The organism is Streptomyces sp. NPDC007901, assembly GCF_042959465.1.
Lineage (GTDB): Bacteria > Actinomycetota > Actinomycetes > Streptomycetales > Streptomycetaceae > Streptomyces.
In genome coordinates this window covers 461,374-519,044 of sequence record NZ_JBIBKW010000005.1, presented here as the reverse complement: position 1 = coordinate 519,044, position 57,671 = coordinate 461,374, and the positions used below count along the sequence as shown (strand labels likewise).

Below are 57,671 nucleotides of genomic sequence, written 5' to 3'. Positions count from 1 at the left end.
CATTGCATAAACCGGCTTGGCCGAAGCCGACTTGCTGTGGACCGACTGTGAATGATCTTATGCGCGGCCCCGCGTGAACACGTCCGCCACGACCTCGGCCGCCGCCCTGACCAGCGATGAATCCGACTCGGCGGTGGCATCGGCATGGGTGGAGAGTACGGCCACGACGACGGGGGCGCGGCCCGGGGGCCAGGCGATCGCGACATCGTTGGCGGTGCCATAACCGCCCGTTCCGGTTTTGTCGCCGACCGTCCAGTCCCCGGGGAGCCCCGCACGGATCCGTTCCCCTCCGGTGGTGTTGGCGCGCAGCCAGCCGGAGAGCCGCCGCCGGTCCGCGTCGTCCAGGGCGCCTCCGAGGACCAGCCGCGCATAACTGGTACCGATCGCCAGGGGAGAGGTGGTGTCGGTGACCCGCCCGGGCTCCGCCGAGTTCAGCTCCGGCTCCCACCGGTCGAGGCGTGTCACCTTGTCCCCGATCGAACGGCTCAGCCGCGTCACCGCCACCGGCCCGCCCAGTTGCTCCAGCAACAGGTTCGCGGCGGTGTTGTCGCTGTACGAGATCGCCGCCCCGCACAACTCGGCGACCGTCATTCCCGAGGCGAGGTTCTCGGGCTTCCCGGTGACCGGTGCGCCCCCCGAGCGCTCCACATCGCTCTCGTCGTAATGGACGACCTCGGCGAGCACGGCCTCGTCGAGGTCGCGCAGCACGGCCGCCACCGCGAGCGTCTTGAACACCGAACACATCGGGAAGAGCTCACCGGCGCGGTACCGGACCCGGGCTCCCGAGCCGGTGTCCCGGGCGAACACCCCCAGCCGGGCCCGGTGGTCGCGTTCCAGCGCGCGGAGCCTGCTCACCGGGTCCGGAGCCGGGCCGGCGGGCAGCGCGGTTCCCAGGGCCGCGGTCAGCACCACACGGCGTGACGGATTCAGCATGACCGCTCCTTTGCCGAGACATCGGGAAGGGGGGACGCGTTGACGTCCTCGAGGGTTCACTCGTGGACGGGTGATAAACCCGACGTCGAAATCCGACCGGTAGTAGCTCCCGCATCGTCGCAAATGATCCAAACGTCTATACGATGCGCTTGGAACGGCCGGGGCGCGGAGAGCCTCTTCCGGGGCGCAGGGCCGAGGGCCGAGGCCGGTATCGAGGGGGGCGATGCCTTTCATGAAGGGCGACTGGGGACAGGCGGCCGCGCGGGCGGCCCGGTTCGTGCGGCGCACGCTGCGCGACGAATGGCACAGCATCGTGGTGGAGCCGGTACGGCAACTCGTACGGCGTGGCCTCTCCGGGGTCATGCTGGCGTTCGTGGCCGCGTTCGGCGTCATCTTCTTCCACGGCGTCGCCCAGCACCCCTTCGGCCGAAGGCTGGTGTGGCACCTCGGCGGCGTCACCGCCGACCTGCCGCTGTGGCTGTCCCTGCTGCGCACCCCGGTGTCGCTGTACGTCCCGGCGCTCGACCTGCCGGTCTGGGCGGGCATCACCCAGCTCTTCCTCGCCTTCGCCCTCGCCGAACTCGCCCTCGGGCGCGCCCGCACCCTCGCCGTCGCGTACCTCACCACGCTGGCCGGCACCATGACGGCCCGGGTGATGGTCGCGCTCGGCCCCGGCTGGTGGGGCTTCGGCCTGCCCCCGGAGGCCGGGCGGATCCTCGACACGGGGCCGTCCGCCGCCGTGGTGGGCCTGTTCACCTATCTGGCGGTGGTCCGCCGCGCGCCCGTCGTCTTCACGCTGACCGGCGGCTCGATGGTGTGGGAGTCCATCGCCGTACCGAACCTCGCCGGCCGCGAGCACCTGATCGCGGTGGCCGCGGCGATCGTCCTCGGCCTGCTGCACGGCCGCCGGCTGCCGGTCCCGGCCCGGCTCGTCGAACGGCTCGGCACCCCGCCGGTTCCGCCCCGCTCCGACCCGCCGGTACACCGCCCGGGACCGCCGCGCCACCCCGTACCGTCCTTCCGGCTCCCCTGAGACACCCCAACCCTCGCGCCTTCCCCGCAACCCCATAAGTCACGCGCCCGGCCCGACGAAGTGCTCAACGACGTCAATGTGATGGTTTTCGCACTTCAGCCCGTTCAAGCAACCCCTAATGTTGCGGCGAGCTACGGACGGGCGCGGCTGACACCATGGTGTTCGTCGCCGGCAGGCTGAAGGGATCCAGGGATGTTCCGCAAGGTGCTGGTCGCCAACCGTGGAGAGATCGCCATCCGCGCGTTCCGCGCGGGTTATGAGCTGGGTGCGCGCACGGTCGCCGTGTTCCCGCACGAGGACCGCAACTCACTGCACCGGCTGAAGGCCGACGAGGCCTACGAGATCGGGGAACCCGGGCACCCGGTGCGCGCCTACCTCTCCGTCGAGGAGATCGTGGGCGCCGCCCGGCGGGCCGGGGCCGACGCCGTCTACCCGGGCTACGGGTTCCTCTCCGAGAACCCGGAACTCGCCCGCGCCTGCGAGGAGGCGGGCATCACCTTCGTCGGGCCGAGCGCCCACACGCTGGAGCTGACTGGCAACAAGGCCCGCGCGGTCGCCGCCGCCCGCGCCGCCGGTGTCCCGGTCCTCGGCTCCTCCCAGCCCTCCAACGACATCGACGAACTGGTCCGCGCCGCCGAGGAGATCGGCTTCCCGGTGTTCGTGAAGGCCGTCGCCGGCGGCGGTGGCCGCGGTATGCGCCGCGTCGAGGACCCGGCCGCGCTGCGCGAATCCATCGAACAGGCCTCCCGCGAGGCGGCCTCCGCCTTCGGCGACCCGACCGTCTTCCTGGAGAAGGCCGTCGTGGACCCCCGCCACATCGAGGTGCAGATCCTCGCCGACGGCGAGGGCAACGTCATCCACCTCTTCGAGCGGGACTGCTCGCTGCAGCGCCGCCACCAGAAGGTCATCGAACTGGCCCCGGCGCCCAACCTCGACCCGGACCTGCGCGACCGCATCTGCGCCGACGCCGTCCGCTTCGCCCGCGAGATCGGCTACCGCAACGCCGGCACCGTCGAGTTCCTCCTCGACCCCGAGGGCAACCACGTCTTCATCGAGATGAACCCCCGCATCCAGGTCGAGCACACGGTCACCGAGGAGGTCACCGACGTCGACCTCGTCCAGGCCCAGATGCGCATCGCCTCCGGCGAGACCCTCGCCGACCTCGGGCTCTCCCAGGAGACGGTGAAGCTGCACGGCGCGGCCCTCCAGTGCCGTATCACCACCGAGGACCCGGCCAACGGCTTCCGCCCCGACACCGGCCGGATCAGCGCCTACCGCTCGCCGGGCGGCTCCGGCATCCGGCTCGACGGCGGAACCACCCACGCCGGTACGGAGATCAGCGCGCACTTCGACTCGATGCTGGTCAAGCTCACCTGCCGGGGCCGGGACTTCAAGGCCGCCATCGGACGCGCCCGGCGCGCCGTCGCCGAGTTCCGCATCCGCGGCGTGGCCACCAACATCCCGTTCCTGCAGGCCGTCCTGGACGACCCGGACTTCCAGGCGGGCCGGATCACCACGTCGTTCATCGAGCAGCGCCCGCACCTGCTCACCGCCCGCTCCTCCGCCGACCGCGGCACCAAGCTGCTCACCTACCTGGCCGACGTCACCGTCAACAAGCCACACGGCGAGCGCCCCCACCTGATCGAGTCGACCACCAAGCTGCCCCCGCTGCCGGCCGGCGAGCCGCCCGCGGGCTCCCGGCAGCGGCTCGTCGAGCTCGGCCCCGAGGGGTTCGCGCGGGCCCTGCGCGAGTCGCCCACCATCGGCATCACCGACACCACCTTCCGCGACGCCCACCAGTCGCTGCTCGCCACCCGGGTGCGCACCAAGGACCTCCTCGCCGTCGCCCCGGTCGTCGCCCGCACCCTGCCCGAACTGCTCTCCCTGGAGTGCTGGGGCGGCGCCACCTACGACGTCGCCCTCCGCTTCCTCGCCGAGGACCCGTGGGAACGGCTCGCCGCCCTGCGCGAGGCCGTCCCCAACATCTGCCTCCAGATGCTGCTGCGCGGCCGCAACACCGTCGGCTACACCCCCTACCCGACCGAGGTGACCGACGCCTTCGTCCAGGAGGCCGCCGCCACCGGCATCGACATCTTCCGCATCTTCGACGCCCTCAACGACGTCGGCCAGATGCGCCCCGCCATCCAGGCCGTACGCGAGACGGGCACCGCGGTCGCCGAGGTCGCCCTCTGCTACACCGCCGACCTGTCCGACCCGCGCGAGCAGCTCTACACCCTCGACTACTACCTGCGGCTCGCCGAGCAGATCGTCGACGCGGGCGCGCACATCCTCGCCGTCAAGGACATGGCCGGCCTGCTGCGCGCCCCGGCCGCCGCCAAGCTGGTCTCCGCCCTGCGCCGGGAGTTCGCCCTCCCCGTCCACCTGCACACGCACGACACCGCGGGCGGCCAGCTGGCCACCTACCTCGCCGCGATCCAGGCCGGCGCGGACGCGGTGGACGGCGCGGTGGCCTCCATGGCCGGTACGACCTCGCAGCCGTCCCTCTCGGCGATCGTGGCCGCGACCGACTACTCGGAGCGTCCCACCGGGCTCGACCTGCGGGCGATCGAGGACCTGGAGCCGTACTGGGAGAGCGTCCGCAAGGTCTACGCCCCCTTCGAGGCGGGCCTCGCCTCCCCGACCGGCCGGGTCTACCACCACGAGATCCCGGGCGGCCAGCTCTCCAACCTGCGCACCCAGGCCGTGGCGCTCGGTCTCGGCGACCGCTTCGAGGACATCGAGGCGATGTACGAGGCCGCCGACCGGATCCTCGGCCGCCTGGTCAAGGTCACGCCGTCCTCCAAGGTGGTCGGCGACCTCGCCCTGCACCTGGTCGGCGCCGGGGTGAAGCCCGAGGACTTCGAGGCGACCCCCGACAGGTTCGACATCCCCGACTCGGTCATCGGCTTCCTCCGCGGCGAGCTGGGCACCCCGCCGGGCGGCTGGCCGGAGCCGTTCCGCACCAAGGCCCTCCAGGGCCGCGCCGCCGCCAAGCCCACCCCGGAGCTGTCCGCCGAGGACCGCGAAGGCCTGGCCAAGGAGCCCCGCGCGACTCTCAACCGGCTGCTGTTCCCGGCCCCGACCCGCGAGTTCGAGACCCACCGCCAGACCTACGGCGACACCGGCGTCCTCGACAGCAAGGACTTCTTCTATGGGCTGCGCCCCGGCAAGGAGTACGCGGTCGACCTGGAGCCCGGCGTCCGGCTCCTGATCGAGCTCCAGGCGGTCGGCGAGGCCGACGAGCGCGGGATGCGCACCGTGATGTCCACGCTCAACGGCCAGTTGCGGCCCATCCAGATCCGCGACCGGTCGGCGGCCTCCGACATCCCGGCCACCGAGAAGGCCGACCGCGCCGACCCCGGCCATGTCGCGGCCCCGTTCGCCGGTGTCGTCACCCTCGCGGTGGCCGAGGGCGCGGAGGTCGAGGCGGGCGCCACGGTGGCCACGATCGAGGCCATGAAGATGGAGGCCACCATCACCGCCCCGAAGGCCGGCCGGGTCTCCCGGCTCGCCATCAACCGCATCCAGCAGGTGGAGGGCGGCGACCTGCTCGTCGAGATCGCCTGAGTCCCGGCGAGGGGAGGACCGGCCCGGACCGGCCCTCCCCTCGGCTACGGGCGGGCGAAGTGGGCGCGCAGCCGCGCCTTCAGCAGGTTGGGATCCCGCTGGGTGAAGTAGCCGTCGCTCGCCACGAACAGATCCCGGCCGCTCACGGCCAGCGACGTCGGGTTGGACAGACCGTCCTGCACCCCGAGGACGGTGCTGTGGGTGCCGTCCGGGCGGACCAGCGCGACCTCGTTGGACGTGATCAGCGCGGCGAGCACGATGTCCGAGTGGCCGGGGAAGACGAAGTCGTCGACGCCGGGCAGACCGCTCGCCCGCTCCTCGGCGGCGCCCGCCGAGCCGTCCTCGGCGACCGGGATGCGCAGCAGGGTGCCGCGGTCGCTGTTGGTCACCCAGACCGCGTCCTTGTGGATCTTGATCCCGTTGGCGCCGACGCCGTCGGCCGTCTCCGGCAGCCCGTCGAGCGCGCCGCCCGTGGCCCACGCCGTCGGCGTGCCGCCGGCCAGCGGTACCCGCCACACCGTGCCCAGGACCGAGTCGGCGGCGTAGAGCACGCCGCGCCGCTCGTCGAGCGCCAGCCCGTTGGGCACCCCGTCCGGCGGCAGCGCGGCGATCTGCTCGGGTGCGCCGCCGCTCGCGGGGATGCGCCAGATGCCGGTCTTGGCGGTGCCGGTGGCGTAGTTGGCGTACAGCGTGCCGTCCTCGGCCCGGGCGAGGCCGAGCGTGACGGCGTCATGGACGAGGGGCGTCTTGGGACGGGACTCGGCGGGCAGGGTCGCCAGCACCCGGATCCGGCGCTCCCGGGTGACCTTGGCGATCTGCCGGGCGGCGGAGAAGGACACGACGACCGAGCCGTTGCGCTCGGCCACCATGTTCTCGGGGGTCTGCCCGGCGGCCAGATCGAAGTGGGCGATGACATGGGGATGCGAGACGTCCGGGCCGTCGCCCGCGGCCGGTGCCGCCGCGAGCAGGCCGATCGCGACCGCGGCCGGGGCGACGACGGCCCGGCGGGGGAATCGGGGCATGTGACCTCTTTCGTCGGGAGCGCAGCGCTCCGGCGTATCGGTCACACCAACATGACGGCAGCCCTGCCACGGCCCCCGGCAGCCCCGGCCGGGACGTCGCCCGCCCGGCGCACGGCCTCGCCCCGCTTGCCGCGCAGCCGGGTGACGGCCCCGCTCAGTTCCACATCGGGTAGCTCATGACCTGGGTGTATCCCTCCGGCCTGGCCCCGGAGTAGGTCAGGTTCATCCGCGTGAAGTGCTGCACGTTCGGGTGCTTCGTCCAGGAGCTGGGGAGGTCGAGCTTCACGGTCACCGGGTACTTGTGGAACCTGCCGGCCGCGCAGTACGGCTTGCAGTCGTTGACCACGTTCACGCCCTGGCCGACCGCCGTGTGGTCGTTCCACTGGGTCCAGCGCATGCCGGTGAGGAGGCTGTTGCCGTCGCCGCAGGCCAGCATGAAGTCGGTCGGCCTGAACCGCTGGTGCCAGAGGCAGTCGACGAGCACCGGGTGCTGGGCCGACGCCCGCGTGGCGGACGGTGTCGGCGGTGTCGCGGAGGCCGTCGTCATGCCCGCCGTGAGCAGCAGGGCCGCCCCGAGTCCGATCGCCGTTCCCACCACTGGTCGCATGGTCGCTCCCACCCGTTCGCCGTACATGTTCCCTACGACGCTACGACCGTCCTACGAGATGTACCACTTGCGGCGTATTCGCCAGTCCGTTCTCGTCGTGGTCGCCGCCACCGCGGGAGCCGACCTGGGCGGCCAGGCCGAGCACCAGGAAGACCCAGACCAGGACCTTGGCGGCGGTGTCCAGGACCAGGGGCCGGGTGGCGGAGGCGGCCTTTTCCCCGACGGCCGGCGCGTCGCCGAGCAGCCCTTTCGGGTAGACGGGCGTCAGCATGCTCGCGTAGGCGCCGAACCGCATCCGGTAGCGGGCGACCGCGGCCGTCGCCCCGAAGACCGGCCCGGGCAGCCGTCCCCGCACGATCCCGATGATCCAGAAGATCCAGCCGATCGCGAACCAGCCGGTCGCCGCGAGGTTCGCGATGATCCCCGCCGGGATCATCAGGAACAGCCGGAACAGCACCGCGAGCCGGTTCAGGGAGGTGGGCCGCAGCTCGATCCGCACCGGGTAGTCGGGCGCGGTCAGGGCGAACGGCGGGTAGCGGTCGACCAGGAGCATGGAGCCGGCCGCGATCCGGGTCTCGTACGCCAGGTACCGGCCGAGGAACGAGGCGATCGGGTCGGGCAGCCGGCCCAGGAAGAGCGCCGCGAACCAGCCCGCCACCGTGACGAAGAACGCCGCGATGCCCAGCAGGGCGAGCACGACGTACTGCGGGATCAGCAGCAGCCAGCGCAGCAGCACCGTCCAGCGGCGCTGCGGCCCGGGCGGCGGGATGTCCAGCGCGGGCCGCCATTCCGGGCCGTCCGCCGTGACGGGAGGACGTGGTCCCCAGCTCTGAGTCATCGGTCCTCCCGTCGTCCGGCTGCGGCGCGGATGGCACCTCCATCGTGCGGCGGAACCATGGCCCCCGCCAGGCCGGACCGGGTGAACTCAGCCGTGTGTGACGGTCAGTCCGTAGAAGGCGACCCGGGCGCCGTTGGTCGTGCTGTCGGAGGACGACTGGTTGTACGAGCCCGCCTTGAAGTACTGCTTGTACGGGTTGAAGGAGGACGCAATGGCGTAGTGGGTGGTGGTCCCGTTGACGGTCAGGTCGATCGTGTTCCCGCCGGAGACGGCGATGGTGTAGGTCCACGTCTTGCCGATCGGCACATGGCCCACGCTGTGCGAGGTCTGGCCGCCGTCCGGGGAGTTCTCGGTGCCGAGCACGATGTCGCCGTTGGAGCGGTAGTACAGCTCCAGCAGCGGCTTGGTGGAGGAACCGCCGGTGCCGAGGTGGATCTGGCCCACGCACACGTTCTTGGTCACCGAGACCACCCGCAGGGTCGCGCTCATCTTGTGGCTGCCGCTGAGCGACCAGTTCGCGGCGCTGCCGTCCCGGTTCATCTCGCGCAGTTCGGAGCGGGCGTAGTGGGAGTTCGGGGTCGTGACGCCCTTCTCGGGCGCCCAGAAGGTCATCGCGCCGTCGCGGGTGTCGGTGTAGAAGTACGCGTCCTGGTAGCCGTTCGCGCCCTGCAGCCGGGACGAGGGGATGGTGGTCGGCGACCCCGGGGAGCCGACCGGCTCCTGGAGCTGCCATATGGACAGATCGAAGTTGCCGCCGGGTGCGACGTTCGGGTTCGCCGCGTCGGCGCTGCCGCCGAGCAGGACGGTGAGGGCGAGGGCCAGGCCCGCGGCGGTCGGCGCCGCGAGCAGCCGGGAACGGTTCACGTGGGGGGTCCTTTCGCCAGGAGGGGCTGCGTCCGGAGTTCAGCGATTGTTCATATCTGTGAACTCCGGACGCATCCGTAACCTTCGATAGCCGCGAAGCTAAAGGTCCGGACCAACCCCGTCAAGAGGTCAGCAGGCGCCCTCGTCCTGCCAGGGGCCCCATTCGGAGGCGCCGGGCACCTCGTTCTGGGTCCACCACTTGGCCTTCCAGTTGTGGCTGTTGTACGAGACCTCGTTCCCGGCCGTGTACACCGCCGTCGCACTCCATGCCGTCTTGCAGGAGGTGGGCGTCGGGGTCGGGGTCGGGGTCGGGGTGGGCGTGGGGGTGGTGGTCGGCGGGGTGACCCCGGCGAACTTCACCGAGTACTTGGCGAAGTCCCAGGCGCTCTGCGCCACGCTGGAGCAGGTCCCGGACGTGGTGCCGTTGTTGTCGACCGGGGTGCACTGGCGGTCGCGGTTCAGGGACCAGAACGTGAAGCGGTCCATGTTGTGGCTCGTGGCGTAGTCCAGCACCGTCTGGAAGTCGGCCTGGGTGAAGTACTCGCCGGTGTCGCTGCGGCCGTTCATCCCGGAGAAGCCCTCGTGGGCGTAGGCGGTCGCCTGGTCCCAGCCGAAGGTGGACTGCAGGATCGCGTTGAAGTTGGTGAGCGCGCTGGTCTGCGCGGCCGCCCCGCTGAAACCGCCGTCGAACGGCATGATGGAGAAGTTGTTGGGCGTGAACCCCTGCGACTTCGCCTCCAGCAGCATCTGCTTGCCGAACCAGCCGGTCCCGTCCGCCGTGCCGGCCGTGGTGACGGAGACGTACAGGCCGGGATTGTTCTGCTGGAGGATCTTCGCGGCGCCGATCTCGTTCTTGATGGCCGCGGTGTTCTCGTACTCCGGCTCCTCCAGGTCGAAGTCGATCGCGTGCAGCCCGTACTTGGTGATCACCTGCTGGTAGGCCGCCGCGGTGGAGGCCGCGTCCGCGCAGGTCTGGCCCAGCTTGGTGCCGCCGTAGCCGCCGATGGAGACGGAGACGTCGCCGCCCTTGGCCCGGATGGTGTTGATCACCGACTGGACGGCGGTGTCCGAGGAGACGGCCGCCGTGCCGCCCCAAGTGGGCGAGCAGCCGCCGCCGTTGGGGGCCAGGACGAACGCCAGCTGGAAGGCCTTGAGGCCGCTGGCGTCCATGATGGCCGCCGCGTCCGGCGGGTTGTTGTCCAGCGGCATCAGGTAGGGGGCGGCCGCGTACCACCGGTTGCTCAGCGCGGTGGTCGCGCCCGAGGCGTCGCTCGCGACGAGCGCGGTGGTGCCGGCGGCGGCGAGCGTGACGGCTGCCGCCGCGCCCAGACATGCGCGAAGGGGTCTCACTGGTGCCTCCAGGGGGCCGGGGAGGTGTGGGGTGGGTCCCAGCTTCCGGAGGTGTCGCGGTCACGTCAATGAATTGGACTGGACCAAAGCGCACTTTGGACTAGACCATACGATCTCTTTACCTAAGGGGGTGGAGTAGTTCCAGCGTCCCGAACCGCACCTTCACACCGGGCGACCAGAGGGCGCTGACCGGCGGCCCGGAGAGCGTCGGCAGGCCTGCCGCCTCGACCAACTCGTCGTCCAGCTCCAGGAGTTCGGCCCGGTGTAGCGGCCAGGTCGGATGCTCGTTCGGCAGGTGTGCGGTGCGGCCGTGCCAGGTCACGTGCAGCCCCCAGCGCGCGGTCAGGAAGTGCTCCAGCGGCGAGGGCTCGGCGATCGGCTCCCCTATGCGTACGACCGCCCGGCTCGCGGCCGTCGGGCGCCGCCGCCGGCAGGTGTAGGTGACCACATCGCCCTTGCGGGCCAGCCGCATCGAGGCCCATACGTACGGCAGCCGGAATCCCGACCGGCCCACCAGCACCGGGAGCAGCCGGGATGCGTCCAGGGACCTGAACACCACCCCGCGCCGGCCCTGCCCGTCCACCGAGTACAGCCGCACGTTCGTCTCGCAGAAGGTGCCCAGGTACGGCAGCCCCGGCCCCGGCCCGAAGCCCGTGCCCCGCATCAGGAACGGGACGAGCCCGACGTACGTGACTCCGTCCAGCGTGTCCGGCCGGGTACCGGCGGGCAGCAGCCCCGCCACCCGCTCCGGCTCCACCGGCCAGTGCAGAAAGGTCAGTTGATGCCACCCCTGGACCATCGTCGGCCACCGTACGGGCCGCGGGGTGGACGGGGTGATGGGCTCGGTCGCCACGGTCTCCATGGGATCCGGTGATAGCACGCCAGTACGAGGGGGAGAGGAGCGGGGGCGCGCGGTCGTCGCCGAAGGCCGCGCCGGCCGCACCCGTCTGATCAGGACTTCCAGGTCCCTCTCCGCGCCCACCTGGGTAAACTGTGGGCGACACGCAGGCCTTGGGAAGGAGGAGCCGGGATGCCGCCGCACATCTCCTCCGCGGCCGGGGTCCCGGGCGACGGGGCCGACGGGCCACCCGTCCGGCAGGCGCTGTCGGACAGCGTGTACGAGAGCATCAAAGCGATGGTCATGGACCACGAGATCGCGCCCGGCGCCCGCGTCGGCATCGAGGCCCTGTCCCGCACCCTCAAGGTCTCGCCCACCCCGGTCCGGGAGGCCCTGGCCCGGCTGGAGTCCGACGGACTGGTGGTCAAACGCGCCCTGTCCGGATACCGGGCGACGGAACTGCTGACCCCGCAGGGGCTCGCGGAACTCTTCGAGATGCGGCTGCTGCTGGAACCGAGGGCCGCCGCCCTGGCTGCCGACAACGCCACCGAGGAGCAGCTCGACGGCCGGAGCGGATCGTCGAGGAGATGCAGGCCCAGCCCAGCCCCAACGGGCGGTACGCGTCCTACCGCGACTTCGCCGCGCTCGACCAGCGCTTCCACGAGGCGATCGGGCAGGCCGCGCACCGGCCGCTCCTCGCCGACGCGGTGGAACGCCTCCACGCGCACCTGCACATCTTCCGGCTCAGCAAGGTCGTCGGCGCCGGCGGCCCGACCGTCGCCGAGCACGAGCGGATCGTACGGGCCGTCCTGCGCCGCAACCCCGAGCGGGCGGCCGAGGCGATGACGGAGCACCTCACGCGCAGCATGGAACGCCAGCGCGAGGACGACGGCGGCGCGCTCGCCGGTCTGACCCTCGGCCAGGCGGGGGCGTCCGCCGCCGAGTCGCAGGACGCGGACGCGATCGTCGTCGGCCACGGCCTCGCCGGGCTGGTCGCGACCGCCGGACTCGCCGCCGCCGGCCGCAAGGTGCTGCTGCTCGACCAGGAACCGGAGGCCAGCCTGGGCGGCCAGGCGTTCTGGTCCTTCGGCGGACTGTTCTTCGTCGACTCCGACGAACAGCGGCTGATGGGGGTCAAGGACTCCCATGACCTCGCCTGGCAGGACTGGCTCGGCACGGCCGGCTTCGACCGGGGTGTCGACGACCCGAAAGGCCAGGACTACTAGGCCTACAAATGGGCCCCGTCCTATATGGAGTTCGCCTCCGGGGAGAAGCGGTCCTGGCCCTCCGGACTGGGCGTGCAGTGGTTCCCGATCGTGGGCTGGGCGGAGCGCGGCGGCGGTCTCGCCGACGGCCACGGCAACTCCGTGCCCCGCTTCCACGTCACCTGGGGCACCGGCCCCGCCGTCGTCGAACCCTCGAGAAGAAGGTGCGGGCGGCGGTCGCCGCCGGGAAGGTGACCTTCAAGTTCCGGTACCGGGTCGACGAGTTGGTGACCACCGGCGGCGCGGTGACCGGGGTGCGGGGCGCGATCCTGGAGACCGGCAGCGCGGCCCGCGGCACCGCCGGCTGCCGTACCGTCGTGGGCGACTTCGAGCAGCGGGCGCCGGTCGTCGTGGTCACCTCGGGCGGCATCGGCGCCAACCACGATCTCGTACGGCAGAACTGGCCGGCCCGGCTCGGCACCCCGCCCAAGTCCATGGTCACCGGGGTGCCCGCGCACGTGGACGGCCGCATGCTGGGCATCACGGAGCAGGCGGGCGGCCGGATCGTCAACCCCGACCGGATGTGGCACTACACGGAGGGCCTGCGCAACTACGCCCCGATCTGGCCGAAGCACGGCATCCGCATCCTGCCCGGCCCCTCCTCGATGTGGTTCGACGCGAAGGGCCGCCGCTTCAACACCCCCGACATCCCCGGCTACGACACCCTGCACACGCTCGGTTCGATCACCGCCTCCGGCTACGACTACTCCTGGTTCGTCACCACCCAGAAGATTCTCGCCAAGGAGTTCGCGCTCTCCGGCTCCGAACAGAGCCCCGACCTCACCAACAAGAACATCCGGCAACTGCTGTCCCGGATCCGGCAGACCCCGGAGCCCATCGAGAAGTTCAAGAACAACGGCGTCGACTTCGTGGTCGCCGACAACCTCACCGACCTCGTCACCGGCATGAACAAGCTGACCGGCGACGGCCTCATCGACCTCGCCGACCTGAAACGGCAGATCGAGGCACGCGACCGCGAGATCGACAATCCGTACACCAAGGACGTCCAGGTCATGGGCATCCGCAACGCGCTCGACCACGTGGGCGACTCGCTCAGCCGCACCGCCTCGATCCACCGGATCCTGGACACCGGCGCCGGCCCCCCTCATCGCCGTCCGGCTGAACATCCTCACCCGCAAGACCCTGGGCGGTCTCCAGAGGGACCTCTCCGGACGGGTCCTGAACAGCAGCGGGGTGCCGGTACCCGGTCTTTACGCCGCCGGTGAGGTCGCCGGTTTCGGTGGCGGCGGGGTGCACGGCTACCGCTCGCTGGAGGGGACCTTCCTCGGCGGCTGCCTCTTCTCCGGCCGCCAGACGGGACGCGCGGCGGCCGCGGCGACCGCGACCTGACGGAAAGGGCCGGGAAAGTCCGAGTCACGCCACCCCCAACCTGCCCCGAGAGTGGCACCCTTGACAGCGTGCGTACTGTTTCGCGACGTTTGAGCGACACCTCCGGACCGGCGACCCGCTCGCCGGTCACGGACCGAAGGTGTACGGCGGGGAACAGGAGCTGTTCCTGGTAACGGCAGAACGCGGAATTCGCGTTATGGGGGGGAGCGGTCGCCCATGCGATCCAGAGGCCAGTGCAGAGGTCCGTCCGGGAGTCGGCCCCGGAATCATGTGCCACACACCTCGTCAGCCGAAGGGCGGTTGATCTGAGGTGGACATCACGATCCACAGACCCGGCGAGCTGACCCAGCCGCTCCGCCGGGCCTGGCACCACGCGATGGACGAGTCGCCGGAGTACGCCAACCCTTTTCTGGCTCCGGAGTTCGCGATCGGCGTGGGCAAGCACCGCTCCGGGGTACGGGTGGCGGTCCTGCGTGAGGGCGGGGAGCCGGTCGGCTTCCTCCCGTACGAACGCAACGCGCTCGGAGTGGGCCGGGCCGTCGGGCTCGGCCTCTCCGACTGCCAGGCGCTGGTGCACCGGCCCGGAGTCACCTGGGACGCCCAGGAACTGCTGGGCGCGTGCGGGATGTCGATCTTCGAGTTCGACCATCTGGTGGCCGAGCAGAGACCTTTCGCCCCCCATGTCACCGGCACCTTCGCCTCACCGGTGATCGATGTGAAACCCGGGGACGGCGGCTACCCCGAGTGGCTGCGCGCCACCTACCCGGGCCTGGCGAAGACCACGCTGAAGAAGGAACGGCGCCTCGGCCGTGACATCGGCGAGCTGCGCTTCGCGTTCGACGAGCGCGACCCGGCGGCCCTGCGCACCCTGATGCGCTGGAAGTCCGCCCAGTACCGGCGGACCGGACGCATGGACCGCTTCGCCCGCCCCTGGATCGTCGACCTCGTGGACCACCTCTTCCACGTCCGCGAGGACCACTTCACCGGTGTGCTGTCCGTGCTCTACGCCGGCGACCGGCCGGTGGCCGCGCACTTCGGCCCGCGGTCCGGCACCGTGCTCGCCGCCTGGTTCACCGCCTACGACCCCGAACTGCACTACTACTCACCCGGGTTGATGATGCATCTGCGCACCGCCGAGGCCGCGGCGCGCGGTGGCGTCACCCTCGTGGACCTCGGGCGGGGCGACAAGGAGTACAAGGACTGGCTCAAGACCCGCGAGCTGCGGGTGGGCGAGGGTTTCGCCACCCGGGCCCACCCGGTGGCCACGGCGCACCGGCTGTGGCGCCGCCCGGTCCGCGGACTGCGCAACACCGTCCTCGCCCATCCGCGGCTGCGCGACCCGGCGGACCGGCTGCTGAAGACGGTCGGCACCCTGCGCGCCTCCCGCCGGGCCGACGGCCTGCGCAAGGGGTGACCGCACCGTGCCCCGGCGGCGGCCGACCGCGCCCGGCCGCCGCCGACCGCTTGTCCTCTCTTCGCACTATGATCCTGTAAAGGTGGAAATCCAGGGGTCTGTCCTGGAAGGGCTGTCTCCCCGGCCGGAGTGATCCATGCCCCGCAAGCGCTCGATGGACGACGACGAGTTGCTGGTCAGACTCAGGTCGCTCACCGCCCAGGCGCGCGAGCGGGCCGAGTACCAGCGCTCGCAGGTCGAGCTGGCCATCGCCCTCCAGCGCGGCATGCTGCCCCGGGACCTGCCCGAGACCCCACGCTTCCATCTGGCCGTGCGGTACGCGCCCGCCTGCTACGGGCTGAACGTGGGAGGCGACTGGTACGACGCCTTCATGCTGCCCGACGGCCGTATCGGTCTGACCATCGGCGACGTCCAGGGGCACAACATCGAGGCGGCCGCCTTCATGGGCCAGGTCAGGGCGGCCCTGCGGGCGCTCGCCTCCGTGACCGGCGAGCCGGACGAACTGCTCGCCCGGACGAACGACCTGCTGGTCTCCCTGGGCAGCGAGCTCTTCGCCACCTGCACCTTCATGCGGCTCGACCCGGACACCGGGGTGCTGGAGAGCGCCCGGGCCGGCCACATCCCGTTCGTCTGGGCCACCGCAGACGGGAAGTCCGGGGTCGCCGAGGACGAGGGCGGGCCGCCCCTGGGCATCGAACCCGGCGCCGCGTACCCGGTGACCCGGTACCGGTTCACCACCGGAGGCATGTTCGTGCTGCTCACCGACGGGGTGGTGGAGGGCCCGTCGATGACCGTCGAGGAGGGGCTCGACCAGGTGGTACGGCTCGCCGGTGTCGCCGCCGTGGCCGGCCTGGAGGCAGAGTCGCTGGCGGCCGCCGTGATCAAGGGGGCGGCACGGGTCGGGCACGAGGACGACGCGGCCGTCCTGGTCGTGGGCCACGACGGCCTGGACCGCACGGTGTAGCGCCCTCCGTACCGGCCGACAGGTCGGCCGCGAACCCGTCGGCGCGGGCCCGGCGCCCCGGCCGGACTCATCGGCGCGGGCCCGGCACTTCGGCCGGACTCATCGGCGCGGGCCCGGCACTTCGGCCGGACTCGTCGGCGCGGGCCCGGCACTCCGGCCGGACTCGTCGGCGCGGGCCCGGCACTCCGGCCGCGGGTGTCTCCGGCTCGCCGACCCGGCCGCCTCGGTGTCTGATGGCTGCTGTGGTGGGTATCCAGCAACTTCACCGCCCGGCTGTCCTCGCCCTGCGGACGCTGGCCGTCGCCACCTGCTACTACGCGGCGGGGCAGCTCGGCCTGCTGTGCCGGCTCACCGTCGAGGGCGCCGTCTTCACCCCCATCTATCCGTCGACCGGTGTGGCGGTGGCCTGTCTGCTCGTCCTCGGCCTGGGCTGCTGGCCGGGCATCACGCTCGGCGCCTTCTTCCTCGTCCTGTCCCTCGGCCCTCCCGAGCCCGCCACCGTGGGCATCCTCCTCGGCAACACGGCCGGGCCCGTCTGCGCGTATCTGATGCTGCGCCGGGCCGGTTTCCGCACCGACCTGAGCCGGCTGCGGGACGGCCTCGCCCTGGTGTTCCTCGGGGCGTTCAGCGCCATGATGGTCAGCTCCACCATCGATGTGGTCACCCTGCTCCTCGCCGGCAAACTCCCCGCGAGCAGCTTCTGGCCGATCTGGCTGGCCTGGTGGGTCGGCGACGCGATGGGCGTGCTGATCATCACCCCGTTCCTGCTGGTGCTGCTGGGAGTCCGGGGGCTGCCCTCGACGGCCCGCTGGAAGGAGGCCCTGGCCCTCGCGGTCGTCGCCGCCGTCCTGGTCCCGGTGGCCACGCACAGCAACCTGAGCGCGCTCTTCCTCGTCTATCCCCTGCTGATCTGGGCGGCCCTGCGGTTCCGGCTGGCGGGGAGCGTGCTGTGCGCCCTGTTCACCTCGGTCATGGCCACGGTTGCCGCGACGGACGGCATCGGCGCCTTCGCCGGGCTGTCCCAGGTCGAGGTGATGCTGAAGCTGCAGCTCTTCAACGGCGCGCTGGCGCTGACCGCGCTGCTGCTGTCGGCCGTCATCACCGAGCAGCGCAACACCCGGCTCTCCGTCGAGGAGGCCTGCCAGGAGCTGGCCGAGGTCCTGGAGCACCTCACCGCGCACGACACCCCCGCCGGGCGCGCTCCGCCCGGGGCCGTGGAGCCGCGACGGGAAAACGACGAACGGTGACCGGGCGGGCGCCCGGTCACCGTCGCGGCGGATCGGTCCGTGATCAGACGGTGCCGCTCGCCGTGATCTTGATCTCGGCCTTGGTGGCGCCGCTGCGGGAGCCGTAGCCCTCGATCTTGTCGACGAGGTCCGAGCCCTCGACGACCTCGCCGAAGACCACGTGCTTGCCGTCCAGCCACGGGGTCAGCACCGTGGTGACGAAGAACTGCGAGCCGTTGGTGTTCGGGCCCGCGTTGGCCATGCTCAGCAGGTACTTGCGGTCGTGCTTGAGCGTGAAGTTCTCGTCCTTGAACTTCTCGCCGTAGATGCTCTTGCCGCCGGTGCCGTCACCGCGCGTGAAGTCACCGCCCTGGAGCATGAACTCGGGGATGACCCGGTGGAAGGTGGAACCGGCGTAACCGAAGCCGTGCTGCCCGGTGGCGAGCTCGCGGAAGTTGCGGGCCGTCGCGGGCACCACGTCGTCGAACAGGTTGAACACGATCCGGCCGGCCGGCTCGTTGTTGATCGAGATGTCGAAATAAACGTTGTCGCTCATGCAGGTCAACCTATCGCGAACCGCCCGCGGGTCCCTCCCAAGGGGCCGGACCGTCCGTGGTGTCGGCCCCGCGGGGGCGGCTCAGCCGCCCACCAGCGTCCGCAGCAGTTCCCGGCCGGCCGGCCAGTCCCCGAGCCCGCTCGCGGAGTTGAGGTGCCCGTGCGCGCCGACGGAACGCCGGTGCGCACGCCAGCCCGAGGCCAGCGCGGTGGAGGCCGTGGCATCGCCGTACGGGTCGTCGTCGCTCGCCACCACCAGGGCCGGGCAGGGCAGCGGACGGGCGGACAGGTCCAGGAACGTCGGCGCCGCCGCACCCGGGAACGCCGGTCCCCGGGGATCGGGCGGCGCGGCCAGGAACGCCGACACCCCCGCGGGCCGTACCCGCTCCAGCCATCCGGCGGCCGCCCAGCAGCCCAGGCTGTGCGCCACCAGCACCACCCGGCCGGCGCCCCGCGCCACGGCGATGTCGTGGGCGGCTTGCACCGCGTCCACCCAGTCCTCCAGCTCCGGCCGGGTCCACGACCCCGGGGCGATCCGCACCGCCGAGTCCCCCCACGCCCGCTCCCACCGGCTCTGCCAGTGCCCGTCGTCCGACCCGTCGATCCCGGGGATGATGACGTACGCGACCATCGCCGACCGCCCCTTCCATCGCGACCCGGCGCTCACCGGGACCGTCCTGCGGGCGATTCTGAAGGAAGCAGTGGCGGCGATCAGGCTCCGCAAGTGATCCAGAGGGAAGTGGGGACGACGACGATGGAATCACTCGACGACATCGACCGCGCCATCCTGGAGCTGCTCCAGACCGAGGGCCGGCTCACCGGGGCCGAGGTGGGACGGCGGGTCGGGCTCTCCCAGCCGGCGGCGGGCGCCCGCATCCAGCGGCTGGAGAAGACCGGCGTCATCACCGGCTACCGGGCCGTCGTCGCCGCCCCCGCGCTCGGGCTGAACATCCACGCCGTCGTCCGGCTGCGCACCACGCACGCCCAGCTGCCGAAGGCGCTCGCCCTCGCCGACCGGATCCCGGAGGTCGTCTCGACGCTCCGGGTGACCGGCGAGGACTGCCTGCTCTTCGACGTGCACTGCACCCACGCCGAACGCCTGGAGGAGGTGGTGGACTCGCTGGCCCGCCACGGCCCGGTCACCACCTCCCTCGTGCTGCGGAGCTACCCGCACAAGCCGCTGCCCACCACCTAGTGACGCCCGCCGAGACGCTCCAGCACGGCCTGGGCCATGGCCGCCTCGCCCTTGGCGTTGGGGTGGGCGGGAGCCGCCGGTGAGGTCGGCTGGAGGGGCTCGATCCAGCGGTCGGCCGGCGCCTTGCACATGTCGTGGCCGACGGTCGGGCCGTAGGTGTCCACGTACCGGGCGCCGTTCCAGGCGGCGACCAGGCGCAGCATCAGGTTCAGCCGCTTCCCGGTGTCCCGCAGGTAGGGGAAGTCCTTGGCGGCGAAGGGCGCGGTCGGGTAGCAGCCGCTGCCGTCGTCGGGCAGCAGGTCGGGGTAGCCGACGACCAGGATCCGGGCGTGCGGGGCCCGGGCGCGGATCGCCCGCAGCACCTTGTCGACCTTCGGCGCGGTCTGCGCGATGTTGACCACCAGCTGGTCGGTGCCGGACGCGTTGTAGTACTGCTGGCAGGGGTTGCCGGTCAGGTCCTTGGAGCTGAGGGCCGCGCAGGTGGCGATGATGGAGCCGAACCCCATGTCGTTGCCGCCGATCTGGACCGTCACCAGGTCGGTGTCCCGCTGGACGGCGTCCAGCTGGGGGCCGTTGGTGCCCTGCGCCTTCCACATCTCCGCGGTCGTCGCACCGGAACAGCTCACGTCCTTGAACGTGCTGACGTGCCGCGCCGCCGCGACCAGCGAGGGGTAGTTGTGATCGGAGCGGGCGCAGTTGGCGTCCACCTGCGTGGGGATGAGCGGACCCGAGGTGTAGGAGTCGCCGAGCGCCACGTAGCTGGTGCCGTGGTCGTGGCCGGAGCCGTGGCCGCCGCCGTGCGCCGCGGCCGGAGTGGCGGAGGCGGCCACCAGGGCGCAGCCGCCCAGGGCCGCCGCCACCGTGGCCTTCCGCCGGTGCCGTCTTGCCGAACCGTCCGACGGGGTGCCGTACGCCATGGAAATCCCCCCTGCGCGAAGACGCGCACGGAACCGGTCCCGACGGGTGGCCCGCACGCGTGTGTCGGGGGTCTGTATACCGCCCGGTAGGAGTCCGTAGCCAGAGGTCGGACGCAATGAACTTGATCGAGTAACTACCGCTGCCCGCAAGGCGGTAGGGGCCGCCGGGGGCACGGGCTGCCCACTCCGCGATCGAAGCCGGAGACCGATCGGTTTACTATGGCCGCCGGCAAGGTCTACGCCACAGCCCGCGACCCGCGCTCCGTCACCCACCTCGACGCGGTGGCGCTGCCCCTGGAGGTCACCGACCCCGACTCCGTGGCCGCCGTCGTCGAGCGGACGCAGGATGTCACGGTCCTGGTCAACAACGCCGGGATCGCCTTCGGCACCCAGTTCCCGACCTCGCCGCTCGACGACATCCGCCGCGAGTTCGAGATCAACTTCTACGGCACGCCGCTGCTCGCCCGCGCCCCCGTCCCGGTCATCGAGCGCAACGGCGGCGGCCACATCCTGAACGTCCACTCGGTGCTGTCCTGGGTCGCCGAGGGCGGCGCCCACAGTGCCTCCAAGGCGGCCTTCTGGTCGCAGACCAACAGCCTGCGCCTCGCGCTCAAGCCGCGCGGCCGCGCATGCCGAGGGACCCAAGGCCAAGCCCGAGGACATCGCCCGCTGGGCCAAGGGCGCCCTGTACGGCGGCCTCCCCGCCCTGTACGCGCAGCGCGGCCTGTGACAGGGCCGGAATCCGCCCCGCGACCGTCCCTGTGACGTGCCGCGGGGTGGCCGCGGCTGAAAAATCCGCGCCCGAAGGCTTGTCGCCCAGTTGCCTCACCACTTAAATCAAAACCTGAACTAAGCCGTGGGGTGCGGTCGTTGTCCGCACCGCCACGTCCACCTCAGGGAGCCGCTGATGAGACGACTGAGATCCTTGGGCGTAGTGCTCGCCGCCATGGCGGCGCTGCTCGCCCTCCCCACCGCGCACGCGCCGGCGGCCCACGCCGCCGACGCGCCGTTGTCCCAGGGCAGGACGGCCACCGCCTCCTCCGTGGAGAACGCCGGGACCGCCGCGGGCAACGCGGTGGACGGCAACACCGGTACCCGCTGGTCGTCGGCCTTCTCCGACGACCAGTGGCTCCAGGTCGACCTCGGCGCCACCGCCACGGTCAGCCAGGTGGTCCTCAACTGGGAGACCGCCTACGGCAAGGACTACAAGGTCCAGATCTCCGCCGACGGCAGCAACTGGACCGACCTGCAGTCCGTGACCGGCGGCGACGGAGGCACCGACACCCTCACCGTCTCCGGGCAGGGCCGCTACGTCCGGATGCTGGGCGTGCACCGCGCCACCCAGTGGGGCTACTCGCTCTGGGAGTTCCAGGTCTACGGCACCACCACCGGCACACCCCCGGTCCAGGGCGGCGGCGACCTCGGCCCGAACGTGATCGTCGTCGACCCGTCCACGCCCAACCTTCAGGCGAAGTTCGACTCCGTCTTCGCCCAGCAGGAGTCGGCCCAGTTCGGTACCGGCCGCTACCAGTTCCTGCTCAAGCCGGGCACCTACAACGGCATCAACGCCCAGATCGGCTTCTACACCTCGATCTCCGGCCTCGGTCTCAACCCCGACGACACGCAGATCAACGGCGATGTCACGGTCGACGCCGGCTGGTTCAACGGCAACGCCACGCAGAACTTCTGGCGTTCGGCGGAGAACCTCGCCATCACCCCCTCCAACGGAACGGACCGCTGGGCCGTGGCTCAGGCGGCCCCCTTCCGTCGTATCCACGTCAAGGGCGGCCTCAACCTGGCCCCGAACGGCTACGGCTGGGCCTCCGGCGGGTACATCGCCGACTCGGAGATCGACGGCACGGTCGGCCCGTACTCCCAGCAGCAGTGGTACACCCGGGACAGCTCGGTCGGCGGCTGGACCAACGGCGTCTGGAACATGACGTTCTCAGGCGTCGAGGGCGCGCCCGCCACCAACTTCGACAGCGGCCCGTACACCACGCTGGACACCACCCCCGTCTCGCGTGAGAAGCCGTTCCTCTACCTCGACGGCAGCACCTACAAGGTGTTCGTCCCCGCCAAGCGCACCAACGCGCGGGGCGTCTCCTGGCCGGCGAACGCGGGCACCTCCCTCCCGCTGGACCAGTTCTACGTCGTCAAGGCCGGCGCCACCGCCGCCACCATCAACCAGGCCCTCGCCCAGGGCCTCAACCTCCTGTTCACCCCGGGCGTCTACCACCTCGACCAGACCATCAACGTCACCCGCGCCAACACCGTGGTCCTCGGCCTGGGCCTCGCCACCCTGGTCCCGGACAACGGCGTCGACGCCCTGCACGTCGCCGACGTCGACGGCGTGAAGCTCGCCGGGTTCCTCATCGACGCGGGGTCGGTCAACTCCGACACCCTGCTGCGGATCGGCGACCCGGGCTCCACCGCCGACCACTCCGCCAACCCCACGTCCATGCAGGACGTGTTCGTCCGCATCGGCGGCGCCGGACCCGGCCTCGCCACCAACTCGGTCGTGGTCAACAGCAACAACGTCATCATCGACCACACCTGGCTCTGGCGCGCCGACCACGGCAGCGGAGTCGGCTGGACGACCAACAGAGCCGACTACGGCCTGCGAGTCAACGGCAACGACGTCCTGGCCACCGGCCTGTTCGTCGAGCACTTCAACAAGTACGACGTCTACTGGAACGGCGAACGCGGCCGCACGATCTTCTTCCAGAACGAGAAGGCGTACGACGCCCCGAACGCCGCCGCCATCACCCATGACGGCGTCGTCGGCTACGCGGCCTACAAGGTCGCCGACACCGTGGGCACGCACGAGGCGTGGGGGCTGGGCAGCTACTGCAACTACACGGCCGATCCGACGATCGTGCAGTCCAACGGCTTCCAGGTGCCGACCGGTTCGGGCATCAAGATGCACGACCTGCTGGTGATCTCCCTCGGCGGCATGGGCCAGTACGCCCACGTCGTCAACACCACGGGTGCGCCGACCTCGGGGACCAGCACCGCCCCCTCCAAGGTGACGCAGTTCCCGTGACCGGTCAGGCCGTCGCCGTCTTCCGCCGTGCCGGATACCGCAGCAGCAGGCGTCGCGCGGGCCGCTCCACGCCCTCGTAGAGGAGCCAGGACAGCACCAGTGACACGGTGAAGGCGGCGGTGGCGACGGCGGCGCCGGTGAGCAGGTCGTAGCGCGGGCGGGTGCCGAGCAGGTGGGTGCCCGCCCGCAGCACCAGCAGATGGATCATGTAGAAGGCGAACGAGAGCTCGCCGAGCCGTACCAGCCACCGGCGCCGCCACAGCGAGGGCAGCCCGCGCAGGTCCGCGACGGCCGCCGCCGGGATGAGGAGGGCGAAGCCGGTGATGGTGCAGGCGGTGGCCGCGTAGTCGTCGGTCACCTGCGGGACCAGGAAGTAGCCGATGACCGCCAGCGCCAGCGAGGCCTCCAGGCCGGGGCCGCGCCACCGGCCGAGCAGGACCAGCCGCGCGGTGGCCGCGCCCAGCGCGAACTCGGGCAGCCGGGCGGCCGGGAAGGAGCTGATCGGCTGGTCCCAGCAGTGGTGCGCGTCCGTCCAGGCCAGGGCCAGCACCGCCAGCACCGACAACCCGGCCAGCACGGTGGCGCCCCGCGCCTCCAGCCGGCGCAGCACCAGCGCCAGCAGCGGGAACGCGGCGTAGAAGAAGGCCTCGCAGGCCAGCGACCAGCTGACCGGGTCCAGGGTCTGCCACCACGGACGCCACCAGGAGTGCACCAGGAACACGTCGGCCAGGCCCTGCGGCAGGGTCGGCCTCGGCTGGCGGGGCAGCGTGAACGCCATGACCAGCGCGACGACGACGGTGACCAGGTGGACCGGATAGACCCGGGCCACGCGCCGCCACCAGAAACGCGGCGCCCGGTCGCCCGGCCGCGCCGACCACATCAGCACGAACCCGGAGAGCACGAAGAAGAACGACACCCCCGAGGCGCCGGCCTCGAACCCCCAGGACATGAAACGGCCGCCGGCGCCGCCGAAGTACCGGAAATTGTGCACGTGCAGGCCGAAGACCAGCACCGCGGCCATCCATCTGAGCCCGGTGAGCGACGGCAGCGAGGGGGCCGGGGTGGACGCCTGGGTACGGGAGGGTGGCGCGGCGGCCGGAGCGGTCGGAGGGGCCTTGGTCGCCGTCGTCATCGAGTCACCTGCCGGAGGGTTCGTGCGTGGAGCATGAAACGGAGCGTTGCCCGTTCCACACCTTTCATTCCGGCCACGTACGAAACATCACACCAACGCCGAGGGGCGGCCTCGGCCATACGGGCCGCAGCGGCCGGATGGGCGGGTGCGACCCTACCCGGACGGCCGACACGGACCGCGGCCCTCGCCCCGCGGCGAAACCCCCTGGTGCGAGGCCCTGGCCCGCGTCTTCGGACCGCGGGCGGCGCACCGGACGACGACACGGGATGACACGAAGGGATGGCGACACCCGGCGCCGTGTTGACGCCGCTACCGGCGGGACTCCGTGGCGACGGCGCTCGGCCGGGCCTCCGAGGGCGCGTCCCGGACCGCCGACGGGGTCGTCGAGGCGCCACGGGTGGGAGCCTGCGTGCTGCGGCTCCGTGTGGGCGCGACGCTCGGGCTCGGGCTGGGGGTGTCGGGAGCCGGAGACGCCGGGGGACGGGACGGGGCCGTCGGGCTGACCGCCGGCGGCGCGAGCGGCACCCGCGGGGACGACGGTGCCGAGGGCGCCGTCAGATGCAGGGACAGCGCGACGAAGGCGGCGACCGCACAGGTCACCCCGGCGCCGGCCGCCGTGCGGACCAGCCGGCGGCGGCCCGCGGCGCGCCGGATCTCCTCGTAGCGGCCCTGCGGCGGACCGAGGTGGGCGGCGGGCGGCCGGAGGAGGACGGCGAGGGGGTCGTCGGGGGCGTCGAAGTCCGGCTCGTCGTCAAAGCGTGTGGTCAAGGCTTCTCCTCAGATGGACGCGGAGCAGTTCGCGGGCCGCGTGCAGATCGGCCTTGACGGTTCCTTCCTTGCGCCCGGTCAGCGCGGACACCTCCCGGATCGGCATGTCAGCGTAGTAGTGCAGCAGGATCGGGACCCGCAGTCGTTCCGGCAGGGACTGCACCAGCAGCCGTACCGAGGGATCCGCCGGCTCGGCGTGCGGGCGGGTCGCGGCCTCCGAGCCGACCTGGCGCACCGCCCGGCGCTCGCGCTCCAGCTTGCGCCAGTGGTCCCGGACGAGATTGGCCGCGGTGACGTAGAGGAAGCCGCGCGGCTCCTCCACCTTCGTCCACCGGGCCCACAGCCGGGTGAACGCCTCCGAGGCGATCTCGTGGGCCGTCTCGTCGTCGTCGACCAGACGGCGGCACCAGCCGGCCAGGCGCGGATACAGGGCGGCGAACAGCTCGGAGGCCGCCTTGTCTCGGGACCGTTTCAACGTTCTCCAGGGTCGTGGGGGCCAGTGGGGGCAGTCCGGGGGCGCTGGGCCCGTGGGATCCGGGTTCGGGGGTTCGTGGGGGAAGATGCGGGTCCGGCGGCGTGCGTTGCGCCGGGCCCGCATCCCGGTGGGTCAGCCGGTGCCCGTCAGCGTGGCGAAGACGATCACGTTGTCGAGGTAGCCGTGCCCGCTGCGCGGGCCGCCGCAGGTGATCAGCCGCAGCTCAGGGCGGTCCACGTCCCCGTACACGTCCTGGGTCGGGAACGCGGACTTGGCCACCGTCCGCACCTCGCCGACGGTGAACGCCGCCGACCTGCCGTTCTCCAGACGCGCCACGACCTCGTCGCCCCGGCGCACCTCGGCGAGCCGGCGGAACACGCCGTCCCCGTAGGCGCCGACCGTGACATGGCCGAGGATCACCGACGGGCCGACCTGCCCCGGTGTGGGGGAGTGGCGGTACCAGCCCGCCCGGTCGTGCGCGGTGATCGGCGGTACCTGCACCGTGCCGTCGGCCGCGAGCCCCAGTCGCAGCAACGGGGTGTCGACCCCGATCGCCGGGACGCGCAGCCGGACCGGCACGGACCGGCCGAGCGCGTGGGGCGTGGCGGACGGCGTGGGCGTCCGCCCCTGGTGGACGGCGGTCGTGGCCGTCCGGTGCGGAGCCTGCCCGGCACAGCCCGCCAGCAGCGAGGCCGTCGCGGCGGTGACGAAGGCGCGCCTGGAGAGCGGGGTCATGCCCCGGTCGCCCGGCGGCGACGGACGGCGAACACCACCGCGCCCGCGGCGAGCGTGACTGCCGCGCCCCCGCCGATCAGCGCGTTCTCGGAGCCGGAACCGGAACCCGAGGACGACTCGGTCACCCCGGTGTCGGCGGCACCCCTCGGCACCTCCGCGACCTGGCCCGAGTCCCGGGTCGGGGCGGGGGTCGCCCCCCGGGTGGGCGCGGTGGACGGCACGGCGGACGGTGCCTCGGAGGGGGCGGTGGACGGCGCGACGCTGGCGACCGGGCTCGGGGTGGTGCCGTCGGCGAACGCGGGCACGGTGCCGCCCAGCACGGCGGTGCAGGCCAGCGCGGTGGCGCTCAGGACAGTTCGGCGCATGAAGACGCTCTCTTTCGTCGGCCCGCCTGGTCGGGGCGGGCTGAGGAACGGATCGAGCGGAGAGACGACCCGGCGCCCCGGCGGGTTGTAAAGAGCCGGCAAAGTCGATCGGCCGGCGGCGGCAAGAGGGCGTTGGCCGGTTCGCCACCAGACTTGAGTGGTTTGTATTCTTGAATCACTCGTGTTTATGAGGATAGGTTGGCTCCATGACCGCATCCCAGACCCCGACGACCGCCGAAGAGCTGCGCGGTGCCGGCCTGCGGGTGACGGCCGCCCGCGTCGCGCTGCTGGAGACCGTCCGCCACGGCGACCACCTCGACGTCGAGGCGATCGCCTCGGGTGTCCGCGAGCGCGTGGGCCACATATCGCTTCAAGCCGTGTACGACGCGCTGTACGCGCTCACCACGGCGGGACTCATACGCCGGATCGAGCCGGCCGGCAGCCCGGCCCGGTTCGAAGGACGCGTCGGCGACAACCACCACCACCTGCTGTGCCGGTCGTGCGGTGCCGTCGTCGATGTCGACTGTGCGGTCGGCGAGGTGCCCTGCCTGACCGCCTCGGACGCCCACGGCTTCGTGATCGACGAGGCCGAGGTCATCTACTGGGGCCTGTGCCCCGCCTGCTCCACCGTCAGCAGTTCCTGAGTGCCTGGTTCCCGAGCACTCGGTTCTTGAATACGCAGTTCCCGAATACGCAGTTCCTTAGTACGTCGATCCGCCCCCTCCGGAAGGATTTCCCCCATGTCTGAGGCCCAGGAAAACGCCGCGGGCAAGTGCCCGGTCGCGCACGACCGCGCCGCGCACCCCACCCAGGGCGGCGGTAACCGCCAGTGGTGGCCCGAGGGGCTCAACCTGAAGATCCTTGCCAAGAACCAGCCGGTCGCGAACCCCCTCGACGAGGGCTTCGACTACGCCGAGGCGTTCCAGGCCCTCGACCTCGCGGCCGTGAAACGGGACATCGCCGAGGTGCTCACCACCTCGCAGGACTGGTGGCCGGCCGACTTCGGCAACTACGGTCCGCTGATGATCCGGATGGCCTGGCACAGCGCGGGCACCTACCGCATCTCCGACGGCCGCGGTGGCGCCGGCGCCGGCCAGCAGCGCTTCGCCCCGCTCAACAGCTGGCCGGACAACGGCAACCTGGACAAGGCGCGCCGTCTGCTGTGGCCGGTCAAGAAGAAGTACGGCCAGTCCATCTCCTGGGCCGACCTGATGATCCTCACCGGCAACGTGGCCCTGGAGACGATGGGCTTCGAGACCTTCGGCTTCGGCGGCGGCCGCGAGGACGTCTGGGAGGCCGACGAGGACGTCTACTGGGGTCCCGAGAAGGTGTGGCTGGACGACCAGCGCTACACCGGCGACCGCGAGCTGGAGAACCCGCTCGGCGCCGTCCAGATGGGCCTCATCTACGTCAACCCGGAGGGCCCCAACGGCAACCCGGACCCGATCGCCGCGGCCCGCGACATCCGGGAGACCTTCCGCCGGATGGCGATGAACGACGAGGAGACCGTCGCCCTCATCGCCGGTGGCCACACCTTCGGCAAGACCCACGGCGCGGGCCCGGCGGACAACGTCGGCGTGGAGCCCGAGGGCGCCCCGCTGGAGCAGCAGGGTCTCGGCTGGAAGAGCACCTACGGCACCGGCAAGGCCGGCGACGCGATCACCAGTGGTCTGGAGGTCACCTGGACCACCAAGCCGACCCAGTGGAGCAACGACTTCTTCAGCATCCTCTTCGGCTACGAGTGGGAGCTGTCCGAGTCCCCGGCCGGCGCCAAGCAGTGGGTGGCCAAGGACGCCGAGGCGATCATCCCCGACGCGCACGACGCGTCGAAGAAGAAGCTCCCGACGATGCTCACCACCGACCTCTCGCTGCGCTTCGACCCGATCTACGAGCCGATCGCGCGCCGCTTCCACGAGAACCCCGAGCAGTTCGCGGACGCCTTCGCCCGCGCCTGGTTCAAGCTGACCCACCGTGACATGGGCCCGAAGTCCCTGTACCTCGGCCCGGAGGTCCCGGCGGAGACGCTGATCTGGCAGGACCCGCTGCCGCAGGCCGAGGGCGAGGCCATCGACGCCGCCGACGTGGCGGCCCTGAAGGCCAAGCTCCTCGACTCGGGCCTCACGGTCTCCCAGCTCGTCTCCACCGCGTGGGCGTCGGCCTCGACGTTCCGCGGCAGCGACAAGCGCGGCGGTGCCAACGGCGCCCGTATCCGCCTGGAGCCGCAGCGCGGCTGGGAGGTCAACAACCCGGACGAGCTCGCCCAGGTCCTGCGGGTCCTGGAGGGTGTCCAGCAGGAGTTCAACTCCGGCGCCAAGAAGGTCTCCCTGGCCGACCTGATCGTCCTCGGCGGTGCCGCGGCGGTGGAGAAGGCCGCCAAGGACGGCGGGGTCGACATCGAGGTGCCGTTCACCCCGGGCCGCGTCGACGCGACCGAGGAGCACACGGACGCCGAGTCCTTCGCGGCCCTGGAGCCCACCGCGGACGGCTTCCGCAACTACCTCGGCAAGGGCAACCGCCTGCGCGCCGAGTACCTGCTGCTCGACCGCGCCAACCTGCTCGGTCTCAGCGCCCCCGAGCTGACCGTCCTGGTCGGCGGTCTGCGTGTCCTGGGCGCCAACCACGGCGGCTCGAAGCACGGTGTCCTCACCGAGACCCCGGGCGTGCTGACCAACGACTTCTTCGTCAACCTGCTCGACATGGGCACGGAGTGGAAGTCGACCTCCGAGGACCAGGACACCTTCGAGGGCCGTGACGCCTCCGGCGCGGTCAAGTGGACCGGCACCCGTGCCGACCTGGTCTTCGGCTCCAACTCCGAGCTGCGCGCGCTGGCCGAGGTCTACGCCAGCGACGACGCGAAGGAGAAGTTCGTGAAGGACTTCGTCGCCGCCTGGGCGAAGGTCGCCGACGCGGACCGCTTCGACCTGGTCTGACCGACCGGGCCCTGATGCCCGGGCCGGCTCCCCGTGAGCCGGCCCGGGCATTGCCGTCTTTACGGCCGCTTGGCCAACTCCCCACCGGTACACGTGCGTAGCGCGCTGCACATGAGTCGTTCTTTACCCCACCATGACCTCGACTCCCGCTGTTCACGCGACCTTCGCAGACTCTGCACGTCCTGAGTCACCCCCCGTACCGGTCGCCCGCGGGAGTACGCGCATGAGCCACGGTCACACTCACGACCACGGTCACCACCACCATCACCACCACTCGGACGCCGACGCCTCGTCGCTGCCGCCCGCCCTCGATCTCTCGGTCCCGGACGCGGAGCTGACACCCGGTCAGCTCTCCCGTCGCTCGATGCTGCGCCGCACCGGCCTGCTCGGCGCCGGTCTCGCCGCCGGCAGCGTCCTCGCCGGCGCGGGCCAGGCCGCCGCCTCGGTCTCCTCCTCCCACTCCCAGGACGGCCGCTCCGCCGGCTACCTGTGGCTGGCCGGCGACCACCACATCCACACTCAGCACAGCTCCGACGCCAAGTACCGGGTCATCGACCACGTCCGGCAGGCCAACGCGCACGGCCTGGACTGGATGGTCATCACCGACCACGGCAGCGAGACCCACGCCAAGATCGGTGTCGAGAAGGTCAACCCGGACATCGTCGCGGCCCGTGACCAGATCGACGACACGCTGGTCTTCCAGGGCCTGGAGTGGAACATCCCGGCCGCCGAGCACGGCACCGTCTTCGTCCACCCCGGCAAGAACGAGGTCGCCGTCCTCAAGGAGTTCGAGACCTCCTTCGACGGCTCGGTCAAGGGCGCCTCCGCGAGCACCCCGGCCAACGAGGCGCTGGCCATCTCCGGCCTCAACTTCCTCGCCGAGCAGGTCCAGCGCCGCAAGGTCAAGGACGCCCTGTTCCTCGCCAACCACCCGGCGCGCAAGGGCATCGACTCCCCGCACGAGATCCGTGCCTGGCGCGACGCCCAGCCGTCGATCGCCGTCGGCATGGAGGGCGCCCCCGGCCACCAGGCGGGCGGCCTGCCCAAGCCGAACGGTCCCGGCTCCGCCCGCGGTATCTACGACAACAGCCCGAGCGCCGACTCCTTCGCCGGCTACCCGCTGGAGAGCTACCGCACCTGGGGCGGCTTCGACTGGATGACCGCCACCGTCGGCGGCCTGTGGGACAGCCTGCTCGCCGAGGGCAAGCCCTGGTGGATCACCGCCAACTCCGACTCCCACAACGTGTACGCGGACACCGCGGTGCGCGGCCCGAACAGCGACTTCAACGCCAACGGCCGCTACAACGACCCGGTGTACGGCGGCACGATCAGCCTCACCGACACCGACTTCTGGCCCGGCCAGTACTCCCGCACCCACGTCGGCTCCGCCTCCTTCTCCTACAAGGCGGTCATGGACGGCATCCGGGCCGGCCGTGTCTGGGTGGACCACGGCGGCCTGATCAGCGGCCTGAACGCGCAGCTGCGCTCCGGCTCGCGCGCGGTGACCCTCGGCGACGTGCTGCACGTCAAGAAGGGCAGCCAGGTCGACCTGGTCATCGAGATCAGCCTCGCCAACGGCCCCAACTGGGCGCAGTTCGTGCCGACCCTGGCCCGCGTCGACGTCATCCAGGGCGATGTCACCGGCGCCGTCGCCGACAAGGACACGTTCGCCACGCCCGCCACCAAGGTCGTGAAGTCCTTCGACGTCAACAAGTCGACCGGCTCGGTCCGGCTGACCTACTCCCTCGGCCGCCTCGACAAGCCGGTCTACGTCCGGCTGCGCGGCACCGACGGCAACCGCTCGGCGGTCGGCATCAACGGCGCCGCCGTGGACCCGGCGGGCCCGGCCATCGACGTCCTCGCCGACGCCGACCCGTGGAAGGACCTCTGGTTCTACTCCAACCCGATGTGGGTCCTGCCCGCATGACCTCCCCGTACGACCCGTCCGGCGTCCGCCCCGTCATCGGGGTGGATGCCGGTACGGCGACCCTGCGCGAGGCCGACCACCTGATCCACGGGCTGCTGGGCCGACTGGCGCTCACGGCGGACGCGTTCGCCTGCACCCACCTCCACCGCACGGACGAACGCCGGGGCACGACCGTGTCGCTGGCCGTCGCCGACGCGGACGCGGACGCGGTGTGGCAGGAGCTGGTGAGGTCCCTGCCGGAGGGCACCGGGCTCGCCCTCGCCGACCGCGCCCACGGCCCGGCCGCCGCGGTGGACGGCGCCCGGCTGGCGGCCGCCGCGCCCCCGGACTCCGGCCGGGCCGTGGTCTACCCCGGCGTCGAGCACCTGACCGGCACGGTCACCGCGGCGGACCTGCTCGACCGCACGGCCATCGAACGCCTGGTCGTGATGGGTGCCCCGGCCGCCGAACTCCCGCCCGCCACCGAGGTGATGACCCAGGACCACGTACGCCCGGAGTGGCGCGCCGGCGTCCTCGCGCTCACCCTGGTCCCGGCGGCGGGCGGCCTGCTGGCCCCCTTCGAGGTCCCCAACCCCACCCCGTGCTGCGCGGACCACGCCTGACCCGAGGGTAACCCCTTAGTGACATGGCCTGGTCAAATCTGTCAGGCTTCCGACTCGCACCACTTCGTCATGCGTGAGGCCGCCACCGGCGCACCCCAGCCGGCCCGGCGGCCACCGAGCAGGCCGGGATCCCGGCCTCCGCAAAGGAGTCTCGTGTGAGATCGACCCCCCACAAGGCCTTCGCCACCAGCGCGTTGGCCGTCGCGGCACTCGCCGCGGCCCTGCTGCCCGGCACCTCGGCGTCGGCGGCCGAACCGGTCGCCGCGGCCTGTACGTCGAGCCAACTGATCACCAACGGCGGCTTCGAGAGCGGCACTTCACCCTGGACCCAGTCCTCGACCAGCGTGATCACCAGCCGCTCCGGCCAGTCCGCCCACGGCGGTTCCAGCTTCGCCTGGCTGGACGGCACCGGCGGTACCCACACCGACACGCTCTCCCAGAGTGTGACCATCCCCTCCGGGTGCGCCGCCACCCTCACCTTCTGGCTGCACATCGACACCGCCGAGACGACGAGCTCGACGGCGTACGACAAACTCACGGCGAAGATCGGCAGCACCACGCTGGCGACCTACTCCAACCTCGACAAGAACACCGGCTACGTCCAGAAGTCCTTCGACGTCTCGGCGTTCGCGGGGCAGACCGTGACCGTCGCCTTCACCGGCACCGAGGACTCCAGCCTCCAGAGCAGCTTCGTCCTCGACGACCTCGCCCTGGACACCTCGGCCGCCACCACCCCGGGCGACACCACCCGCACCCCGGCCTCGCCTTCGTACACCGTCAGCCTGACCAGCAACTCCACCGGCACCGGCTGGACCGGTCACGAGAGCGTGAGCTTCACCAACGCCTCCGCCACCGCGCTCAGCGAGGTCTACCTCAGGCTGTGGGACAACTACCACGGCACCTGTTCGGCCCCGCCGATCACGGTCAGCAACGTCACCGGCGGCACCGCCGGCGCGCTGTCCGTCGCCTGCACCGCCCTCAAGGTCGACCTGCCGACACCGCTGGCCCAGGGCCAGAGCACCACGATCGGCTTCGACCTGGGCATCACCGTCCCCAGCGGCGCCGACCGCTTCGGCTACGACGGCGCCTTCAGCATGATCGGCAACGCCCTGCCCGTCCTCGCGGTCCGGGACGGCTCCGGCTGGCACCTGGACCCGTACACCAACAACGGCGAGTCCTTCTACTCGCTGGCTGCCGACTTCAAGGTGACCCTGGACCACCCCAGCACCCTGCTGGTCCCGGCAACGGGCACCTCGGTCGACACCCCCGGCACCAGCGGCCGTACCGTCACCACCGCCACGGCCACCAAGGTCCGTGACTTCGCCTGGGCGGCCGGGCCGTTCACCAAGATCTCCGGCACCTCCACCGGCGGGGTCCCGATCAACATCTACTCCGTCTCGGGCATCAGCTCCTCCAACGCCCAGTCCATGCTCAGCACGGCCAAGACGGCCGTAGACGCCCACGCCGGCCGCTTCGGGGCCTACCCCTACGGCGAGTTGGACGCGGTCATCGACAACAACTTCTGGTTCGGCGGCATGGAGTACCCGGGCTTCGTCCTCGACCTGGTCAGCACCACCGCGCTCACCCACGAGATCGGCCACCAGTGGTGGTACGGCATCGTCGGCGACGACGAGTACAACAGCCCGTGGCTGGACGAGGCGTTCACCGACTACGCCACCGATCTGGCCCTGGGCAAGACCGGTACCAGTTGCTGGAGCAGCGTCTCCTGGGCCTCGGCCGACGAGAAGATCACCAACTCGATGGCGTACTGGGACGCGCACTCCTCCCGCTACTCCACCGTCGTCTACGGCTACGGCAAGTGCGCCCTGCACGACCTGCGCCGCCTCATCGGTGACACCGCGATGACCAACCTCCTCAAGAGCTACGCCAGTTCGCACTGGTACGGCGTCTCGACCACCGCCGAGTTCAAGGCGGCGGCCCAGGCGGCCACCAGCACGGACCTGACGTCGTTCTGGACCACCCACCGCATCGACGGCTGACGGTTCCACCCGACCGATCCGGATGCGGGACGGCCCCGGCCAGGGGTCGTCCCGCGTGCGTCGATGTCCGAGTGACGTGGGATTCTGCCGCGCTTCGCGGAGTTGGGCGTCACCGCGGGCGTCCAGCCCCGGCACGCGACGGACGACCGCGATGTCGCGGACCGGTACTGGGCCGGCCGCACCGGACGCGCCTTCGCCCACGCCGACCCGCCGGCGGCCGGGGCACGGCTGGAGTTCGGATCGGACGCCCCCGTCTCCCCGCTCGACCCCTGGCTCGCCGTCGCCTCCGCCGTCAGCCGTACCGACGACGGCCGCCCCGCCTGGCATCCCGAACAGCGCCTGCCGGTGCGGGACGCGCTGGCCGCCGCCCGCGGGCGCCGGCTAGTCCGGGTCGGTGACCCCGCGGACCTGGTGCTGGTGGACGCCGACCCGCCGGCGGCGGACCCGGACACGCTCCGCACCATGCCGGTGCACGCCACGATGACGGAACGGCCGCTGGACCCACGGACCGTACTGAGACCGCACCGCGACGCCGTTCCCGACGGTGTCCGGCGTCCGTGATCGGAGGAACGGGCCGTGGGAAGCCCCGTGGCCCGGACGGGACCGTACCGTCCGGGCCACGGGAGTGCGGGGGCCGGTCAGGCCGCCGCCAACCGGTCGGCCAGCACCGAGCGGTGGATCTCCGCCGCCCGGACCGCCACGGTGGACAGCAGGGTGCTGGTGAGGCCGTGGGTGTGCTCGGTGCCGCCCTGGAGGTAGATGCCGGCGCTGACCTCCGGCGCCGTCTCCACGCGATGGTCCCGGCCCACCCGGATCTCGTCCCCGTCGTCCTTGAGGCAGAGCTTGGCCGCGTCGCCCATGAGCGTGGCCAGGTCGCGGGGCCGGTAGCCAGTGGCGAGTACCAACACGTCGGCGGGGAGCGCCTGTTGCTCGCCGGTCGGCAGGAACTCCACGGTGACGTCGAGATCGCCGTCCGCGCCGGGGGCGACCTCACGGACCCGGGAGACGTTCAGGAAGCGCAGCCGCTCCCGGCCCGCCACCTTCTCCCGGTAGGTGGTGGCGTACAGCGACTCGATCAGATCCATGTCGACCACCGAGTAGTTGGTGGAGCGGTGGTAGTCGAGCAGGGACTGCTTCACCTCGGACGGCGCCGAGAAGTAGACGTCGACCGCCTCGGGATCGAAGATCCGGTTGGCGAACGGGCTGTCGTCGGCGGGCGTGAAGCCGTACTTGGCGAAGACCGAGCACACCTCCGCCTCCGGGAACGTGCGGTGCAGGTAGTCCACCGTCTCGGCGGCGCTCTGCCCGGCGCCGAGCACGACCACCCGCCGCACCGGGGCGCCGGTCCGGGCGAGTTGCTCGGACCGGGGGATCAACTCGCTGTTGTGCCAGATCCGTTCGGCCAGGTCGAGGCCGGGCGGCACATGCGGTTCGAGGCCCATCGCCACGCTGATGTTGCGCGCCCGGTGGGTCACGGCCGCCCCGGGGCGTGCGGTGTCCCGGCAGGTGACGTCGAAGAAGACCACCTGGCCGTCCTCGTCGCGCACCGGATCCACCGCGATCACCTGGCTGTCGTACGCCACCAGGTGCGCGACCCGCGCCGCCGCCCACGCGAAGTACTCGTGGAACTCCATCCGCAGCGGGAAGAGCGTCTTCTGGTTCAGGAAGTCGATCAGTCTGCCCTGTTCGCGCAGGAAGCACAGGAAGCTGAAGTCGCTGGTCGGGTTGCGCAGTGTGACGAGGTCCTTGAGGAAGGAGACCTGCATCGTGGCGTCGTCGATCAGCATGCCCCGGTGCCAGCCGAACCGCGGCTGGCGTTCCAGGAACAGGGCGTCGGTCCGACGGTCTGCCGCGAGACCCGCGTTGTGTTCTTCAACCGCTATGGACAGGGCGAGATTTGACGGGCCGAAACCTATCCCGACGATGTCGTGGACGACGTCGGAACCCATGACCGGTGATTTCACCTTGGCATCGCCTCCCTCAGGCAGCCTCATGCTAGATAAGGTAAGGCTTACCTAGCAATGGAGTCTCGGAAGGGAAGAACCACATGCGGGTCGTCATGCTCGGTTACCAGACCTGGGGCCACCGCACGCTGCAGGCGCTGCTGGACTCCGACCACGAGGTCGTCCTCGTCATCACGCACCCCGAGAGCGAGCACGCCTACGAGAAGATCTGGGACGACAACGTCGCCGAGCTGGCGGAGAAGCACGATGTGCCGGTCCTGCTGCGCAACCGCCCCGACGACGCCGAACTCCTCGACGCGGTACGGGAGTCGCGGCCGGACATCATCGTCGCCAACAACTGGCGGACCTGGCTGCCGCCCGAGCTGTTCGACCTGCCTCCGCACGGCACCCTCAACGTCCACGACTCGCTGCTGCCGGCCTACGCCGGGTTCTCCCCGATCATCTGGGCGCTGATCAACGGCGAGGAGCGGGTCGGGGTGACCGCGCACCGCATGAACGCCGAACTCGACGCCGGGGACGTCCTGGTGCAGCGTTCGGTGCCGGTCGGGCCCACCGACACGGCCACCGACCTGTTCCACCGGACGGTCGACCTCATCGCGCCCATCGTCCGCGAGTCGCTCGACCTGATCGCCTCCGGCCGGGACGCCGGCCAGTGGGTGCCGCAGGACCGGACCCGTGCCAGCTTCTTCCACAAGCGGTCGGCGCAGGACGGCCGGATCGACTGGAGCTGGCCCGCGGAGCGGCTGGAGCGCCTGATCCGCGCGCAGTCGGACCCGTACCCGAACGCCTACGCCTTCCACCGCGGCGAGCGGCTGAGGATCGTCTCCGCCGCCGTCTCCCAGGGGTGCTACGGCGGTACTCCGGGCCGGATCTTCATCCGGGAGGGGGACGGCGTGGTCGTCGTGGCGGGCGCCGACGCGTACACCGGGCGCTGCCGGGGGCTGCTGGTCCGCCGGGTGCGCACGGACGACGGCACGGAGTACGCGGCGGCGGACTACTTCCGCACGATGGGCGGGTACCTGACGTCCCGTCCCTGAACGGGTCCGGGCCGGACCCCCGTCCGGCTCACTCGACGCCTGCTGCCAGTGCGTCCTCCGTCTCGCGGGGGTCGCCGCCGCCGTCGTGGTGGTGGCGGCCCAGCGGGATGACCATCGGCGTGCCGCTGACCGGGTCGGGGGTGATCCGGCAGCGCAGGTCGAAGACGTCCTCGACGGTGGCCTCGGTGACCACCTCGGCCGGTGCGCCCTGCGCGACGATCCGGCCCGCCTTCATGGCGATGACGTGATCGGCGTACCGGCAGGCCTGGTTGAGGTCGTGCAGCACCATCACCACCGTGCGGCCCTCGCGCCGGTTGAGGTCCGTGATCAGGTCCAGCACGTCGATCTGGTGGGCGAGGTCGAGATAGGTGGTCGGCTCGTCCAGGAGCAGTACGGGGGTGCCCTGGGCGACGGCCATCGCGATCCACGCGCGCTGCCGCTGGCCGCCGGAGAGCTCGTCCACCGGCCGGTCCGCCAGCTCGGTCAGGCCGGTCGCCGCCAGCGCCGCCCGCACGGCCTCCTCGTCGGCCGCCGACCACTGCCGCCACCAGGTCTGGTGCGGGGAGCGCCCGCGGTTGACCAGGTCGGCGACGGTCAGCCCCTCGGGCGCCACCGGCGTCTGCGGCAGGATGCCGAGGGTGCGGGCGAGTTCGCGGGTCGGTAGGGAGCGCAGGGCGGTGCCGTCCAGTTCGACGACGCCTTCGCGTGGGGCCAGCAGCCGGGCGAGGGCGCGCAACAGGGTCGACTTGCCACAGGCGTTGGCGCCGACGATGGCCGTGATCCGGCCGGTGGGCACGGTGAGGTCGAGGCCGGCCACCACGGGCCGTCCGTCGTAGGCGAGATGGAGGCCGCGGGCGCGCAACTCGGGTCCGGCGGCACGCGGTTCGAGGGAGCCCGGCGTGCGCGGGTCGGTGGTCGACATGGGATCAGCCTCCAGAGCCCGCGCGGTTGGCGCGGATGAGCAGCCACAGCAGGACCGGCGCGCCGAGGACGCCGGTGACGATCCCGACCGGCAGTTCCGTCCCGGGGACCGCCTCACGTGCGAGGAGGTCCGACCCGAGGACGACGAACGCGCCGGTGAGACCGGAGACGAGCGGGGGCGGTGACGAGGTGCCCGCGAGACGCAGGGCGATCTGCGGGCAGGCCAGCGCCACGAAGGCCACCGGGCCGGCCGCGGCCGTGCCGAAGGCGACCAGGCCCACTCCGGTCAGCAGCAGCGCCAGCCGGACCGGCTGGACGGGGGTGCCGAGCCCGGCGGCCACGTCGTCGCCGAGCTGGAGGGTGCGCATCCAGCGGCCGAGGCCCAGGGTGACCGGCAGCAGCACGGCGAGGGCGATCGCCAGGGAGTCCACCTGGCTCCAGGTCCGGCCGTTGAGGTTGCCGACCAGCCAGCCGAGGGCCTCCTCCGCCTCGAACCGGTTGCCGCGTGCCACCAGGAAGTCGGTGGCGCTGGTGCAGATCCAGGACACGCCGATGCCGACCAGGATGATGCGGTAGCCGGTGGCCCCGCCCTTCCAGGCCAGCACGTACACCAGCAGCGCGGTCGCCAGTGCGCCCAGCAGGCCCAGCGTGGACAGTCCGAGGCCGCCGGTCCAGCCGAGGACCACCGCCCCCACCACCGCGGTCCCGGCGCCCGCGGTCAGCCCGATCATGTCCGGGCTGGCCAGCGGGTTGCGGGTCATCGTCTGGAACACGGCCCCGGAGACCCCGAACGCGACCCCGGCCAGCAGCCCGGTCAGGGCGCGCGGCAGCCGCAGGTCCTGGACGACGGTGACGGTGCCCGGATCGCCCACCCCGAACAGGGCCTTGACGACCTCGGGAAGGGTCACCGGATAGTCGCCGAGGGCCAGGCCCCAGCAGAACAGCGCGAACGCGCCCACGGCCAGGAGCACTCCGGTCAGCACCAGACGCGGGCGCAGGATCCCGGAGACCGGGGGAGCAATGAGCCGGATGGGCCGGTCGCGCAGCGCGGACCGGATCGGAGCGGCGGGGGAGGACTGGGTCGGCACGGCGGGAGAAGACGGAGCGGTCATGCTCACACCTCCGCGAGCTTGCGTCGGCGGACCAGGGCGATGAAGAACGGGCCGCCGAGGAAGGCGACGAGGACACCGGCCTGGATCTCGGTGGGCCGGGCCACCATCCGGCCCACGATGTCGGCGGTGAGCAGCAGCACCGGTGCCAGCGCGGCGGACAGCGGCAGCAGCCAGCGGTGGTCGGGGCCGATACCGGCCGCCTGGGCGAGCACCCGGGCGATGTGCGGCACGACCAGGCCGAGGAAGACCACGGGACCGATGACGGCGACCGACGCGCCGGTCAGCAGCACGATCGCGGTCACGCCCTGGAGTCGTACCAGACCCAGCCGCCGCCCCAGGGAGGCGGCCACGTCGTCGCCGAGCGCCAGGCTGTTGAGGGCGGGGGCGCAGGACAGGGCGAGCACGGCGCCGACCGCGAGGAACGGCAGGATGCGCAGCAGGTCCCCGGAGTCCTGGTCGGCCAGGGTGCCGGCGGACCAGAGGCGGTAACGGTCCAGCGCGTCCTGGTCGGTGAGCACCACGGCACTGGTGAGCGAGGAGAGCAGCGAGGTGACGGCCACCCCGGCGAGCGCCAGCTTCACCGGGGTCGCCCCGGACCGGCCCAGCCGCCCGAGCAGGAAGACCAGGACGCTCGCGGCGAAGGCCCCGGCGAACGCGAACCACACAGAGACGTAGAGCGATCCGACCCCGAGCACCGCGACCGACACGACGATCGCGAAGGACGCCCCGGCGCTCACCCCGAGGATCCCGGGGTCGGCGAGGGGGTTGCGGGTCAGGGCCTGCATCAGCGCGCCCGACATGCCGAGCGCGGCGCCCGTGGTCAGGCCGAGCAGGGTGCGCGGGATGCGCACCGACCAGATCACGTTGTCCACGAGCCGGCTCGGCGGATGCCCGAGGACCGAGCGGACCACCTGGTCGGGCGGGACGCTCAACGCGCCCAGGCCCACGGAGAGGAGGGACAAAAGGACCAGGAGGGCGACGATCACCGTCACCAGCACCGTGGTGCGAAGCCTTCTGCCTGAAGCCACTTGCCGGTCTCCATGCGGTCGTCCGGTGGACCCTGAACAGTCCTGATAGCAGGTTAGGTGAGCATAACCTCAGCGGCTGTGACGTGGGCCGCTGAAACCACATTGGCTCTGTTGGGTTAGGCAATCCTTACCTTACTATGCGAGCGGTCGCGGCTCCGCTGAGCCGTTCCACACCTATGGGGAGGCACGGGCAGCTGTGTCGGGCAACACGCGTTCTTCCGCACCTTCTTCCGCCGCGGGTTCCGCGGCGCAGACGACACCCACGGAGGACTACTGGCGGGAACGGTTCGCCGCCCCGGCGCCGGAGACCTCACTGCCGCTCGACTTCCCCTATCCCGCGCACCCGTTGGAGCCCCGGCCGCGTGCCACCCGCACCGCCGCACTCGCCGCGCCTGCCGACGAGGCCGCCCTCCTCGCCGCGTTCGTCGCCCTGCTGCACCGGTACGGCGGCGGCACGGCCCAGGACCTGACGGTCGCTCACGACGGCCTGCCGCTGAGGCTGTCGGTGGCCGCCGGTATGTCGTTCGCCGAGGTGCGCGAGCACCTCGCCGCCACCCGCGCGGAGGCCGCCGACCACCGGCTGCCCACCACCGAGCTGCTACGACTGCTCGCCCCCGAACCCGGCCGCGGCGGCGCCCTGTTGTGCGCTACCGGCTTCGGCACCGCACCCTGGGACGGCGGCGGCCCGCTGGACCTGGCGCTGTCCGTGACCGACGGGCGGCTGCGCGCGGACTACGCCGCCGACCTCTTGGAAGCCGCCACCGTCGACCGGATCCTCGGCCACTACGCCACGCTCCTGGCCGACGCCCTCGACCGGCCCGGCACCCCCCTTGCCGACCTCGAACTCCTCGGCGAGGAGGAGCGGCAGCGGATCCTGCACGACTGGAACGACACCGACCACGACGTGCCCGCGCGCACCTGGCCGCGCATGTTCGCCGACCAGGTGGCCGCCCGCCCCGACGAAGTGGCCCTCGTCCACGAGGACGTCCGCCTCACCTACGCCGAACTCGACGCCCGCGCCGCCCGGTTGGCGCACGCCCTGGTGGCCAGGGGCGCCGGCCCCGAGCAGGTCGTGGCGCTCGCCGTACCGCGCTCCGCCGACATGATCGTCGCGGAGGTCGCCGTACTGAAGGCCGGCGCGGCCTATCTGCCGGTCGACACCGACTACCCGGCCGACCGCATCGCCTACATGCTCGACGACGCCCGCCCGGTCTGCCTGGTCACCACCGCCGAGATGGTCCCCGACCTGCCGCCGGGCCTGGACCCGCTGGTCCTCGACGCCCCGGAGACCGTCGCCGAACTGGCCGCCCACCCGGCCCAGGACCCGGCGATCGCAGCCGAGTTGACCGTCGCGCACGCCGCCTACGTCATCTACACCTCCGGCTCCACCGGCCGCCCCAAGGGCGTGGTGCTCTCCCACGCCGGTGTCGCCAAACTGGTCGCCACCCAGCGCGAACGGTTCGGGATCGGCCCGCACAGCCGGGTCCTGCAGTTCGCCTCGCCCAGCTTCGACGTGGCCTTCTGGGACCTCTGCCTCGGCCTGCTCTCCGGCGGCCGGCTGGTCGTCGTCCCCGCCGACCGCCGGGTCCCCGGCGCGCCCCTCGCCGACTACGCGAACGCGCACGGCATCACCTTCATGATCCTGCCGCCCGCCCTGCTGGCCGCCATGCCCGAGGATGTGCAACTCCCGCCTACGGCAACGCTGCTGGCGGGCACCGAGCGCGTCTCGCCGGAACTGGTCGGCCGCTACGCGCGCGGCCGGATGATGTTCAACGCCTACGGACCCACCGAGGCCACCACCAACTCCACCCTGGGCCGGTGCGATCCCGACACCCCCGCGGGCACCGTCGTACCCATCGGCGTCCCCGACCCGGGCACCCGCGCCTACGTCCTCGACGACCGGCTGCGGCCCGTACCCGCCGGTGTGGTCGGGGAGTTGTACCTCGGCGGCGCCGGACTCGCCCGCGGCTACCTCGGCCGGCCCGCGCTGACCGCCGAGCGGTTCGTCGCCGACCCGTTCGGCGCGCCCGGCGAACGCCTGTACCGCACCGGCGACCTGGTCCGCTGGAGGTCCGACGGGCGGCTGGAGTTCCACGGCCGCGTCGACAGCCAGATCAAGATCCGCGGCTTCCGCATCGAGCCCGGCGAGATCGAGTCCGTGCTACGCGCCCACCCCGCCGTCGACCAGGCCGCCGTCGTGGTCCGCGAGGACCGCCCCGGCGACCGCCGCCTCGCCGCCTACGTCGTGCCCTCCCTGGAGGCCGCCGACGAGGCCGACGAAGCCGTGTCCGACTGGAAGGACCTGCACGAACTCCTCTACTCCGCCGCCGGTTCGGACCGGTTCGAGGAGAACTTCGCGGGCTGGAACAGCATGTACGACGGCCTGCCCCTGCCGCTCGCCGACCTGCGCGAGTGGCGGGACGCGACCGTCGCCCGGATCCGCGAACTGCGGCCCCGCCGGGTCCTGGAGATCGGCGTCGGCAGCGGTCTGCTCCTGTCCCGGATCGCCCCCGGGTGCACCGAGTACGTCGGCACCGACCTCTCCGAGGAGGCGGTACGCGCCCTGCGCGCCCAGGTCGACGCCGAACCCGGGCTGGCCGGCAAGGTCAGCCTGCACGCCCGGCCCGCGCACGAGCTGACCGGCCTGCCCGAAGGCCACTTCGACACGATCGTCGTCAACTCCGTCGTCCAGTACTTCCCGGGCGCCGGCTACCTCACCGACGTCCTGAACTCGGCCGCCCGACTCCTCGGGCCCGGCGGCGCCCTGTTCGTCGGCGACGTGCGCAACCTGCGCCTGCTGCGCACCCTGGCCACCGCCATCGAGGCGGGCCGCGCCACCACCGACGACAAGGACACCCTGCGCGCCGCCGTCGACCGCGCCGTCGCCTGGGAGGGCGAACTCCTCCTCGACCCCGACTACTTCGCGGCGCTCGACGGCTTCACCGCCGACATCCGGATCAAGCGCGGTGCCCACCACAACGAACTGACCCGCTACCGCTACGACGTCGTCCTGCGCCCCGGCACCGACCGGGCCGCCGTCGCGGTACCGGACCTTCCGTGGTCCGCGCTCGGCACCGCCGACGCCCTCGACGCGTACCTCACCGCCGCCGGCCGCCCGGACCGGCTGCGCGTCACGGGCATCCCCAACGCCCGCCTCGCCCCCGACCTGGCCGCCCTCGGCACCCTCGACGACAGCAGCCGCACCGGCAGCGCCGGAGTCGACCCCGAGACCTTGCACGAGACCGCCGCCCGGCACGGCTACCGGACCGCCCTCACCTGGACCGCGGACGCCGAGGACGGCAGCCTGGACGCGGTGTTCGCGCTCGGCGAGGACACGGATATCCCGCCCGGACCGCTCTACCTCGCCGGCCCGACCCACCCGCACGCCAACCGCCCGGCGCCGTTTCGCAACGTCGCCGCGCTGATGGCCCAGCTGCGCGCGCACGCCGCCGAGTTCCTGCCCGAGTACATGGTCCCGGCCGCCCTGGTCCCGCTGGACCGGCTCCCCGTCACCCCGAGCGGCAAGCTCGACTCCGCCGCCCTGCCCGTCCCCGACTACGGCCTCCTCAGCTCCGGCCGCGCCCCGCGCACCGAGCGCGAGCGCCTGCTGTGCGACCTGTACGCGCGCGCCCTGCGGGTGCCCTCGGTGACCGTCGACGACGACTTCTTCGCCCTCGGCGGCGACAGCATCGTCGCCATCCAGCTGCTCGTCCTGGCCCGCCGGGCCGGTCTGGAACTGACCCCGCGCGACGTCTTCCGGCACCGCACGGTCGCCCAGCTCGCCACGGCCGCCCGCACCGCCGCCGACCCGCAGGACCCGGCCGACGCCCCCTGGGACCCGCCGACCACCGGACAACTCGCCGCGCTCCAGGGCCAGGGCCCGCTCGCGGTCGCCGAGGTCCTGCCGCTCGGCCCGCTCCAGGAGGGCTTCTTCTTCCACGCCCTCGTGGACGGCGCCGAGCACGACGCCTATGTGGTCCAGCAGGTGATCGAACTCGCCGGCCCGGTCGACGGCGGCCTGCTGCGCGGTGCCGCCCAGCGGCTGCTCGACCGGCACGCCCCGCTGCGGGCCTGCTTCCGCCAGCTCCCCGACGGCCGCCCCGCCCAGCTCGTCGCCACCGGCCTCGACGTGCCGTGGCGCGAGGTCGACCTCGCCGCCCAGGACAGCGCCGTCCGCGCGGGCCTCGCCGAGGCCGTCGCCGCCGACGAACGCGCCCGCCGCTTCGACCTCGCCCACCCGCCGCTGCTGCGCTGCGCCCTGGTCCACCTCGGCGAGGACCGCAGCCGACTCCTCCTGACGTTCCATCACATCGTGGCCGACGGCTGGTCGCTGCCCGTCCTGCACCGCGAACTCCTCGCCCTCTACGGCGAACGGCCCGCCCCGCTGCCCGAAGTCGCCCCGTACCGCGGCTACCTGGCCCGGGTCGCACGCGCCGACCGCGAGGCCGCCCGGGACGCCTGGCGCACCGCCCTGGCCGGTCTCGACGAGCCCACCCGCCTGGTCGAGACCCCGGGCGCCGGACCGATCGAGCCCGCCCAGCTCCGTGTCGAGCTGCCCGAGCGCACCACCGCCCGCCTCACCGCCCGCGCCCGCGAGCACGGCGTCACCCTCGGAACGGTCGTCCAGGCCGCCTGGGGCCTGCTGCTCTCGGGACTGACCGGCCGTCAGGACGTGGTGTTCGGCACCACCGTCTCCGGCCGCGACGCCGCCGTGGACGGCATCGAGTCGATGGTCGGCCTGTTCATCAACACCCTGCCCACCCGGCTGGCCTGGGCCCCCGCCGACACCCTCGGCGCCGTCCTGGAGCGACTCCAGCGCGAGCAGAGCGCCCTGCTGGACCACCAGCACCTCGGCCTCGCCGAGATCCAGCGGGCCGCCGGGCACGCGGGCGACGGTGAACTCTTCGACACCCTGGTGGTGTTCGAGAACTACCCCGCCGAGCCGAACCTCACCGACCCGACCGGCACCGTCCGGCTGACCGGGCACGCCTTCCACGACGCCGTGCACTATCCGCTGGCCCTGATCGTCAAGCCCGGCCGCCGGCTCGACCTGCGCCTCAAGCACCACGCGCACCGGGTCCCCGTCGAAGCCGTCCAGCGACTCGCCGACCGGCTCGTCCGCGTGCTGGACGCCCTGGCCGAGAACACCGCGCGCCCGGTGGCCGCCCTCGACCTGCTCACCGACGCCGAGCGCATCCACCCGGAGGGCGACCGGCACGCCGTACCGGCGACCACCCTGCCGGCCGCGATCGCCGGGCAGACCGCCCGTACGCCCGACGCGACCGCGGTCGTCCACGAGGGCACCGCCCTCACCTATGCCGAACTCGACGCCCGCGCCGAGGCGTTGGCCCGCAGGCTGCGGGCCCGGGGCGCCGGGCCCGAGCAGTTCGTCGCCGTCGCCGTACCGCGCTCGGCCGAGCTGACGGTGGCCCTGCTGGGCGTGCTGAAGTCGGGAGCCGCCTATCTGCCGCTCGACCTCGACTACCCCGCCGACCGCATCGCGTACATGCTCGCCGACTCCGCCGCCCGGACCGTCGTCACCACGGCCCGGGACGCCGCACGGCTGCCGCAGGCGGACGGACTGGACATCCTCCACGTCGAGGAGGTCGAGGAGGACGACGACCCCCGGGACGTACCGGAGCCCGCAGCCCTCACCCCCGACCACCCCGCCTACCTCATCTACACCTCCGGCTCCACCGGCCGCCCCAAGGGTGTCGTCGTCAGCCACCGCGCCATCGGCAACCGGCTCGCGTGGATGCAGGGCGCGTACGGACTCGCCGCCGACGACCGCGTGCTGCAGAAGACACCGGCCGGCTTCGACGTCAGTGTGTGGGAGTTCTTCTGGCCGCTGTGCCAGGGCGCCGCGGTCGTCCTGGCGGCACCCGACGGCCATCGCGACCCCGCCTACCTCACCCGCCTGATCCGGGCCGAGTCCGTGACGACCCTGCACTTCGTGCCGTCGATGCTGGAGGCGTTCCTCGCCTCCGACGAGGTGACCGCAGACCCGTCCTGGGCGGCTTCCCTGCGCCGCGTCCTGAGCAGCGGAGAGGCCCTGCCCGGGCAGGCGGCGGCCCGCTGGAGCGAGCTGACCGGCGTACCGCTGCACAACCTGTACGGCCCCACCGAGGCCGCCGTCGACGTGACGCACCACGCTTACGACGGCGCCCCCGACACCACCGTGCCCATCGGCAGGCCCGTGTGGAACACCGGTCTGCGGGTGCTGGACTCCTGCCTGCGCCCGGTGCCCGACGGGGTGCCCGGCGAGCTGTACCTGACAGGCGTCCAGCTGGCCCGCGGCTACCACCGGCGGCCCGCGCTGACCGCCGACCGCTTCGTCGCGGATCCCTTCGGCGCGCCCGGCGAGCGCATGTACCGCACCGGGGACCTGGTGCGCCGCCGTCCATGGGGGTCCCCCCGGCCGGAGGCTGGGCAAGGCACCCTCGACTACCTGGGCCGCACCGACCGGCAGGTCAAGCTGCGCGGTAACCGCATCGAACTCGGCGAGATCGAGGCCGTGTTGACCCGGCATCCGGCGGTGGCGCGCGGTGCCGTCGTCGTCCGCGACCAGCGGCTGGTGGCCTACGCGGTCCCGGCGGCGGGCGCGGTCGCCGACCCGGCCGAGCTGCGTGCCGCCCTCGCCGAGGCGCTGCCCGCGCCGCTGGTCCCCGAGGCGTACGTCGTCCTCGCCGACCTGCCGCTCACCCCGAGCGGCAAGCTCGACCAGGCCGCGCTGCCCGCCCCCGAGGCCGAGCGGGCCGCCCGCCGGGAACCCTCGGGGCCGCTGGAGCGACGGCTCACCGACATCTTCGCGGGTGTGCTCGGCATCGAGGACGTGGGTCCGGACGACGACTTCTTCCGGCTCGGCGGCGACAGCATCAGCTCCATCGGCGTCGCCAGCCGGGCCCGCGCGGCCGGCCTGGACCTCAGCCCGCGCGACGTCTTCACCCATCGCACGCCCGCCGCACTCGCGGCCACCGCCGGCACGGTCACACGTGCAGCGGCCGCCACCGCTGCCGACTTCACCCTCACCGACGCCGAGCACGCCCGGATCCGCACGCTCGCCGCCCCGGCGGCCGTCGCCGACGTATGGCCGCTGGCCCCCCTCCAGGAAGGCCTGTTCTTCCACTCGGCCTACGACCGGGGCGCCCTGGACGTCTACACCGTCCATGAGACCTTCGACTTCACCACCCGCCTGAACGCGGCCCGGCTGCGCGCCGCCGTCCGCACCCTGCTCGACCGCAACCCCGGCCTGCGCGCGGGCTTCACCAGCGAGGGCCTGGACCAGCCGGTGCAGTTCATCGTCGAGGACCCGGAGATGCCCCTCGACGAGGTCGACCTCGGCCACCTCACGGCGGACGAACAGGACGCCCGCGTCCGGGAGTTGACCGACGCCGAACGCGACCGCCGGTTCGACCTGTCCGCGCCCCCGCTGTTCCGGCTGCTCCTGCTGCGCCTGGGCGCCGAGCGCGGCGACCGGCTCGTCGTCGGCCGCCATCTGATCCTCTGGGACGGCTGGTCGGCCTGGCTCTTCCTGGACGAGCTGTTCGCGCTGTACGAGACCGGCGGCGACGCGTCCGCCCTGCCCGCGCCCGGCAGCTACCGCGCCTACCTCACCTGGCTGGAACAGCGGGACGACTCGGCCGCCACCGCCGCCTGGCGCACCGCCCTGGCCGGTCTGGAGGAGCCCACGCTGCTCGCCCCGACGGCCGCCGACGGCCTCGAACCGGTCATCCCCGACCAGCTCGACACCCGCCTGACCGCCGCACTCGGCGACCGGCTGCGGGAGACCGGCCGCGTCCACGGCCTCACCCTGAACACCCTGCTCAACGCGGCCTGGGGCCTCACCCTCGCCTCCGCCACCGGCCGAACCGACGTCGTGTTCGGCACCACCGTCGCCGGCCGGCCGAGCGAGGTCCACGACGTCGAGCACATCATCGGACTGTTCCTCAACACCGTCCCGGCCCGGATCGCCTTCGACCCGGCCGAGCCGGTCCTCGGCCTGCTCCGCCGGATCCAGGGCGAGCGGCTCGACCTGATGCCGTATGAGCACCTCAGCCTCGGTGTGCTCCAGGCCGAGACCGGCCACCGCAAGCTGTTCGACACGCTGTTCGTGCTCCGCAACAACGACACCGAGGACCGGCTGGCCGAGCTGCGCACCCGGCACGGCGCCACCGCCGTCGCCAACGTCGACGCCACCCACTACCCGGCCAACCTCGTCGTCACCCCGGGACACCGGATCGCGGTGACCCTGACCCACCGGGCCGACCTGGTCCCGGCGGACCGGGCGCGGGACCTCCTCGACCGCTTCACCCTGCTCCTCGACCGGCTCACCGCCGACCTGACGGCACCCGTCGGCTCGCTGGACCCGCTGCTGCCCGCCGAACACGCGGCGCTGCGCGAGGAACGGGCGGCCGGCCGGGTCGAGGACCCCGAGGACACCATCGCCGACCTGCTCGCCGCCCAGGCCCGACGCACCCCGGACGCCCGCGCCCTCGTCTTCGGCGAGCAGACGCTGACGTACGCCGAACTCGACGCGGCCGTGAACCGCACGGCCCGGCTGCTGATCGGGCGGGGCGCGGGCCCCGAGCAGGTCGTCGCCCTCGGGCTGCCGCGCTCCCTGGACATGGTCGTCGCCCTCTTCGCGGTGCTGCGCACCGGCGCCGCCTATCTGCCCCTCGAACTGGACCACCCGGCCGACCGGCTCTCCCTGATGCTGGCCGACGCCCGCCCCCTGCTGCTGCTCACCAACGCGGCCGTCTCCGCCACCCTGGACGGCGAGACCCCCCGCGTCCTGCTCGACGACCCGGCCGTGGAGCGGGAGTTGGCCGGGCTGCCGGACACCCCGGTCCACCGCCGCTTCAGCCTCGAACACCCCGCCTACGTCATCTACACCTCCGGCTCCACCGGCCGCCCCAAGGGTGTCGTCACCCCCTACCGGGGTCTGACGAACATGCAGCTCAACCACCAGAAGGAGATCTTCGAACCGGCCATCGCCGCGGCCGGCGGCCGACGGCTGCGGATCGCGCACACCGTGTCCTTCGCCTTCGACATGTCCTGGGAGGAACTGCTCTGGCTGGTCGAGGGCCACGAAGTGCACGTCTGCGACGAGGAGTTGCGCCGGGACGCCGAGGCGCTGGTCGCCTACTGCGAACGGCACCGCGTCGACGTCGTCAACGTCACCCCCACCTACGCCCGGCTGCTGATCGAGCAGGGTCTGCTGCAGGGCCATGTCCCGCCGCTGGTCCTGCTCGGCGGCGAGGCGGTCCCGGAGACGGTGTGGGCGGCCCTGCGCGACACCGAGGGGACGTACGGCTACAACCTCTACGGGCCCACCGAGTACACCATCAACACCCTCGGCGGCGGCACCCTCGACAGTGCCACCCCCACCGTCGGCAGGCCCATCCGCGGCACCCGCGCCCACCTCCTGGACGCCTGGCTGCGCCCGGTGCCCGACGGTGTCCCCGGCGAGCTGTACATCGCCGGCATCGGCCTGGCCCGCGGCTATCTGGACCGGCCCGCCCTGACCGCCGAACGGTTCGTCGCCGACCCGTTCGGGGAGCCCGGCGAGCGCATGTACCGCACCGGCGACCTGGTGCGCCGCAATCCTGACGGCAACCTCGACTTCCTCGGCCGCACCGACGACCAGGTCAAGATCCGCGGCTACCGCATCGAGCCCGGCGAGATCGAGACCGCCCTCAGCCGCCACCCGCTGGTCGCCCAGGCCGCCGTCGTGGTCCGCGACGAACGCCTCGTCGGCTATGTCGTGCCCTCCGGCGCCGACACCGGCGAACGCTCGGCCGCCGAGGCCGCGCAGGTGGGGGAGTGGCGGGAGATCTACTCCGACGAGTACGAGGAGATCGGCACCGCCGTCTTCACCGAGCAGTACGACGGCTGGGACAGCTCCTACGACGGGCAGCCCATCCCCTTCGACCAGATGCACGAGTGGCGCGAGGCCACCGTGGCCCGCATCCGCTCCCTGAACCCGCGCCGGATCCTGGAGATCGGCGTCGGTTCCGGCCTGCTGCTGTCCCGGCTGGCCCCGGACGCCGAGGAGTACTGGGCGACCGACTTCGCGGCCCCGGTCATCCGCAAGATCGGCGCCGAACTGCGCGCCCGGGACCCCGAGCTGGCGGCCAAGGTCGAGCTGCGCTGCCGCCCCGCCGACGATCTCGCCGGTCTGCCCCCCGGCCGCTTCGACACCATCGTCATCAACTCCGTCATCCAGTACTTCCCGAGCATCGAGTACCTCACCGCCGTCATCGACGGCGCCATGGAACTGCTCGCGCCCGGCGGCGCCCTGTTCGTCGGCGACGTCCGCAACCTGCGGCTCGCCCGCACCTTCCACACCGAGATCCAGCGCACCCGGGGGACGGCGGAGGCCGACCTGGAGCGGGCGGTGGAGCGCGGCCTGCGCCTGGAGAAGGAACTCCTGGTCGACCCCGACTACTTCACCACCCTCGGCCACGGCGTCGACCTGCGCACCAAGCGGGGCGTCCACCACAACGAGCTGACCCGGCACCGCTACGACGTCGTCCTGTACGCGGGCGAACCCGACGTCCGCCTCGACGACGCGCCGACGGTCGCGTGGAGCACGGCGCACACCGTGGGCGAACTGGCGCGCGGCGGCTGGACCTCCGAGGCGGTGGGGCAACTGCTCGGCCAGGCGGAGCAGTTGATCGCCCGTGTCGGCGAAGGCGCGCGCACCGGCGGTTCCGGCGCGCTGCGCGTCACCGGGATCCCCGACGGCCGCGTCCGCGCGGACGGTGTCGACCCGGAGACCCTGCACGCGCTCGGTGCCGAGGCCGGACACCGGGTCCTGACCACCTGGGCGCCGGGGGCCGGAACGTACGACGCCGTGTTCCTGAGCGCCGAACACCGCCTCACCGGCGGCCTGTTCCGCCCCGGCGACGGCACCGGGCCGTACGCCAACGACCCCACCGCCGCCCGGGAGACCGGCGCCCTGGTCCGGCGCCTGCGCGAGGACCTCGGCCGCGAGCTGCCCGAGTACATGGTCCCGGCCGCCTTCGTCACCGTCGACACCCTGCCCATGAACGCCAACGGCAAGCTCGACGTGCGCGCCCTGCCCGAGGCCGAACCCGCCGTCGCCCTCGGCCGGGGACGCGGTCCCCGCAGCCCGCGGGAAGAGGTGCTGTGCCGTCTGTTCGCGGAGGTGCTGGGGCTGCCCGAGGCCGGCGCCGAGGACAACTTCTTCGACCTGGGCGGCCACTCGCTGCTGGCCACCCGGCTGGTCAGCCGGGCCCGCACCGAACTGGGCGCCGAACTCGCCATTCGCGACCTGTTCGAGGCGCCCACCCCCGCCCGGCTCGCCGCCCGCGTCGGCGAGGCGAGCCCGGCCCGGCCGCCCGTCACCCCGGTGGCCGACCGGCCCGACCGGATCCCGCTGTCCCCGGCCCAGCGCCGACTGCTGCTCGTCGAACAGATCACCGGCAGCGGCGTCGCCTACAACTTCCCGCTGGTCTTCCGGCTGCGCGGCGACCTCGACACCGAGGCCCTGCGCGCCGCGCTGCGGGACGTGGCGGGCCGCCACGAGGCGCTGCGCACGGTGTTCCCGGCGCACGAGGGCGAGCCGTACCAGCGGATCGTCCCGGCCGAGGACGCCGACCCGGCGCTCACCGTCGTCGACACCACCGAGGACGAACTGCCCGCGCTGATCGAGGCGGCCCAGCGCCGCCCGTTCGACCTCACCGCCGAACTCCCGGTGCGCTGCGAGGTGTTCCGCCTCGCGGCCGCCGACCACGTGGTCGCCGTGGTCCTGCACCACATCACCACCGACGAGTGGTCGGACCGGCCGTTCCTCGCCGACCTCGACACCGCCTACGCGGCCCGCCGCACGGGCCGGGCCCCGGCCTGGGCGCCGTTGCCCGTCCAGTACGCCGACTACACGCTCTGGCAGCGGGACCTGCTCACCGCCACCGGCGAGACCCAACTCGCACACTGGACCGACGGGTTGCGCGGACTGCCCGACGAGCTGACCCTGCCCGTCGACCGGTCGCGCCCCGCCGAGCCCACCGGACGCGGCGGCAAGGTCCGGCTGGAGCTGCCCACCGCCACCGGGCACGCCCTGCGCGACCTCACGACCGCCACCGGCACCAGCATGTTCATGCTGTTCCAGGCCGCCACCGCCGCCCTGCTGCACCGGCTCGGCGCCGGCGAGGACATCCCGCTCGGCGCGCCCATCGCGGGCCGCACCGACGAGGCGCTCGGCGACCTGGTGGGCTTCTTCGTCAACACCCTGGTACTGCGCACGGACCTGTCCGGGGACCAGCTGTCCTTCCGCCAACTCCTGGGCCGGGTACGGGAGTCGTCCCTATCCGCCTTCGAGTACCAGGACCTGCCCTTCGACCGTGTGGTGGAGGCACTCAACCCGCCCCGCGCGGCCGGCCGCAACCCGCTCTTCCAGGTCATGCTCGGCTACCACCACCGGCCCGACGGCGACCCCGACGTGCTCGGCCTGGCCACCGAGTGGTTCGACATGGACACCGGCATGGCCAAGTTCGACCTGCACTTCACCTACGTCGACGAGTCCGACCGCCTGGTCCTGATCCTGGAGTACGCCACCGACCTCTTCGACGCCGCCACCGCCGCGCTGCTGGCGGACCGCGCGGTACGGGTCCTGGAGCACGTCTCCGCCGAACCCGACCTGCCGATCAGGGACCTGGACGTCCTGGACGAGGACGAGCGGACCCGCGTCCTCACCCACTGGAACGCCACCGCGCACCCCGTCCCGCCCACCACCCTGCCCGAGCTGTTCCGCGCCCAGGTGGCCCGCACCCCGGACGCCACCGCCCTCGTCTTCGGGGAACAGCATCTGAGCTACGCCGAGTTGGACGCCCGCGTCGAGCACACCGCACGCGTCCTGGCCGGTCTCGGCGCGGGCCCCGAGCGGACCGTCGCCGTCGCCCTGCCGCGCTCGGTCGACCTGGTCGTCGCCCTGCTGGCCACGCACCGCGCCGGTGCCGCCTGTCTGCCGCTGGACCCGGACTACCCGGCCGACCGGCTCGCCCTGATGGTCGAGGACGCCCGCCCGGTCTGCGTGATCCGCGACGGCCTGCCCACCGGCCCGGAGGGCGAGCTCCCGACGTCGTACGACCCCCGGCACCCCGCCTACGTCATCTACACCTCGGGCTCCACCGGCCGCCCGAAGGGCGTCGTCGTCCCGCAGGAGGGCATCGTCAACCGGCTGCTGTGGATGCAGGACGCCTACCGGCTCACGCCCGAGGACCGGGTGCTGCAGAAGACGCCGTCGAGCTTCGACGTGTCGGTGTGGGAGTTCTTCTGGCCGCTGATCACCGGCGCGGGCCTGGTGCTGGCCCGCCCCGAGGGTCACCGGGACCCCGCCTACCTGGCCCGGCTGATCCGCGAACAGGACGTCACCACCGTCCACTTCGTGCCCTCGATGCTCCAGCTGTTCCTGGAGGAGCCGACGGCCGCCGAGTGCACCGGCCTGCGCCGGGTGATGTGCAGCGGCGAGGCACTGCCCGCCGCGCTCGCCCGCCGCTGCCACGAGGTGCTCGACACCGGGCTGCACAACCTCTACGGCCCCACCGAGGCCTCCATCGACGTCACCGCGATCGAGATCGGCCCCGGCGCGACCGCCGTCCCCGTCGGCCGCCCGGTCTGGAACACCCGGCTCTACGTCCTCGACGCCGCTCTGCGCCCGGTACCGCCCGGCGTCCCGGGCGAGCTGTACCTGGCGGGCGTACAACTGGCCCGCGGCTATCTGGACCGGCCGGGACTGACCGCCGAGCGGTTCGTCGCCGACCCCCACGGGGCACCCGGCGAGCGCATGTACCGCACCGGTGACCTGGCCCGCTGGACGGCGGACGGCACGGTCGAGTACCTGGGCCGCACCGACGACCAGGTGAAGGTGCGCGGCTTCCGGGTCGAGCCCGGTGAGATCGAGAACGTGCTCACCGCCCACCCGGCCGTCGCCCAGGTCACGGTCGCCGTCCGCGACCAGGCGCTCGTGGCCTACGTCATCCCCGCCGCGGGCCCGGTGGTGGACGCGACCGCCCTGCGCGCCCACGCCGCCGCCGCGCTCCCGGCCCACATGGTCCCCGCCGCCTACGTCACCCTCGACGCCCTGCCGCTCACCCCGAACGGCAAGCTCGACCGCAAGGCGCTGCCCGCCCCCGAGTTCACCTCCGCCACCGGCGACGGCACCCCGCCGCGCACCCCGCGCGAGGAGATCCTCGCCGCCCTGTTCGCCGACGTCCTGGGCCGCGAACGGATCGGCGTGGACGACGACTTCTTCGCCCTCGGCGGCCACTCGCTGCTCGCCATGCGCCTGGTCAGCCGCGTCCGCGCCGCGCTCGGCACGGAACTGACGGTCCGCGCGGTCTTCGAGGCGCCCACCGTGGCCCTGCTCGCCGCCCGCACGGACGCCTCCGGGAGCGCGGCCCGGCCCGCGCTCGCCGCCCCGCGCCCGCGTCCCGAACCGCTGCCGCTGTCCTCCGCGCAGCGCCGGCTGTGGCTGCTCGCGCAGGTGGACGGCGCGAGCACGGCCTACCACCTCCCGTCGGCCTGGCGGCTGACCGGGCACCTCGACCGGACCGCCCTGCAGGCCGCCCTCAACGACGTGGCCGCCCGGCACGCCCCGCTGCGGACCGTCTTCCCGGCCGTCGACGGGGTCCCGCACCAGCACGTCCTGGACCCGGCGGACGTCCGGGTACCGCTGGCGAGCGCCCCGTTCGAGGACCTCGCGCTCCAGGCCGCGCACCCCTTCGACCTGGAGCGCGAACTCCCCTTCCGGGCCACCCTGTTCGAGACCGGCCCCGACGAGCACGTGCTGCTGCTCCTGCTGCACCACATCGCGACCGACGAGTGGTCCGACCGCCCGCTGCTCGCCGACCTCTCCACCGCGTACGCGGCCCGCACCACCGGCCGGGCCCCCGACTGGGCGTCGCTGCCCGTGAGTTACGCCGACTACACTCTCTGGCAGCGCGACCTGCTGGCCGAGTCCGGAACGCGGCTGCTCACCCACTGGACCGAGACCCTGCGCGGGCTCCCGGCCGAACTGAACCTGCCCGTCGACCGGCCCCGCCCCGCCGAGCCGACCGGCCGCGGCGGCACCACCGGCTTCACCCTGCCGCCCGCCCTGGCCGGCGCCCTGCGCGGCCTCGCCCGCGAGCACGGCGTCAGCATGTTCATGGTCGCCCAGGCGGCCGTGGCCGCGCTGCTGCACCGGCTCGGCGCGGGCGAGGACATCCCCCTCGGCGCCCCCGTCTCCGGCCGCTCCGACGAGGCCCTCGAAGACCTGGTCGGGTTCTTCGTCAACTCCCTGGTGCTGCGCACCGACCTGTCCGGCGACCCCACCTTCGCCGAGCTGCTCGCCCGGGTCCGGGGCACCGACCTGGCCGCCTACGACCACCAGGAGCTGCCCTTCGAGCGGCTGGTGGAGGCCCTCAACCCCGAACGCTCCCTCGCCCGGCACCCGTTGTTCCAGGTGATGGTCGTCCACCTGGCGGGCCAGGGCGACGGACCCGCGCTGCCGGGGCTGACCGTCCGCCGCGAGGCCGTGGGCCAGGACAGCGCCAAGTTCGACCTCAGCTTCGACTTCGTCGAGCGGGACGAGCACATCGACGGCTGGATCGAGTACAGCGCCGACCTCTTCGACCGGCGCACCGCCGAACTCCTCGGCCGCCGTCTGGAGTCCCTGCTGGAGCAGGTCGCCGCCGACCCGGGCCGCCGCGTCGGCACCCTCGACGTGCTGCGCGAGGAGGAACGCGCCCTCGTCCTCACCGGCTGGAACGACACCGCCCGGACCGTCCCGGACCTCACGCTCCCCGAACTGTTCCGCGCGCAGGCCGCCCGCACCCCCGCCGCCACGGCGCTCGTCCTCGAGGACACCTCGCTCACCTACGCCGAACTCGACCTGCGGGTGGAGCGGCTCGCCCACACCCTCGCCGCGCACGGGGCGGGTGCCGAGGCCACGGTCGCCGTCGCCCTCCCGCGCTCCCTCGCGCTGGTGGTGACCCTGCTCGCCGTGCACCGCGCGGGCGCCGCCTATCTGCCCCTGGACACCGGCTATCCGGCCGAGCGGCTGGCGTACACGCTCGCCGACGCCCGCCCGGTCTGCCTGGTCAGCGCCGAGGACGTCACCCTCCCGGACACCGCCGTGCCCCGCCTCACCGTGGACGCCGACGGCACCCCCGAGCACCCCTCCGACACGCCCCTGCCCGCCTCCTACGACCCCCGCCACCCCGCCTACGTCATCTACACCTCCGGCTCCACCGGCCGCCCCAAGGGCGTCACCGTCCCCCACCAGGGGATCGTCAACCGGCTGCTGTGGATGCAGGACACCTATCGCCTCGACCCGGCCGACCGGGTGCTGCAGAAGACCCCGGTGGGCTTCGACGTGTCGGTGTGGGAGTTCTTCTGGCCCCTGATCACCGGCGCCGCCCTGGTCGTGGCCCGTCCCGAGGGCCACCAGGACCCGGCCTACCTGGCGGGCCTGATCCGGCGCGAGCGCGTCACCACGGCCCACTTCGTGCCGTCGATGCTGCGTGCCTTCCTCGACGAACCGACAGCCGCCGACTGCGCGCCCCTCCGCCAGGTCATGTGCAGCGGCGAGGCCCTGCCCGCCCCGCTGGCCGCCCGCTGCCACCGGGTCCTGCCGGCCGTCCGCCTGCACAACCTCTACGGCCCGACCGAGGCCTCCGTCGACGTCACCGCCCACGAGGTGCCCGCCGACCCGGCCGCCGTGCCGATCGGCCGACCGGTGTGGAACACCCGCACCCTGGTGCTCGACGCCCGCCTGCGGCCCGTGCCGCCCGGGGTGGCCGGCGAACTGTACCTGGCGGGCGTCCAGTTGGCCCGCGGCTATCTCGGCCGACCCGGGCTGACCGCCGAGCGGTTCCTCGCCGACCCGTACGGGCCCGCGGGCAGCCGCATGTACCGGACCGGCGACCTGGCCCGCTGGACCGCGGACGGCGAGCTGGAGTACCTCGGCCGCACCGACGACCAGGTGAAACTGCGCGGCTTCCGGATCGAACTCGGCGAGGTCGAGGCCGTGCTCGGCGCCCACCCGGCCGTCGCGCACGCCACCGTCGTCCTGCGCGACGAACGGCTCGTCGCCTACGTCGTTCCGGCCGGCGCCGGCACGGACACCGCCGCACTGCGCGCCCACACCGCCCGGTCGCTGCCCGACCACATGGTCCCGGCCGCCGTCGTCACCCTCGACGCCCTCCCGCTCACCCCCAACGGCAAGCTGGACCGCCGGGCGCTGCCCGCGCCGGACTTCGCCGCCGAGGTCACCGACACCCGGCCCCGCACCCCGCTGGAGGAGACGCTGGGCGCCCTCGTGGCGGAGGCGCTCGGCCTCGAACGGGTCGGTGTGGCGGACGACTTCTTCGCCCTCGGCGGGGACAGCATCGTCGCCATGCAACTGGTCGCCCGGGCCCGCGCCGCCGGGCTGGCGTTCAGCCCGCGCGATGTGTTCCGGCACAAATCGGTGGCCGGACTCGCCGCCGTGGCGACGACGGCCGCCGGCGCCGAGGCGCGGGCCGAGGACACCGTCCTGCTCGACCTCACCGACACCGAGCGCGCCGAGGTCGCCGCCCTGCCCGCCGGCACCGACGTGCTGCCCGTCTCCCCGCTCCAGGCCGGACTCCTCTTCCACGCGGCCCTGGACTCCGCCGACGACGGACCCGACGTCTACACCGTCCAGGTCAC

General features: G+C 72.6%; 36 protein-coding genes and 3 pseudogenes (1 of these 39 running past the window's edge). 20 read left to right on the top strand and 19 right to left on the bottom strand.

Annotated features, from left to right (window positions below; genetic code table 11):
* Nucleotides 1-57 precede the first annotated feature (57 nt).
* Nucleotides 58-933, bottom strand: coding sequence for a class A beta-lactamase (gene bla, locus ACFZDK_RS19775; RefSeq protein ID WP_390974027.1), 876 nt, complete (start codon nucleotides 931-933; stop codon nucleotides 58-60).
* Nucleotides 934-1,156: 223 nt separating this feature from the next.
* On the opposite strand from bla, the gene ACFZDK_RS19770 reads away from it, so the two are divergent.
* Together ACFZDK_RS19770 and ACFZDK_RS19765 are read left to right on the top strand one after the other, a co-directional pair.
* A complete protein-coding gene (locus ACFZDK_RS19770; protein ID WP_390974025.1) occupies nucleotides 1,157-1,966 on the top strand; it encodes a hypothetical protein in 810 nt (269 codons plus the stop codon).
* A gap of 192 nt (nucleotides 1,967-2,158) precedes the next feature.
* Nucleotides 2,159-5,533 carry a pyruvate carboxylase gene (locus ACFZDK_RS19765; protein WP_390974023.1) on the top strand — a complete coding sequence of 1,125 codons (3,375 nt, stop codon included), beginning with the start codon at nucleotides 2,159-2,161 and terminating at the stop codon, nucleotides 5,531-5,533.
* Nucleotides 5,534-5,577: 44 nt separating this feature from the next.
* On the opposite strand, the gene ACFZDK_RS19760 is transcribed toward ACFZDK_RS19765, so the two are convergent.
* From ACFZDK_RS19760 to ACFZDK_RS19735, 6 genes are all read right to left on the bottom strand, one after another.
* Complete coding sequence (locus tag ACFZDK_RS19760) at nucleotides 5,578-6,555, bottom strand: SMP-30/gluconolactonase/LRE family protein (protein ID WP_390974021.1); 978 nt, start codon at nucleotides 6,553-6,555, stop codon at nucleotides 5,578-5,580.
* 154 nt (nucleotides 6,556-6,709) lie between these two features.
* Complete coding sequence (locus tag ACFZDK_RS19755) at nucleotides 6,710-7,162, bottom strand: hypothetical protein (protein ID WP_390974019.1); 453 nt, start codon at nucleotides 7,160-7,162, stop codon at nucleotides 6,710-6,712.
* Between the two features lie 40 nt (nucleotides 7,163-7,202).
* The gene (locus tag ACFZDK_RS19750) at nucleotides 7,203-8,000 is read right to left on the bottom strand and encodes a DUF4389 domain-containing protein (protein WP_390974017.1); all 798 of its coding nucleotides are present in this window, start codon (nucleotides 7,998-8,000) and stop codon (nucleotides 7,203-7,205) included.
* A gap of 87 nt (nucleotides 8,001-8,087) precedes the next feature.
* Nucleotides 8,088-8,864, bottom strand: a complete 777-nt coding sequence (locus tag ACFZDK_RS19745; RefSeq protein ID WP_390974016.1) for a polysaccharide lyase family 7 protein — start codon at nucleotides 8,862-8,864, stop codon at nucleotides 8,088-8,090.
* Nucleotides 8,865-8,993: 129 nt separating this feature from the next.
* A complete protein-coding gene (locus ACFZDK_RS19740) occupies nucleotides 8,994-10,214 on the bottom strand; it encodes a carbohydrate-binding protein (protein ID WP_390974014.1) in 1,221 nt (406 codons plus the stop codon).
* Between the two features lie 118 nt (nucleotides 10,215-10,332).
* Nucleotides 10,333-11,076, bottom strand: a complete 744-nt coding sequence (locus ACFZDK_RS19735; RefSeq protein ID WP_390974013.1) for a DUF2071 domain-containing protein — start codon at nucleotides 11,074-11,076, stop codon at nucleotides 10,333-10,335.
* 168 nt (nucleotides 11,077-11,244) lie between these two features.
* On the opposite strand from ACFZDK_RS19735, the pseudogene ACFZDK_RS19730 reads away from it, so the two are divergent.
* The 7 genes and pseudogenes from ACFZDK_RS19730 to ACFZDK_RS19700 all read left to right on the top strand — a co-directional run.
* Nucleotides 11,245-11,933: pseudogene (locus ACFZDK_RS19730) on the top strand (GntR family transcriptional regulator); the annotation flags it as partial.
* Nucleotides 11,919-12,278: an FAD-binding protein gene (locus ACFZDK_RS19725; RefSeq protein WP_390974255.1), complete on the top strand. Its 360-nt coding sequence runs from the start codon at nucleotides 11,919-11,921 to the stop codon at nucleotides 12,276-12,278. The pseudogene ACFZDK_RS19730 and the gene ACFZDK_RS19725, both read left to right, overlap by 15 nt.
* An 8-nt stretch (nucleotides 12,279-12,286) precedes the next feature.
* Nucleotides 12,287-13,543 carry an FAD-binding protein gene (locus ACFZDK_RS19720; protein ID WP_390974011.1) on the top strand — a complete coding sequence of 419 codons (1,257 nt, stop codon included), beginning with the start codon at nucleotides 12,287-12,289 and terminating at the stop codon, nucleotides 13,541-13,543.
* Complete coding sequence (locus ACFZDK_RS19715) at nucleotides 13,425-13,667, top strand: FAD-binding protein (RefSeq protein ID WP_390974253.1); 243 nt, start codon at nucleotides 13,425-13,427, stop codon at nucleotides 13,665-13,667. Before ACFZDK_RS19720 ends, ACFZDK_RS19715 begins: the two co-directional genes overlap by 119 nt.
* 310 nt (nucleotides 13,668-13,977) lie before the next feature.
* A complete protein-coding gene (locus ACFZDK_RS19710) occupies nucleotides 13,978-15,081 on the top strand; it encodes a GNAT family N-acetyltransferase (protein ID WP_390974009.1) in 1,104 nt (367 codons plus the stop codon).
* A gap of 136 nt (nucleotides 15,082-15,217) precedes the next feature.
* The gene (locus ACFZDK_RS19705; protein ID WP_390974007.1) at nucleotides 15,218-16,045 is read left to right on the top strand and encodes a SpoIIE family protein phosphatase; all 828 of its coding nucleotides are present in this window, start codon (nucleotides 15,218-15,220) and stop codon (nucleotides 16,043-16,045) included.
* Nucleotides 16,046-16,287: 242 nt separating this feature from the next.
* Entirely contained in the window at nucleotides 16,288-17,292 is a 1,005-nt protein-coding gene (locus ACFZDK_RS19700) for an MASE1 domain-containing protein (protein ID WP_390974250.1), read from the top strand.
* A 43-nt stretch (nucleotides 17,293-17,335) separates the two neighbouring features.
* On the opposite strand, the gene ACFZDK_RS19695 is transcribed toward ACFZDK_RS19700, so the two are convergent.
* Both ACFZDK_RS19695 and ACFZDK_RS19690 read right to left on the bottom strand, forming a co-directional pair.
* On the bottom strand, nucleotides 17,336-17,827 hold the full coding sequence (locus tag ACFZDK_RS19695) for a peptidylprolyl isomerase (protein ID WP_390974005.1): 492 nt from the start codon (nucleotides 17,825-17,827) through the stop codon (nucleotides 17,336-17,338).
* An 81-nt stretch (nucleotides 17,828-17,908) separates the two neighbouring features.
* Nucleotides 17,909-18,457 (bottom strand): alpha/beta fold hydrolase, encoded by a 549-nt coding sequence (locus ACFZDK_RS19690; protein WP_390974003.1) that lies wholly within the window; start codon nucleotides 18,455-18,457, stop codon nucleotides 17,909-17,911.
* A 93-nt stretch (nucleotides 18,458-18,550) separates the two neighbouring features.
* Between ACFZDK_RS19690 and ACFZDK_RS19685 the strand changes: the two genes are divergently transcribed.
* Nucleotides 18,551-19,021, top strand: coding sequence for an AsnC family transcriptional regulator (locus ACFZDK_RS19685; protein WP_390974001.1), 471 nt, complete (start codon nucleotides 18,551-18,553; stop codon nucleotides 19,019-19,021).
* Here ACFZDK_RS19685 and ACFZDK_RS19680 read toward each other — a convergent pair.
* A complete protein-coding gene (locus ACFZDK_RS19680; RefSeq protein ID WP_390973999.1) occupies nucleotides 19,018-19,938 on the bottom strand; it encodes a GDSL-type esterase/lipase family protein in 921 nt (306 codons plus the stop codon). The two genes, ACFZDK_RS19685 and ACFZDK_RS19680, sit on opposite strands and share 4 nt — an antisense overlap.
* A gap of 213 nt (nucleotides 19,939-20,151) precedes the next feature.
* Between ACFZDK_RS19680 and ACFZDK_RS19675 the strand changes: the two are divergent.
* Nucleotides 20,152-20,577 (top strand): annotated as a pseudogene (locus tag ACFZDK_RS19675) (SDR family NAD(P)-dependent oxidoreductase); the annotation flags it as partial.
* Between the two features lie 268 nt (nucleotides 20,578-20,845).
* The gene (locus ACFZDK_RS19670; RefSeq protein ID WP_390973997.1) at nucleotides 20,846-22,981 is read left to right on the top strand and encodes a discoidin domain-containing protein; all 2,136 of its coding nucleotides are present in this window, start codon (nucleotides 20,846-20,848) and stop codon (nucleotides 22,979-22,981) included.
* 4 nt (nucleotides 22,982-22,985) lie between these two features.
* Here ACFZDK_RS19670 and ACFZDK_RS19665 read toward each other — a convergent pair whose 3' ends face one another.
* The 5 genes from ACFZDK_RS19665 to ACFZDK_RS19645 form a co-directional block, all read right to left on the bottom strand.
* Nucleotides 22,986-24,113: an acyltransferase family protein gene (locus ACFZDK_RS19665; RefSeq protein ID WP_390973995.1), complete on the bottom strand. Its 1,128-nt coding sequence runs from the start codon at nucleotides 24,111-24,113 to the stop codon at nucleotides 22,986-22,988.
* Nucleotides 24,114-24,422: 309 nt separating this feature from the next.
* A complete protein-coding gene (locus ACFZDK_RS19660; protein ID WP_390973994.1) occupies nucleotides 24,423-24,881 on the bottom strand; it encodes a hypothetical protein in 459 nt (152 codons plus the stop codon).
* A complete protein-coding gene (locus ACFZDK_RS19655; protein ID WP_355715419.1) occupies nucleotides 24,865-25,356 on the bottom strand; it encodes an RNA polymerase sigma factor in 492 nt (163 codons plus the stop codon). Before ACFZDK_RS19655 ends, ACFZDK_RS19660 begins: the two co-directional genes overlap by 17 nt.
* Before the next feature lie 132 nt (nucleotides 25,357-25,488).
* Nucleotides 25,489-26,091, bottom strand: coding sequence for a class F sortase (locus ACFZDK_RS19650; protein ID WP_390973992.1), 603 nt, complete (start codon nucleotides 26,089-26,091; stop codon nucleotides 25,489-25,491).
* The gene (locus tag ACFZDK_RS19645) at nucleotides 26,088-26,456 is read right to left on the bottom strand and encodes a sortase-dependent protein (protein WP_390973990.1); all 369 of its coding nucleotides are present in this window, start codon (nucleotides 26,454-26,456) and stop codon (nucleotides 26,088-26,090) included. The genes ACFZDK_RS19650 and ACFZDK_RS19645 overlap by 4 nt, the downstream gene beginning before the upstream one ends.
* 206 nt (nucleotides 26,457-26,662) lie before the next feature.
* On the opposite strand from ACFZDK_RS19645, the gene ACFZDK_RS19640 reads away from it, so the two are divergent.
* The 6 genes and pseudogenes from ACFZDK_RS19640 to ACFZDK_RS19615 form a co-directional block, all read left to right on the top strand.
* Complete coding sequence (locus tag ACFZDK_RS19640; RefSeq protein ID WP_390973989.1) at nucleotides 26,663-27,100, top strand: transcriptional repressor; 438 nt, start codon at nucleotides 26,663-26,665, stop codon at nucleotides 27,098-27,100.
* 96 nt (nucleotides 27,101-27,196) lie between these two features.
* Complete coding sequence (gene katG, locus ACFZDK_RS19635; protein WP_390973987.1) at nucleotides 27,197-29,386, top strand: catalase/peroxidase HPI; 2,190 nt, start codon at nucleotides 27,197-27,199, stop codon at nucleotides 29,384-29,386.
* 223 nt (nucleotides 29,387-29,609) lie between these two features.
* Nucleotides 29,610-31,313, top strand: coding sequence for a PHP domain-containing protein (locus tag ACFZDK_RS19630; RefSeq protein WP_390973985.1), 1,704 nt, complete (start codon nucleotides 29,610-29,612; stop codon nucleotides 31,311-31,313).
* Nucleotides 31,310-31,915, top strand: coding sequence for a hypothetical protein (locus ACFZDK_RS19625; protein WP_390973983.1), 606 nt, complete (start codon nucleotides 31,310-31,312; stop codon nucleotides 31,913-31,915). The genes ACFZDK_RS19630 and ACFZDK_RS19625 overlap by 4 nt, the downstream gene beginning before the upstream one ends.
* A 155-nt stretch (nucleotides 31,916-32,070) precedes the next feature.
* Complete coding sequence (locus tag ACFZDK_RS19620; RefSeq protein WP_390973981.1) at nucleotides 32,071-33,915, top strand: M1 family aminopeptidase; 1,845 nt, start codon at nucleotides 32,071-32,073, stop codon at nucleotides 33,913-33,915.
* Between the two features lie 84 nt (nucleotides 33,916-33,999).
* Nucleotides 34,000-34,432, top strand: a pseudogene (locus tag ACFZDK_RS19615) (amidohydrolase family protein); the annotation flags it as partial.
* Nucleotides 34,433-34,553: 121 nt separating this feature from the next.
* On the opposite strand, the gene ACFZDK_RS19610 reads toward ACFZDK_RS19615, so the two are convergent.
* Nucleotides 34,554-35,864, bottom strand: coding sequence for a SidA/IucD/PvdA family monooxygenase (locus ACFZDK_RS19610; RefSeq protein ID WP_390973980.1), 1,311 nt, complete (start codon nucleotides 35,862-35,864; stop codon nucleotides 34,554-34,556).
* 98 nt (nucleotides 35,865-35,962) lie between these two features.
* Here ACFZDK_RS19610 and ACFZDK_RS19605 point away from each other — a divergent pair, with 98 nt between their 5' ends.
* Nucleotides 35,963-36,916, top strand: a complete 954-nt coding sequence (locus tag ACFZDK_RS19605; protein WP_390973978.1) for a formyltransferase family protein — start codon at nucleotides 35,963-35,965, stop codon at nucleotides 36,914-36,916.
* A 28-nt stretch (nucleotides 36,917-36,944) separates the two neighbouring features.
* On the opposite strand, the gene ACFZDK_RS19600 is transcribed toward ACFZDK_RS19605, so the two are convergent.
* Genes ACFZDK_RS19600 through ACFZDK_RS19590 form a run of 3 tightly spaced genes read right to left on the bottom strand, consistent with a single transcriptional unit; the run spans nucleotide 36,945 to nucleotide 39,977 of the window.
* Nucleotides 36,945-37,838: an ATP-binding cassette domain-containing protein gene (locus tag ACFZDK_RS19600; RefSeq protein WP_390973977.1), complete on the bottom strand. Its 894-nt coding sequence runs from the start codon at nucleotides 37,836-37,838 to the stop codon at nucleotides 36,945-36,947.
* Between the two features lie 4 nt (nucleotides 37,839-37,842).
* Nucleotides 37,843-38,949 (bottom strand): iron chelate uptake ABC transporter family permease subunit, encoded by a 1,107-nt coding sequence (locus ACFZDK_RS19595; protein WP_390973976.1) that lies wholly within the window; start codon nucleotides 38,947-38,949, stop codon nucleotides 37,843-37,845.
* A 2-nt stretch (nucleotides 38,950-38,951) separates the two neighbouring features.
* Nucleotides 38,952-39,977: an iron chelate uptake ABC transporter family permease subunit gene (locus ACFZDK_RS19590; protein WP_390973974.1), complete on the bottom strand. Its 1,026-nt coding sequence runs from the start codon at nucleotides 39,975-39,977 to the stop codon at nucleotides 38,952-38,954.
* Nucleotides 39,978-40,173: 196 nt separating this feature from the next.
* Between ACFZDK_RS19590 and ACFZDK_RS19585 the strand changes: the two genes are divergently transcribed.
* On the top strand, nucleotides 40,174-57,671 hold the 5' portion of the coding sequence (locus ACFZDK_RS19585; protein WP_390973972.1) for a non-ribosomal peptide synthase/polyketide synthase. 4,408 nt of this gene lie beyond the right edge of the window; 17,498 of the gene's 21,906 nt are visible here — the first part of the coding sequence; its start codon is at nucleotides 40,174-40,176; its stop codon lies off the right edge, out of view.

Excerpts from the sequence above, each read along its gene's own strand:
- ACFZDK_RS19600 (WP_390973977.1), bottom strand. The coding sequence starts at position 37,838 with ATGTCGACCACCGACCCGCGCACGCCGGGCTCCCTCGAACCGCGTGCC.
- ACFZDK_RS19610 (WP_390973980.1), bottom strand. The coding sequence starts at position 35,864 with ATGGGTTCCGACGTCGTCCACGACATCGTCGGGATAGGTTTCGGCCCG.
- ACFZDK_RS19720 (WP_390974011.1), top strand. The coding sequence starts at position 12,287 with ATGGGCCCCGTCCTATATGGAGTTCGCCTCCGGGGAGAAGCGGTCCTG.
- ACFZDK_RS19705 (WP_390974007.1), top strand. The coding sequence starts at position 15,218 with ATGCCCCGCAAGCGCTCGATGGACGACGACGAGTTGCTGGTCAGACTC.
- katG (WP_390973987.1), top strand. The coding sequence starts at position 27,197 with ATGTCTGAGGCCCAGGAAAACGCCGCGGGCAAGTGCCCGGTCGCGCAC.
- ACFZDK_RS19605 (WP_390973978.1), top strand. The coding sequence starts at position 35,963 with ATGCGGGTCGTCATGCTCGGTTACCAGACCTGGGGCCACCGCACGCTG.
- ACFZDK_RS19690 (WP_390974003.1), bottom strand. The coding sequence starts at position 18,457 with ATGGTCGCGTACGTCATCATCCCCGGGATCGACGGGTCGGACGACGGG.
- bla (WP_390974027.1), bottom strand. The coding sequence starts at position 933 with ATGCTGAATCCGTCACGCCGTGTGGTGCTGACCGCGGCCCTGGGAACC.
- ACFZDK_RS19755 (WP_390974019.1), bottom strand. The coding sequence starts at position 7,162 with ATGCGACCAGTGGTGGGAACGGCGATCGGACTCGGGGCGGCCCTGCTG.
- ACFZDK_RS19645 (WP_390973990.1), bottom strand. The coding sequence starts at position 26,456 with ATGCGCCGAACTGTCCTGAGCGCCACCGCGCTGGCCTGCACCGCCGTG.
- ACFZDK_RS19665 (WP_390973995.1), bottom strand. The coding sequence starts at position 24,113 with ATGACGACGGCGACCAAGGCCCCTCCGACCGCTCCGGCCGCCGCGCCA.
- ACFZDK_RS19750 (WP_390974017.1), bottom strand. The coding sequence starts at position 8,000 with ATGACTCAGAGCTGGGGACCACGTCCTCCCGTCACGGCGGACGGCCCG.
- ACFZDK_RS19630 (WP_390973985.1), top strand. The coding sequence starts at position 29,610 with ATGAGCCACGGTCACACTCACGACCACGGTCACCACCACCATCACCAC.
- ACFZDK_RS19680 (WP_390973999.1), bottom strand. The coding sequence starts at position 19,938 with ATGGCGTACGGCACCCCGTCGGACGGTTCGGCAAGACGGCACCGGCGG.
- ACFZDK_RS19725 (WP_390974255.1), top strand. The coding sequence starts at position 11,919 with ATGGAACGCCAGCGCGAGGACGACGGCGGCGCGCTCGCCGGTCTGACC.
- ACFZDK_RS19760 (WP_390974021.1), bottom strand. The coding sequence starts at position 6,555 with ATGCCCCGATTCCCCCGCCGGGCCGTCGTCGCCCCGGCCGCGGTCGCG.
- ACFZDK_RS19770 (WP_390974025.1), top strand. The coding sequence starts at position 1,157 with ATGCCTTTCATGAAGGGCGACTGGGGACAGGCGGCCGCGCGGGCGGCC.
- ACFZDK_RS19595 (WP_390973976.1), bottom strand. The coding sequence starts at position 38,949 with ATGACCGCTCCGTCTTCTCCCGCCGTGCCGACCCAGTCCTCCCCCGCC.
- ACFZDK_RS19670 (WP_390973997.1), top strand. The coding sequence starts at position 20,846 with ATGAGACGACTGAGATCCTTGGGCGTAGTGCTCGCCGCCATGGCGGCG.
- ACFZDK_RS19695 (WP_390974005.1), bottom strand. The coding sequence starts at position 17,827 with ATGAGCGACAACGTTTATTTCGACATCTCGATCAACAACGAGCCGGCC.
- ACFZDK_RS19650 (WP_390973992.1), bottom strand. The coding sequence starts at position 26,091 with ATGACCCCGCTCTCCAGGCGCGCCTTCGTCACCGCCGCGACGGCCTCG.
- ACFZDK_RS19765 (WP_390974023.1), top strand. The coding sequence starts at position 2,159 with ATGTTCCGCAAGGTGCTGGTCGCCAACCGTGGAGAGATCGCCATCCGC.
- ACFZDK_RS19640 (WP_390973989.1), top strand. The coding sequence starts at position 26,663 with ATGACCGCATCCCAGACCCCGACGACCGCCGAAGAGCTGCGCGGTGCC.
- ACFZDK_RS19625 (WP_390973983.1), top strand. The coding sequence starts at position 31,310 with ATGACCTCCCCGTACGACCCGTCCGGCGTCCGCCCCGTCATCGGGGTG.
- ACFZDK_RS19735 (WP_390974013.1), bottom strand. The coding sequence starts at position 11,076 with ATGGAGACCGTGGCGACCGAGCCCATCACCCCGTCCACCCCGCGGCCC.